The 57,671-nt window shown below is 48.5% G+C and carries 41 protein-coding genes and 2 pseudogenes (2 of these 43 running past the window's edge); 28 read left to right on the top strand and 15 right to left on the bottom strand.

The annotated features are described in order from the left end of the window. Positions 1 to 316: the start of a M20 peptidase aminoacylase family protein gene (locus ACWHAR_RS16325; protein ID WP_032872766.1), read on the bottom strand. Its footprint begins 806 nt before the window's first position; 316 of the gene's 1,122 nt are visible here — the first part of the coding sequence; the start codon lies at positions 314 to 316; its stop codon lies beyond the left edge, outside the window. A gap of 133 nt (positions 317 to 449) precedes the next feature. Here ACWHAR_RS16325 and ACWHAR_RS16320 point away from each other — a divergent pair, with 133 nt between their 5' ends. The 4 genes and pseudogenes from ACWHAR_RS16320 (at position 450) to ACWHAR_RS16305 (ending at position 5,895) form a co-directional block, all read left to right on the top strand. Further along, a complete protein-coding gene (locus tag ACWHAR_RS16320; protein ID WP_007609251.1) occupies positions 450 to 1,883 on the top strand; it encodes a YfcC family protein in 1,434 nt (477 codons plus the stop codon). A gap of 91 nt (positions 1,884 to 1,974) precedes the next feature. Next, on the top strand, positions 1,975 to 2,463 hold the full coding sequence (locus ACWHAR_RS16315; RefSeq protein WP_015416759.1) for a DUF6773 family protein: 489 nt from the start codon (positions 1,975 to 1,977) through the stop codon (positions 2,461 to 2,463). Between the two features lie 229 nt (positions 2,464 to 2,692). Continuing rightward, a pseudogene (gene amyE, locus ACWHAR_RS16310) lies at positions 2,693 to 4,671 on the top strand (alpha-amylase). Positions 4,672 to 4,941: 270 nt separating this feature from the next. Beyond that, positions 4,942 to 5,895: an L-lactate dehydrogenase gene (locus ACWHAR_RS16305; protein ID WP_007609256.1), complete on the top strand. Its 954-nt coding sequence runs from the start codon at positions 4,942 to 4,944 to the stop codon at positions 5,893 to 5,895. Positions 5,896 to 5,936: 41 nt separating this feature from the next. Here ACWHAR_RS16305 and ACWHAR_RS16300 read toward each other — a convergent pair whose 3' ends face one another. Continuing rightward, positions 5,937 to 7,469, bottom strand: coding sequence for an MDR family MFS transporter (locus ACWHAR_RS16300; protein WP_032872768.1), 1,533 nt, complete (start codon positions 7,467 to 7,469; stop codon positions 5,937 to 5,939). Positions 7,470 to 7,582: 113 nt separating this feature from the next. On the opposite strand from ACWHAR_RS16300, the gene ACWHAR_RS16295 reads away from it, so the two are divergent. The 3 genes from ACWHAR_RS16295 to ACWHAR_RS16285 all read left to right on the top strand — a co-directional run bounded on the left by ACWHAR_RS16295 (position 7,583) and on the right by ACWHAR_RS16285 (position 9,566). Further along, positions 7,583 to 8,044: a MarR family transcriptional regulator gene (locus ACWHAR_RS16295; protein WP_032872770.1), complete on the top strand. Its 462-nt coding sequence runs from the start codon at positions 7,583 to 7,585 to the stop codon at positions 8,042 to 8,044. 63 nt (positions 8,045 to 8,107) lie between these two features. After that, positions 8,108 to 8,737 (top strand): LysE family translocator, encoded by a 630-nt coding sequence (locus tag ACWHAR_RS16290; protein ID WP_007409057.1) that lies wholly within the window; start codon positions 8,108 to 8,110, stop codon positions 8,735 to 8,737. A 67-nt stretch (positions 8,738 to 8,804) separates the two neighbouring features. Further along, a complete protein-coding gene (locus tag ACWHAR_RS16285; RefSeq protein ID WP_032872772.1) occupies positions 8,805 to 9,566 on the top strand; it encodes a YqcI/YcgG family protein in 762 nt (253 codons plus the stop codon). Between the two features lies 1 nt (position 9,567). Here ACWHAR_RS16285 and ACWHAR_RS16280 read toward each other — a convergent pair whose 3' ends face one another. Further along, on the bottom strand, positions 9,568 to 10,896 hold the full coding sequence (locus ACWHAR_RS16280; protein WP_029973917.1) for an amino acid permease: 1,329 nt from the start codon (positions 10,894 to 10,896) through the stop codon (positions 9,568 to 9,570). A gap of 123 nt (positions 10,897 to 11,019) precedes the next feature. Between ACWHAR_RS16280 and ACWHAR_RS16275 the strand changes: the two genes are divergently transcribed. Continuing rightward, entirely contained in the window at positions 11,020 to 11,616 is a 597-nt protein-coding gene (locus ACWHAR_RS16275) for a DUF1989 domain-containing protein (RefSeq protein WP_011996295.1), read from the top strand. Positions 11,617 to 11,750: 134 nt separating this feature from the next. After that, positions 11,751 to 12,569 carry an ammonia-dependent NAD(+) synthetase gene (nadE, locus tag ACWHAR_RS16270; protein WP_007409061.1) on the top strand — a complete coding sequence of 273 codons (819 nt, stop codon included), beginning with the start codon at positions 11,751 to 11,753 and terminating at the stop codon, positions 12,567 to 12,569. 50 nt (positions 12,570 to 12,619) lie between these two features. Here the strand turns inward: nadE and ACWHAR_RS16265 are convergent, their stop codons facing one another. From ACWHAR_RS16265 to ACWHAR_RS16255, 3 genes are all read right to left on the bottom strand, one after another. Then, positions 12,620 to 12,904 carry an antimicrobial peptide LCI gene (locus tag ACWHAR_RS16265; protein WP_032872774.1) on the bottom strand — a complete coding sequence of 95 codons (285 nt, stop codon included), beginning with the start codon at positions 12,902 to 12,904 and terminating at the stop codon, positions 12,620 to 12,622. 179 nt (positions 12,905 to 13,083) lie between these two features. Then, positions 13,084 to 13,677 (bottom strand): tunicamycin resistance ATP-binding TmrB, encoded by a 594-nt coding sequence (tmrB, locus tag ACWHAR_RS16260; protein WP_032872828.1) that lies wholly within the window; start codon positions 13,675 to 13,677, stop codon positions 13,084 to 13,086. Positions 13,678 to 13,731: 54 nt separating this feature from the next. Beyond that, positions 13,732 to 14,520: a sugar phosphate isomerase/epimerase family protein gene (locus tag ACWHAR_RS16255; protein ID WP_032872776.1), complete on the bottom strand. Its 789-nt coding sequence runs from the start codon at positions 14,518 to 14,520 to the stop codon at positions 13,732 to 13,734. 218 nt (positions 14,521 to 14,738) lie between these two features. On the opposite strand from ACWHAR_RS16255, the gene ACWHAR_RS16250 reads away from it, so the two are divergent. From ACWHAR_RS16250 to ACWHAR_RS16210, 9 genes are all read left to right on the top strand, one after another. Next, complete coding sequence (locus tag ACWHAR_RS16250) at positions 14,739 to 16,049, top strand: MFS transporter (RefSeq protein ID WP_032872777.1); 1,311 nt, start codon at positions 14,739 to 14,741, stop codon at positions 16,047 to 16,049. 126 nt (positions 16,050 to 16,175) lie between these two features. Next, entirely contained in the window at positions 16,176 to 16,736 is a 561-nt protein-coding gene (locus tag ACWHAR_RS16245; RefSeq protein ID WP_032872779.1) for a shikimate kinase, read from the top strand. A 140-nt stretch (positions 16,737 to 16,876) separates the two neighbouring features. Next, positions 16,877 to 17,833 carry a cephalosporin C deacetylase gene (gene cah / locus ACWHAR_RS16240; RefSeq protein ID WP_032872781.1) on the top strand — a complete coding sequence of 319 codons (957 nt, stop codon included), beginning with the start codon at positions 16,877 to 16,879 and terminating at the stop codon, positions 17,831 to 17,833. A gap of 65 nt (positions 17,834 to 17,898) precedes the next feature. Beyond that, the gene (locus ACWHAR_RS16235; RefSeq protein ID WP_032872784.1) at positions 17,899 to 18,669 is read left to right on the top strand and encodes a nucleotidyltransferase domain-containing protein; all 771 of its coding nucleotides are present in this window, start codon (positions 17,899 to 17,901) and stop codon (positions 18,667 to 18,669) included. A gap of 202 nt (positions 18,670 to 18,871) precedes the next feature. Beyond that, positions 18,872 to 19,783: a proline dehydrogenase family protein gene (locus ACWHAR_RS16230; RefSeq protein WP_087920787.1), complete on the top strand. Its 912-nt coding sequence runs from the start codon at positions 18,872 to 18,874 to the stop codon at positions 19,781 to 19,783. A gap of 17 nt (positions 19,784 to 19,800) precedes the next feature. Further along, on the top strand, positions 19,801 to 21,348 hold the full coding sequence (gene pruA / locus ACWHAR_RS16225) for an L-glutamate gamma-semialdehyde dehydrogenase (protein ID WP_011996302.1): 1,548 nt from the start codon (positions 19,801 to 19,803) through the stop codon (positions 21,346 to 21,348). Positions 21,349 to 21,439: 91 nt separating this feature from the next. Beyond that, on the top strand, positions 21,440 to 22,894 hold the full coding sequence (gene putP, locus ACWHAR_RS16220; protein WP_007609276.1) for a sodium/proline symporter PutP: 1,455 nt from the start codon (positions 21,440 to 21,442) through the stop codon (positions 22,892 to 22,894). 157 nt (positions 22,895 to 23,051) lie between these two features. Beyond that, a complete protein-coding gene (locus ACWHAR_RS16215; protein ID WP_003156600.1) occupies positions 23,052 to 24,287 on the top strand; it encodes a PucR family transcriptional regulator in 1,236 nt (411 codons plus the stop codon). Between the two features lie 198 nt (positions 24,288 to 24,485). Beyond that, entirely contained in the window at positions 24,486 to 25,496 is a 1,011-nt protein-coding gene (locus ACWHAR_RS16210; protein WP_032872786.1) for an NAD(P)/FAD-dependent oxidoreductase, read from the top strand. Between the two features lie 53 nt (positions 25,497 to 25,549). On the opposite strand, the gene cobA is transcribed toward ACWHAR_RS16210, so the two are convergent. The 5 genes from cobA to nirB all read right to left on the bottom strand — a co-directional run bounded on the left by cobA (position 25,550) and on the right by nirB (position 34,386). Continuing rightward, positions 25,550 to 26,989 carry a uroporphyrinogen-III C-methyltransferase gene (cobA, locus tag ACWHAR_RS16205; RefSeq protein ID WP_032872788.1) on the bottom strand — a complete coding sequence of 480 codons (1,440 nt, stop codon included), beginning with the start codon at positions 26,987 to 26,989 and terminating at the stop codon, positions 25,550 to 25,552. Between the two features lie 66 nt (positions 26,990 to 27,055). Further along, positions 27,056 to 27,376 carry a nitrite reductase small subunit NirD gene (gene nirD / locus ACWHAR_RS16200; RefSeq protein ID WP_032872790.1) on the bottom strand — a complete coding sequence of 107 codons (321 nt, stop codon included), beginning with the start codon at positions 27,374 to 27,376 and terminating at the stop codon, positions 27,056 to 27,058. A gap of 20 nt (positions 27,377 to 27,396) precedes the next feature. After that, entirely contained in the window at positions 27,397 to 29,814 is a 2,418-nt protein-coding gene (gene nasD, locus ACWHAR_RS16195; protein ID WP_032872792.1) for an NADPH-nitrite reductase, read from the bottom strand. A 119-nt stretch (positions 29,815 to 29,933) separates the two neighbouring features. Beyond that, positions 29,934 to 32,066 (bottom strand): assimilatory nitrate reductase catalytic subunit NasC, encoded by a 2,133-nt coding sequence (nasC, locus tag ACWHAR_RS16190; RefSeq protein ID WP_032872794.1) that lies wholly within the window; start codon positions 32,064 to 32,066, stop codon positions 29,934 to 29,936. Next, on the bottom strand, positions 32,059 to 34,386 hold the full coding sequence (gene nirB, locus ACWHAR_RS16185; protein ID WP_032872796.1) for a nitrite reductase large subunit NirB: 2,328 nt from the start codon (positions 34,384 to 34,386) through the stop codon (positions 32,059 to 32,061). The genes nasC and nirB overlap by 8 nt, the downstream gene beginning before the upstream one ends. Positions 34,387 to 34,566: 180 nt before the next feature. Here nirB and ACWHAR_RS16180 point away from each other — a divergent pair, with 180 nt between their 5' ends. The 7 genes and pseudogenes from ACWHAR_RS16180 to ACWHAR_RS16150 all read left to right on the top strand — a co-directional run. Continuing rightward, the gene (locus ACWHAR_RS16180) at positions 34,567 to 35,772 is read left to right on the top strand and encodes an MFS transporter (RefSeq protein WP_032872798.1); all 1,206 of its coding nucleotides are present in this window, start codon (positions 34,567 to 34,569) and stop codon (positions 35,770 to 35,772) included. 188 nt (positions 35,773 to 35,960) lie between these two features. Beyond that, a complete protein-coding gene (locus tag ACWHAR_RS16175; RefSeq protein WP_032872800.1) occupies positions 35,961 to 37,163 on the top strand; it encodes a GTP-binding protein in 1,203 nt (400 codons plus the stop codon). Between the two features lie 64 nt (positions 37,164 to 37,227). After that, entirely contained in the window at positions 37,228 to 38,364 is a 1,137-nt protein-coding gene (locus ACWHAR_RS16170; RefSeq protein WP_032872802.1) for a zinc-dependent alcohol dehydrogenase, read from the top strand. Between the two features lie 14 nt (positions 38,365 to 38,378). Next, a complete protein-coding gene (locus tag ACWHAR_RS16165; protein ID WP_021494203.1) occupies positions 38,379 to 38,813 on the top strand; it encodes an RDD family protein in 435 nt (144 codons plus the stop codon). A 72-nt stretch (positions 38,814 to 38,885) separates the two neighbouring features. Next, entirely contained in the window at positions 38,886 to 39,209 is a 324-nt protein-coding gene (locus ACWHAR_RS16160; RefSeq protein ID WP_032872805.1) for a YckD family protein, read from the top strand. Continuing rightward, the gene (locus ACWHAR_RS16155) at positions 39,151 to 39,504 is read left to right on the top strand and encodes a family 1 glycosylhydrolase (protein WP_079891133.1); all 354 of its coding nucleotides are present in this window, start codon (positions 39,151 to 39,153) and stop codon (positions 39,502 to 39,504) included. The genes ACWHAR_RS16160 and ACWHAR_RS16155 overlap by 59 nt, the downstream gene beginning before the upstream one ends. Then, positions 39,429 to 39,647: pseudogene (locus tag ACWHAR_RS16150) on the top strand (family 1 glycosylhydrolase); the annotation flags it as partial. The gene ACWHAR_RS16155 and the pseudogene ACWHAR_RS16150, both read left to right, overlap by 76 nt. A gap of 40 nt (positions 39,648 to 39,687) precedes the next feature. Here ACWHAR_RS16150 and comJ read toward each other — a convergent pair. The 4 genes from comJ to hxlA form a co-directional block, all read right to left on the bottom strand. Then, positions 39,688 to 40,086 carry a competence protein ComJ gene (comJ, locus tag ACWHAR_RS16145; protein ID WP_032872809.1) on the bottom strand — a complete coding sequence of 133 codons (399 nt, stop codon included), beginning with the start codon at positions 40,084 to 40,086 and terminating at the stop codon, positions 39,688 to 39,690. 20 nt (positions 40,087 to 40,106) lie between these two features. Beyond that, on the bottom strand, positions 40,107 to 40,544 hold the full coding sequence (locus tag ACWHAR_RS16140; RefSeq protein WP_003156588.1) for a NucA/NucB deoxyribonuclease domain-containing protein: 438 nt from the start codon (positions 40,542 to 40,544) through the stop codon (positions 40,107 to 40,109). A gap of 356 nt (positions 40,545 to 40,900) precedes the next feature. Then, on the bottom strand, positions 40,901 to 41,458 hold the full coding sequence (gene hxlB / locus ACWHAR_RS16135) for a 6-phospho-3-hexuloisomerase (RefSeq protein ID WP_032872811.1): 558 nt from the start codon (positions 41,456 to 41,458) through the stop codon (positions 40,901 to 40,903). Further along, positions 41,455 to 42,090 carry a 3-hexulose-6-phosphate synthase gene (gene hxlA / locus ACWHAR_RS16130; RefSeq protein WP_014416875.1) on the bottom strand — a complete coding sequence of 212 codons (636 nt, stop codon included), beginning with the start codon at positions 42,088 to 42,090 and terminating at the stop codon, positions 41,455 to 41,457. The genes hxlB and hxlA overlap by 4 nt, the downstream gene beginning before the upstream one ends. 231 nt (positions 42,091 to 42,321) lie before the next feature. Between hxlA and ACWHAR_RS16125 the strand changes: the two genes are divergently transcribed. The 3 genes from ACWHAR_RS16125 to srfAB form a co-directional block, all read left to right on the top strand. Further along, entirely contained in the window at positions 42,322 to 42,684 is a 363-nt protein-coding gene (locus tag ACWHAR_RS16125; protein ID WP_007409352.1) for a winged helix-turn-helix transcriptional regulator, read from the top strand. Positions 42,685 to 43,275: 591 nt separating this feature from the next. Beyond that, positions 43,276 to 54,030, top strand: coding sequence for a surfactin non-ribosomal peptide synthetase SrfAA (gene srfAA / locus ACWHAR_RS16120; RefSeq protein WP_057766256.1), 10,755 nt, complete (start codon positions 43,276 to 43,278; stop codon positions 54,028 to 54,030). 21 nt (positions 54,031 to 54,051) lie between these two features. Further along, positions 54,052 to 57,671: the beginning of a surfactin non-ribosomal peptide synthetase SrfAB gene (gene srfAB / locus ACWHAR_RS16115; RefSeq protein ID WP_057766253.1), read on the top strand. 7,141 nt of this gene lie beyond the right edge of the window; only the first 3,620 of its 10,761 coding nucleotides appear in the window; it begins with the start codon at positions 54,052 to 54,054; the stop codon falls past the right edge of the window.

Raw genomic sequence — 57,671 nt, 5'->3', positions numbered from 1 at the left:
AAAGCATCATCGTGCCGAGCGCCATCGTCATATGTGAATCATGTCCGCATGAATGGTTCGCCTGAAAGGCACCGTCCACTTCCTGCCACAGCGCGTCAATATCCGCCCGGACAGCCACAACGGGCGAGCCTTCTCCGATTTCGCCGACAACCCCGGTACAATCATCAAACGTGCGGGTCCGGCAGCCGGCCTCTTTCAGTTTTTCAGTCAGATATTCAGTTGTTTGATATTCTTTCCAGCTTACTTCGGGATTGGCGTGCAGGTGGTCAAAAATATCCATAATGACTTGCTTTTCATGCGCTGTGAGTCTGTTCATGCCGTAAGTCCTCCTTCAAAAGCTGTCTGTTTTTTATTTTTGATATTGAAAACAGGCAATCGGTCTGTATATAATATAGCACATATCTGTATTTTCTGAATAGTTTATAAATTTAAAGCGGGATGGTGATGGTATGGCTGTGCCGAAGGCCGAACCTGTATTGAAAAAGAAGAAATTGTTTGTGATGCCTGATGCTTATGTGCTGCTGTTCATTGTCGCTTTACTATGCGCGATAGCGTCGTACATCGTTCCCGCGGGAGAATTTGACAGGGTGACAAAGGGCAGTGTGACGTCCGCCGTCCCGGGAAGCTATCATTCTTTAGACCAGTCTCCTGTCAGCCCGATCGCTTTTTTCACCGCGATTCAGGAAGGGATGACAAGTTCCGCGCCGATCATTTTTTTAATCCTGTTTACGGGCGGCACCATTGCGATTTTGGAGAAAACGGGCGCCATCAATGGATTGATCAGTAATGTCATCAGTACGTTCCGCACAAAACAGCTGCTGTTTATTGCGATTGTCGGATCTCTGTTTTCGATCCTCGGCACAACCGGCATCGTCGTTAATTCCGTGATCGGTTTTATTCCGATCGGCCTGATCGTCGCCCGCTCGCTGAAATGGGACGCCGTGGCCGGAGCGGCCGTCATTTATATCGGCTGCTATGCCGGGTTTAACGCTACGATTTTATCACCTTCACCGCTCGGGTTATCACAAAGCATCGCGGAGCTGCCGCTGTTTTCCGGTATCGGCCTGCGGATTGCCGTCTACATTTGTTTTCTGTTATCATCTATTTTATATATTTATCGGTATACGAGAAAACTCAGAAAAGCAAAGGACGCCAGTCTGCTGGGGAACGATTGGTTTCCGGCGGCAGGTTCACTCCCGCAGGTTTCTGAGCCGGAGGACAAGCATGTCCCGTTTACCGTCCGCCATAAATTGATTCTGGCTGTCGCGGCTTTGTCGCTTGCAGGCTTTTTATACGGCGCGCTTACTCTTGGCTGGTCTGATTCAGAGATGGCCGCCGTGTTCATTTTTATCTCAATCGTGTCCGGCCTGATTGCGGGAATGGCGGCAAATGATATCGCAAAAACGTTTATTACAGGCTGTCAGGGCCTCGTTTACGGCGCGCTGATCGTCGGAATGGCGAGAAGCATTTCCGTTATCCTGGAACATGGAAAGCTGCTTGATACGGTAGTCAATGGACTTGCGTCACTGCTGCACGGTTTCAGCCCGATGGCAGGCGCCATCGGAATGTATATTTCCAGCGCCCTGCTTCATTTTCTGATTTCATCAGGCTCAGGGGAGGCGGTCGTATTTATTCCGATCTTGGCGCCGCTTGCCGATCTGATGGGTATCACGAGACAGGTCGCGGTTGAAGCGGTTATGCTTGGGGAAGGCGTCGTAAACTGTGTCAATCCGACTTCCGGCGTGCTGATGGCCGTACTGGCTGCCAGCGGCATTCCGTACGTAAAGTGGCTTCGCTTCATGATTCCGCTGGCGCTGATTTGGTTTGTCATCGGCCTTGTGTTTATATGCATAGGCGTCCTGATCAATTGGGGTCCTTATTAACATTTTTGTCAATGATATTTCGGTTTATCATTATGAATCGGCAAGATATAATGGGAGTTGTAAGCCATTCTTAATAGTACGGGAGGAAGTCATGAATCAGCGTCGGAACAGACTTTCAAACGTGAATGGAAAGAGTGAGAGTGTGAAAGAGAAAGAACGAATGATTTGGTCAGAAGTCGGAATGCTTGTGGGCACACTGTCTTTGCTTGACATCATCGTACGCGGACTTGTTCTGAACTGTCCGTTTAGGGAATGGGCCGGTAGCTTGGCGGTTTTCTTCATTATAATTGTTTATTATTGTATCAGGGCGGGAGCGTCGGGAATGCTCATGCCGAGAATAGACACCAAAGAAGAACTGCAAAAGCGGGTGAAGCAGCAGCGGATAGATTCAATTGCGGTCACTTTTGCGGTAGCGGCGATTACGATGTACGACAGGGGGTTTCCCCATACATTCTTTGCTTGGCTGAAAATGATCTTTCTTTTTATCGTCTGCGGAGGCATTCTGTTTCTGCTTCGGTATGTCATTGTGAAGCTGTCTTACAGAAGAGCGATAAAAGAAATAAAAAAGAAATCATCTTGACAGGTGGTTTCTTTTTTTGTTTGAAAGCGGGAAGTCTTTTTAATTGATAGGAATATAGATTTGAATTCACTCTGTCACGTTGCTTTGATAGAGAGAGTGTGATAAGTTGAAATGTAAGCGTTAACAGAATTCTCCAGTCTTCACAACAGTTGAAAGGAGCTGAAGAAAGAGTAAGAGGAATTTTTGACTCCGCAGTCAGTCTTCAAAAATGAAATAAGGAGTGTCAAAAATGTTTGAAAAACGATTCAAAACCTCTTTACTGCCGTTATTCGCCGGATTTTTATTGCTGTTTCATTTGGTTTTGTCAGGCCCGGCGGCTGCAAACGCTGAAACTGCAAACAAATCGAATGAGATGGCCGCGTCATCGGTCAAAAACGGGACCATCCTTCATGCTTGGAATTGGTCATTCAATACGTTAACACAAAATATGAAAGAGATTCGTGATGCGGGCTATGCAGCCATTCAGACGTCTCCGATTAACCAAGTAAAGGAAGGGAACCAAGGAGATAAAAGCATGAGGAACTGGTACTGGCTGTATCAGCCGACATCGTACCAAATCGGAAACCGTTACTTAGGCACTGAACAAGAATTTAAGGACATGTGTGCAGCCGCGGAAAAATATGGCGTAAAAGTCATTGTTGATGCGGTTATCAATCATACCACCAGCGATTATGGCGCGATTTCTGACGAGATTAAGCGTATTCCAAACTGGACCCATGGAAACACACAAATTAAAAATTGGTCGGACCGATGGGACATCACTCAAAATGCATTGCTTGGGCTGTATGATTGGAATACTCAGAATACTGAGGTGCAAGCCTACCTGAAAGGTTTCTTGGAAAGAGCATTGAATGACGGAGCAGACGGGTTCCGCTATGATGCCGCCAAGCATATAGAGCTTCCGGATGATGGGAATTACGGCAGCCAATTTTGGCCGAATATCACAAATACATCGGCGGAGTTCCAATACGGAGAAATCCTGCAAGACAGCGCATCCAGAGATACTGCTTATGCGAATTATATGAATGTGACGGCTTCTAACTACGGGCATTCCATCAGATCCGCTTTAAAGAATCGTAATCTGAGTGTGTCGAATATCTCCCATTATGCATCTGACGTGTCTGCGGACAAGTTAGTCACATGGGTGGAATCACATGATACGTATGCCAATGATGATGAAGAGTCCACATGGATGAGTGATGACGATATTCGTTTAGGCTGGGCAGTGATTGGTTCCCGCTCAGGAAGCACGCCTCTTTTCTTTTCCAGACCTGAGGGCGGAGGAAATGGTGTGAGATTTCCCGGAAAAAGTCAAATAGGAGATCGCGGGAGCGCCTTATTTAAAGATCAGGCGATCACTGCGGTCAATCAATTTCACAATGAAATGGCCGGGCAGCCCGAGGAACTCTCGAATCCGAATGGGAACAATCAAATATTTATGAATCAGCGCGGCTCAAAAGGCGTTGTGCTGGCAAATGCAGGATCGTCTTCTGTCACCGTCAATACTTCAACGAAATTACCTGACGGCAGGTATGATAATAGGGCCGGCGCCGGTTCATTTCAAGTAGCGAACGGCAAACTGACAGGTACGATCAATGCCAGATCCGCGGCTGTTCTTTATCCTGACGACATTGGAAATGCGCCTCATGTCTTCCTTGAGATTACCAAACGGGGGCAGTCCATTCTTTCAATGATCAGCTGACGGTCACCCTGCGTACAAATGCGAAAACAACAAAAGCCGTTTACCAAATCAATAATGGTCAAGAGACAGCATTTAAGGATGGAGACCGATTAACGATCGGGAAAGAAGATCCAATCGGCACGACATACAACATCAAATTAACCGGAACGAACGGCGAGGGTGCAGCGAGAACCCAAGAATACACGTTTGTCAAAAAAGACCCGGCCCAAACCAACATCATTGGCTATCAAAATCCGGATCATTGGGGCCAGGTAAATGCTTATATCTATAAACATGATGGAGGCAGGGCCATAGAATTAACCGGATCGTGGCCGGGGAAAGCCATGACCAAGAATGCAGATGGAATGTACACGCTGACGCTGCCTGAGAATGCGGATACGGCCAACGCCAAAGTGATTTTTAACAATGGCAGCGCCCAAGTGCCCGGCCAGAACCAGCCCGGCTTTGATTATGTGCAGAATGGTTTGTATAACAACTCCGGTTTGAATGGTTATCTTCCGCATTAATGGATAGGGCCATCATCACATCAGCGTGCCGGCAAACCCCCGCTTCTGAGAAAGGGACAGCGCGTCTTCATTCACGCTGAAAAGATGACAACATCCTAAAACGGTTCCGTTTTAGGATGTTGTCAACAATCTGGAAACCATCACCGATATTTTTTTGTCCAAAAATCAAACTTTTCTCTTGCAAAAGTTTGTGAAGTATTGCACAATATAAATGTGAAATACTTCACAAGATAAAAACAGACACCACGAAACACTGGAGGATGAGCATACATGATGAACGAACGAGTGAACAAAGTAGCATTAATCGGAGCAGGTTTTGTTGGAAGCAGTTATGCATTTGCGTTAATTAATCAAGGGATCACAGATGAGCTTGTGATCATTGATGTAAATAGAGAAAAAGCCATGGGAGATGTCATGGATTTAAATCACGGAAAGGCATTTGCGCCTCATCCGGTCAAAACGTCTTACGGCACATATGAGGATTGCAAGGATGCCGATATCGTGTGCATCTGTGCAGGGGCCAATCAAAAACCGGGCGAAACGAGACTTGAGCTGGTCGAAAAAAATCTCGCCATTTTTAAAAGCATTGTCGGTGAAGTAATGGCAAGCGGATTTGACGGCATCTTCCTCGTTGCCACAAACCCGGTCGACATTCTCACTTATGCGACATGGACATTCAGCGGGCTGCCGAAAGAACGCGTCATCGGCAGCGGCACGACACTGGATTCTGCGCGATTCCGTTATATGCTGAGCGAATACTTCGGAGCCGCTCCGCAAAACGTACACGCCCACATTATCGGCGAGCACGGCGATACCGAGCTTCCTGTATGGAGTCACGCCAATATCGGCGGAGTGCCGGTGCAGCAATTGCTGGAGAAAAATGCAGCTTACAAACAGGACGAGCTGGATCAGATCGTTGACGATGTGAAAAACGCGGCCTACCATATTATCGAGAAAAAAGGCGCGACATATTACGGAGTGGCGATGAGCCTCGCCCGCATCACAAAAGCGATTTTGCGTAATGAAAACAGCATTTTAACCGTCAGCACATATCTGGACGGCCAATACGGTGTAAACGACGTCTTTATCGGCGTTCCGGCCGTCGTCAATCGGAACGGCATCGCAGGTGTGACGGAACTTGAGCTGAATGAAACAGAACAGGCTCAATTCAGCCGCAGCGCAAACGTGCTGAAAGATATTCTCGCTCCGCATTTCGCTGGGTAAATAAAAAAGCAGTACATGACAAACGCCATGTACTGCTTTTTTTAATTCGCTTTTTTCGCCATTTCCTGAGAGGTTTTCACTCTCGCTTTTCCCATAAACAAAATGGTAACGGCGGCAATGACGATCGGCGCTAGCGCAAGCGTAAATACATATGTGATGCTTTGCGACATGGCGTCAATAATGCGATCCAGAATGTGCGGCGGAATATGAGCGCGCGTGCCGGCCTGGAAAATGTCCTGCGGATTTCCTATGTTCTGCATCGCGCCGCCCGCTCCTTTCATGCCGCTGAATGAATCTGTGAGCTTATTGGTAAACACATTCGTCTGGATGGTGCCGAAAATCGTCACACCGAGCGTCATACCGAATGATCTCAAAAACGAGTTTGTTGAGTTGGCGCTTCCGCGATAACGCGGCTCCAGATCGTTCATGGACGCGGCCGGCAGCAGTGAGAAGTTGAAGCCGACGCCGAATCCTGAGATCAGCATGAATACCGTCAGCATCGTACGCGCCGTATCCGGTGTCATATTGGAAAGCAGCAGCATTCCGATAAAGAAAGCGACCACGGAAATCAGCATTAAACTGCGGAACCGCACTTTCGTCTGGAAAATTCCGCCGATCATACTTCCGATAACAGAACCGATCATCATCGGCGTCAAAATAAAGCCCGCGCTTGTAGCGGTGCTTCCGTACACAGCCTGAACGAAGATCGGGATAAACACCGCTAAAATGACGAACGTGGCTCCGTAAAGGAACGCCAGAATCTGTGCTGTAGCAAATAAACGGTTTTTAAACATCCAAAATGAGATAATCGGTTCTTCCGCTTTTCTTTCCACAATAAAAAAGGCGATAAAGAACACGGCGAACACAGCGAACAGACCGATGATCTGCACGGAGTTCCAATCATACGTTTTTCCGCCGAGCTCAAGAGCGAACATCAGACCGACAATGGAAACCACCAGCGTAATCGCGCCGGCCCAGTCGATTTTCTGTTTCCTGTGTTCAAGGGATTCTTTATAATAACGAAGAATGAAAAACAATGATAAAATACCGATCGGCACGTTGATGTAAAACACCCAGTGCCAGCTGATGGAGTCGGTAATGAGCGCGCCTAAAAGCGGTCCGAGAACGCTGGACAGGCCGAAAACGGCACCGAACATGCCCGACATTTTTCCGCGTTTTTCCGGCGGAAATAAATCAAAAATGATCGTGAAGGCGATCGGCATCAGCGCGCCTCCGCCGATTCCCTGAATGACGCGGTAAATAATGAGCTGATCCATTGTTTGGGCGATTCCGCATAATGCAGATCCGATTAAGAAAAGAATAAGACCGAATAAAAAGAAACGTTTGCGTCCGTACATATCGGACAGTTTTCCGTAAATCGGCATACCGGCCATAACGGCTACCATGTATGATGCCGTCACCCACGCGAACTTATCGAAACTTCCGAGGTCCGCCACGATATTTCCCATCGCAGTGGCAACGATTGTATTATCCATAGCCGACATTAAAATGCCCAGCAAAAGACCGATGACGACAAACTTCGTCGAGGCGTCCTTCGCGTCTGTTTGTTCCATGCTTTTTCCTCCCATACTTACTTTTGATCATTAAATTTGCTATGATCATATTAGATTTGCCGAAAATTATCTTGATCGTCAAGATAAATTGATTTTATAGGGAGGCCTGTCAGTTGTCAACAAGAAATACCAGAAGCGAGACGGAGGAAACCGCGATACAGTTATTCCGGAAGATGGCCACAAGGACGATCCTGTTTCATCAGGCGGCCGCTCAATCTCTCGGTCTGTTTCCGACCGATTTAAAATCAGCTGATATCTTAAATGAAGCAGGCCCGATGACCGCAGGCGAGCTGGGGAAAAAAACCGGCCTCAGCACAGGTTCGGTAACGGCGCTCATTGACCGGCTCGAAAAAGCGGGATATGTCATGAGGAAAAAAGACCCCGAAGACAAACGTCGGGTGATCATCGTGCCGCTGACAGCCGGAAAAGCGAATGTGAAGCAATTGTTCAGCTCCTTATCCCAGTCCACGATCAGCCTTTGCCGACAATATAAAGAAGAAGAACTGCAGCTGATATTCGATTTTTTAGGAAAAGCGACGGACATGATGGAAGACGAGCTTGAGAAATTAAAATAATGTATCATAGCACGGCCCATTCATGAATAACTTGTACAAGTTGCATGAATGAGGGGGAAGCCAATGAACATCTTTTTAAGCTACATCGTTCTCGGGCTGTCATTGTCAGCACCTGTCGGACCGGTCAATGCAGCGCAAATTGACAAAGGCATCAAAAACGGCTTTTGGCATGCATGGATTTTCGGTCTTGGCGCCATGGCCGCGGACGGGCTGTATATGATTCTGATCTATTTCGGGCTGTCTCAATTTTTGACCGCTCCTTTTGTAAAAACGTTTTTGTGGCTCTTCGGTTTTTTCGTGCTGACCTATACGGGAGTCGAAACGTTAAAAAATATCAGGGAAGCCATGAATGTCAGAAGCGGAAAAGGAAAACCGGCTTTTTACAAAACATTCGGCGCGGGATTTTTTATTTCTCTTTCCAATCCGCTGAGCATTTTATTCTGGCTCGGCATATACGGGAGCATTCTCGCCAAAACCGCTGAATCCTTCGATGCAAATCAGCTTTTGATTTACAGCTCCGGCATTCTTCTCGGCATTTTGATCTGGGATTTCTGCATGGCGGTCGCCGCGAGCACTTTCAGAAATCTCCTTCATGAAAAAGCGCTCCGCTGGCTGACGGGAGCGGCGGGTGTGTCTTTGATCGTTTTCGGGTTTTATTTCGGATGGCAGGGGATTCAAATGCTCATCTCATAAATAGAAGAAGAGTCACCCATCGCCTATCTCCGTCATAACGTATCATGACGATACTGGAGGTGGGCCGATGGCAAGCGGGCTGTACACAAAAAGTTGCCTTGAGGAAAAGTTATTGGATCTGCCAAATTGGCAGAGAATCGCTTTTGAGCTTCTATCAGAAAAAGTAGGCGATAAAGCGGATACGTTTCCGTGCATTCCCGGACGTCAGGGATTTTTGACAGATCAGCTCCGGATATCCTTTGCGGGTGATCCCCGCGAAGACGGAACCCCGGAGGAAGTGGGGATGCTGCTGTCCGAGTACGGAAAGATCTCAAGGAATACCGGAAGATACGCGTCGCTGCTTGTGATTTTTGATACGCCTGAGGATTTAGCTGAGCATTATTCAATTGAGGCGTATGAAGAGCTGTTCTGGTCTTTTTTAAACCGGCTGAGCGGCTGCGACCCGAATGACTGGCCGGAAGATATGCCGGAAGACCCTGAACATTATAAATGGGAGTTCTGCTTTGACGGCGAGCCGTATTTTATTCTGTGCGCGACGCCTGCGCATGAAGCGCGACAAAGCAGAAGCTTCCCGTTTTTTATGCTGGCGTTTCAGCCGAGATGGATTTTCGAAGGATTAAATGATTCAACCGCGTTCGGACGAAACATGAGCCGGCTGATCAGAAAACGCTTAGAGGCGTATGATGAAGCCCCTCTTCATCCCCGATTGGGGTGGTACGGAGGAAAAGACAATTTAGAATGGAAGCAATATTTCCTCCGTGATGATGAGACGCAAGTGTCAAAGTGTCCCTTTTCTTATTTGAAAAGACTATTTAAACCGACGAAATAAGCTATGATCCGGCAGGGCTGTGTCCCTGCTTTTTTTGTACGATCCATGTCACGATCGCAATGACGGCGAGAAAACAAAGGCTGACCAGAAAACCGGGCCGGCTCGATTTCTCAAACAGCGTCCCGGAGACGGCCGCGACAATCAGCACAAGGGCGATAACAATCTGTGCGGTTCCCATCTTTGTCGTTTCGAGCAGTTTCTTGCCCGAGAACAAAATGAACAGCCACGTATAAAGAAGCATGAGGCCCGCTGCGGTTGTCATGTGTTCATATATATTTTTCGGCAGCACCAATGACAGGATGATGGAGACGATGAGTCCGGCAAACGTCAATCCGAGCGCAGGCCAGCAGATTTTTTTGTTTTCCTTTAATCTGAAGCATTTCGGCGCATCCCCGTCATCGGCCATTGTACAAAGCAATGTCGTCACGGCAAACAGCGAGGCGACGAGCGTGGAAAATCCCGCAATAATAAAAATCCCGTTAAAAATATCAAGAATGATATCTAAATGAAAACCCTTCAGCGATGTAATAAACGGGCTGTCCTGCTCGGTGAATTTGCCCAGCGGCACTAACAGCAGCGCCAGGCCGAGAGAAATGACGTAAATCACCGCAAGTACGGCAAGCATCAGCCGGCCTGATTTTGAGGCTTCCTCCGGTTTTTTCAAGTGTACGGTCATCAGCCCCAAGACTTCAATTCCTCCGAAGGCGTAAAACGCATAAATCAGTCCCGTCCATAACCCCATCGCTCCGTGCGGGAACAAATCCTTTGATTCGTTCGGCACCTGCACATCCGGTTTATGAGAAAATATACCGCACAGCGCCAATATGGCGATCACGATAAACATAAATATCGCCGCCGTCTTGACAACAGCGAGCACATTTTCCGTTTTTTGAAAAACGGACAGCCCCGTAAATATAATCAAAAGACCGAGCACCGCATAGATGGAGGCGAAAATCCACAGCGGCACATTCGGAAACCAATGCTTCGTAAACAGCGAGATTGCTGTCAGCTGGCTTCCCGTGATCAGCATCTCGGACGACCAGTACACCCATCCGTTGCTGAAACCGGCCCAAGTGCCGAAAGCCTTTCTCGCATAAGCGCAAAAAGACCCCTTTTCGGGCTGTTTAGCCGAAAGCTTCGCGAGCTGCTCAAAGACAAAATAGGTGCCAAGCCCGGCAATAAGAAATGAGATCAGCGCGGAATATCCGCTTTTGACAATAGCAATGCTGGACCCGAGAAAAAAGCCCGTCCCGATTGTGCAGCCGACGCCGATTAAGGAGAGCTGCCACCAAGCGAGATTTCCTTTAGGCTGGTCCTGTGATTTACCCATGAAGTTCAACCCCTTTATCAAAGCTTAGATTGCAGCCGTCAGAAGGGGAATATACATCCAATAAATTGCTTTACATGAAACAAACGGACGGAGTTCATAATAGAAGAAAAAAGGAGCAGTCTGATGACACAGCAATTTATCGTACCGCCGAAAAAAGGGCTCGGCCTGAAGGTTCACAAAGGGCAGATTATAAAAGTTGTCGATGTGGAAGGACAGCAGGTGGCTGACTTCACGGCGTATCATGCCAAGGACTTTTATGAACATCTTGATCAGGGCGCGACGATTGATGCCAACCAGTCCATTCATGTAAAAACGGGTGATCATATTTATTCAAATTTATACAAGCCGATGCTGACGCTGATTGAAGATACAGTCGGTAAGCACGATCTGCTGCTTCCCGCCTGCCGTCCGGATATGAACAGACTTTTATACGGAAAGCATAAAGACGAACTCCAGGATACGTGTTATGACAATATGAGCGGGGCGCTTGAACCGTTCGGGGTGCCGCGGCCGCATATGCATTACCCGTTTGCCATCTTTATGAACACGGTGCTCGATGAGAAAGGGAACTTATCAGTCGAAACGCCTCTTTCTGACGCGGGTGATTATGTACGGCTCCGTGCGGAAATGGATCTCGTCGTCGCGTTTTCATCCTGTCCGATCGAAAAAGGAAAATGCAACGGAGACAGCATCACGGCGCTGCGGGTGGAAATCAGCTGATCCCGGTGTATTTGATTCACTTAAAATCCGCACCTGTGCTATATTTAACAGAGAGTCGTACATAGTGGCATGATTCATTTTCAGCATGAACGGGAAATGGATCATAAAGAAACAATGCAGGAGGAGTGATTGGGATGAGCATCCAGAAACAAATTATGAATGATCTCCATGTAAAGCCCTCAATTGATCCGAAACAAGAAATTGAGGACAGAGTGAACTTTCTGAAACAATATTTGAAAAAAACAGGTGCCAAAGGCTTTGTGCTCGGCATCAGCGGGGGGCAGGATTCCACGCTTGCGGGACGCCTCGCCCAATTGGCGGCTGAGAGCATCAGAGAAGAAGGCGGAAATGCGGAATTTATCGCCGTCCGGCTTCCACACGGCACACAGCAGGATGAGGATGACGCCCAATTGGCGCTCAAATTCATTAAACCTGATAAATCATGGACATTTGATATTAAGTCCGCTGTCAGCGCGTTCGCCGATCAGTACAAAAAAGACACGGGCGATCAGCTGTCTGACTTTAACAAAGGAAATGTAAAGGCCAGAATGAGAATGATCGCTCAATATGCCATCGGCGGACAAGAGGGGCTGCTTGTCATCGGCACCGACCATGCGGCCGAGGCAGTGACCGGTTTCTTCACGAAATACGGTGACGGCGGAGCTGATCTGCTGCCGCTGACCGGATTAACGAAACGCCAGGGCAGACGTTTATTAGAAGAGCTCGGTGCGCCGGAGCGCCTGTATTTGAAATTACCGACGGCCGATCTGCTTGATGAAAAACCGCAGCAGACTGATGAGACCGAACTCGGCATCACCTACAATGACATTGATGATTATTTAGAAGGCAAGGACGTTTCTTCCGAAGTGATTGAGGCGCTGGAAAAACGCTACCTCAGTACGGAGCATAAGCGCCAGGTGCCGGCATCGATGTTTGATGATTGGTGGAAATAGAATGAAAAAAACCTCCCTTTTAAAAGGGAGGTTTTTTGTTTATCGCATTTTTATTTATCTACACTTTCATAAATCCCTACCCAATACCCTTTGCTGCTGTCATAGTATTTGCTTTTGAAAATCCACTTTGTTCCATCTAAAACGAAAGAAGCAGCGAAGTTTCCGTTAGGGCTTTGAACGAGTTTGATGGCATTAATGCCGGCATCTGCTTTCGTTGAGATTGGGCTATTTTCCATGGATGCGGATGCTGTTGGTGATGCGGCAAAGGCAGGAGCGGCAGACATCAGTAAGGCAAGAGACAGCGCAGAACCGGTTAACACTTTTTTGAAGTTCATTTCGAGCACTCCCTTTTCAAATGAAATGTGTTACGTTGTTAATAATTAGACAATTATCCATAAAATACCTCTTCTGTTTCTAAAATTTTTTTCTTAAATTGAAAAAACATCCCTTCAGAGGGGCTTTTTATTTATTGATCCATTTGCATGGATCAGGGACATGTTTTCAAAACGTTTTTTTATTTGATACGGATATGATTCAGCTTCACCATCAATCTGTCGGTGAATCTTCGAAGGCTGCCTCTCGAATCAGGCTCAAAAGGCAGATTTGCTTGGGCAGCGATCGTTTCTGCGACCTGCTGAATAGACATTTGGTCTGTATGGAGATGTTCTGTGAAGAGGCTATCAGACAGGCTGTTGATGCAGCGGTCGATTTGTTTTGCGGCCCAGGAGTTTTTTCCTTCCGCTCTGGTGCGCAGGCGTTTCAGCAATGTTTCCTTTGAAGCCAGCAGGGTAAAGTGGTGAATGGTCCGGCCATCCTGTCTCAGCCTGCTGATAATGTCATGGAAGTATTGATCGTTCGTAATGGTCATGGGCACAATGATGATGCCCTGATATGTATCTGACAAATAGGAAAGCATGCTGTAATTGAATTCCCGCCACAGAGGGTAGCTTTGAAAGTCATCTTCAGCGATATCCGGCGGTATCATCGAACGCATCGCAAACCCCATCTTTTCAGGATCGTATACGTAAGACGGTTTCAGTCTTCTGTGCAGTTCAAACGCTGTTTGTGTTTTTCCGGAACCGAAAGCCCCATTTATCCAAAGGATCACCATGATATCCCCCTTTTTCTATATGATACAAAAAAAGACCCTTCGATCGAAGAGTCAGCGGGAAAAAACGGACGTATATTCGCGGAGCGATTCCTTTATATGCGTAAAGGCATGTTCTCCAAAATACTCAAGAGAAACAAAACCGTCATATTGTCTGTTCATCAGCTCTTTTAAAAATGCTTTTTGATCGAGATCTCCTTGAAAAATCGGAGTTGGCTTGCTGAGATACCAGTTGTCAAAATTCCAGTGATAGTTTTTCAGATGAATGTGGCTGACGGTATGATACAGTTTTTCTAAAGCGGACATTTGGTCAACGTGATTGACGTGTAGGTTGGAGCCGTCAAAAATGGTGCGGACCCGCGGATGTCCGACATCCTCCAAAAATGCCAGCGCCGCCTCCGGTGTATCCGCGTACGTATCGTAATGAATCTCAAGCCCGATATCGACTTCATAGTCATCTGCGAGCCGTGCCGCCTGCTGAAATTGATCAACCGCACGCTGCCACTTTTCCGGTGATGTCCGGTGCGAAGGAAGATTGCCGGCAAAGACTCTGATCAAGGGACTGTGCAGCTGTCGTGCCGCGCTTAATGCCCTTTGAACATCCTTTAACGCCTGCCTTTCATCCTGAGCGGCGAAGTCAGTGTACAAACTGACGGCAGGCACCCCGAGGCCTTCCTCCTGAAGCTGCTGATCAAGCCTGTCGAGCGGGCCGATTTCCTCTATATATTGTTTAGCGTGTCCGTACCACAGTTCGATTCCCTTAAAGGAGTGCTCCTTCGCGAAAGAAATGATGTCGAGAATATGCTTTTTTTTAAAACCTGTCGTGCAAAAACTCAGTTTCATCGGTAATCCTCCCGTAACTGTCTATCATATGTGTACTTTTTCCCCGGGTGCGATACGGATAAACAGGTGAAAAGGGCAGACACTTTTTTATAAGCGGGGTGTGTCTGCATCAGGTCGGTGCGGCACACAAATTGTTTAGCGCTTTTTTGCGTCAAAGTATTAAATAATTGACCGAAGTGTTGTACAATTAATTTCATTCGAGTAAGGGGGAGAAGCCATTGAAAAATGAAACGGAGCTGACGGACTTCAGTCCCGTCTGCAATAAACCGACTCGCGCTCGTTATGTGATACTGATTCTTTTGTTTTTTATCACTGCGATTAATTATATAGACCGTGCCAGTGTATCCATCGCCGCCCCGTCCATTCAGACATCGCTGAACATAAGCCCCGCGCTTTTGGGCGTCGTCTTTTCCGCATTCAGCTGGACTTATACGGGAATGCAGATTCCCGGCGGGCTCATTTTGGACAAATTCGGGTCAAAACGGACGTACGGCGTTTCTTTATTGATCTGGTCGGTTTTCACCGGAGTGCAGGCTTTTGCGGCCAGTTTCGGATTTTTATTCGGCTGCCGCCTGATTATCGGGCTGGCTGAATCGCCTGCGTTTCCGGCAAACAACCGGATTGTCACGACATGGTTTCCAAGGCGGGAACGCGCCTTTGCGACGGGTGCTTATACGGCGGGGGAATATGTGGGGCTGGCGTTCGCCACACCGGTTTTATTCTGGGTGTTAACGGCATTTGACTGGCGCGCCGTCTTTATTTCCTCAGGGGTGCTCGGGCTTGTTTTCTCCATTTTCTGGTTCAAAATGTATCACGAGCCGAATCGGTGCCGGAAAGTGAACCGGGAGGAGCTTGAGTATATTAGAGAAGGCGGCGGACTGACAGAGGTGTCAGAATCAGCCGGCAGGATCACGTGGCCGGATTTCGTCCAGCTTCTTAAATACCGCAAGCTTGTCGGCTTGTATATCGGCCAGTTCGCCGTAGCCTCCACGCTGTTCTTCTTTTTGACATGGTTTCCGACTTATCTGGCGGAGGCAAAGCACATGGCTTTCTTAAAAGTCGGCTTCGCCGCATCAATCCCGTATATCGCCGCCTTTTTCGGCGTATTGTTCGGCGGATATTGGTCTGACGGAATGATGAAACGGGGCGTGTCGGTGAACGTTGCCCGGAAAACGCCCGTCATCCTCGGTCTTCTGCTGACAGGCTCCATCGTGCTCGCGAATGTTACGGATTCTGCTCCTGCGGTTTTGACGATCTTATCCATTGCTTCTTTTGCGCAGGGCATGTCCAATATATCCTGGACGATGCTGAGTGAGGTGGCGCCAAGCGAGACAATCGGATTGGCAGGAGGCGTGTTTAACTTTTTCGCCAATATGGCCGGTATTATCACCCCGCTTATCATCGGGTTTATCGTTTCTGCGACCGGTTCATATAACGGAGCGATTCTGTTTGTCGGCGCTGTCGCATTTATCGGGGCATTTTCTTATATTTTCATTGTCGGAAAGGTGGAACGCATTACGCTCCGATAGAAAGAAAAACTCATCTCTTCTTAATAAAGGATGGGTTTTCTTTCATTGCATTATCTCTATGTTTCAATATTGAGTTATCATATAATAAACATAACTTTTTCATTTCTTAGGAGGATTTCGCCGAAGATGAACGCAAAACGTGCCATTCCCGTAAGAGAAAGAAATATCGTACTGATCGGATTCATGGGTGTCGGAAAGACAACAATCGGCCAGCTGGTCGCTAAGAAATTATACAGAGACTTCATTGATATTGATCTGCAGATTGAGAAAGATTTCAAGATGTCCATCCCTGAAATGTTTGAGAAAAAAGGTGAAGCCTTTTTCCGTCAGACCGAAAAGGATTATATATTAGATATCTGCCGCAATACGAAATTCAAGATCGTGTCACTTGGGGGCGGTTCGTTTAAACAAGAGGAAATCAGACAGTGCTGCCTTGAAAACTGTCTCGTGCTCCATCTTGATTTATCATGGGAGAATTGGAAGCAGCGGGCTGATCTGCTGATTGAAAGCCGTCCCGTTCTGCATAACCGTTCCATGGATGAAATGCAGCAGCTCTTTAACGAGCGCCAAAGCATCTATGATAAACATAATTCAAAAGTGGCGACGGATAATCTGGAACCAGAAGAAATAGCCGATTATATCGTAGAAACGTTAAAAATCGGCTGGGACCTGTATCAGCCGATGTAAAAAGAGCCGTGACGCTGTGAGCGCACGGCTTTTTTGTTTTTAAACAAACGTTTATTAAAATGTTTAGAAAATGAGTGTAAAATCGTGTTAAGATAGAGTCAGAAAATTAAATCTTATAAAACAAAGGAGAATAATCGGATATGCAATTATACGACTTGCCGCTCGACCAACTGCAAACCTATAAACCAAATAAAACCGCTCCTCATGACTTTTCGGATTTTTGGGCATCATCATTACATGAGCTTGCAAAGGAAGAGGCAAAGCCTGAATTGACGGCTGAAAGCTACCCGGCTGACGGCGTGAAAGTATTCCGGCTGACATACCGAAGCTTCGGCAAGGCGGAAATTAAGGGATGGTACGCCGTTCCCGACCGGCAAGGACCGCATCCGGCCATCGTGAAATATCACGGCTATAACGCGAGCTATGACGGGGATATACATGACATCGTAAATTGGGCGCTACACGGATATGCCGCATTCGGCATGCTTGTCCGCGGTCAGCACAGCAGCACAGATACAAGCGTCTCACCGCATGGACACGTTCCCGGCTGGATGACGAAAGGGATTTTAGATAAAGATACATATTATTACCGCGGCGTGTACTTAGACGCCGTCCGGGCTTTGGAAGTCATCAGCGGCTTTGAGGAAGTGGATGAAACGAGGATCGCCGTCATCGGCGGGAGCCAGGGAGGCGGACTTTCAATCGCCGCGGCGGCACTATCTGACATTCCGAGAGCGGTTGCGGCCGATTATCCTTATTTAAGCAATTTTGAGCGGGCCATTGATGTCGCTCTTGATGAGCCGTATCTTGAGATTAACTCCTTTTTCAGAAAGAACGGCAGCCCTGAAACGGAGAAGGCCGCGATGAATACACTGGCCTATTTTGATATCATGAATCTGGCGGACCGCGTAAAAGTTCCGGTGCTCATGTCCATCGGGCTGATTGACCGCGTGACTCCGCCGTCGACGGTGTTTGCCGCTTACAATCATCTGGAAACGGAAAAAGAATTGAAGGTTTACCGGTATTTCGGACATGAATACATACCTTCTTTCCATACGGAAAAGCTGGCCTTTCTGAAAGCGCATCTGAAAGGCTGACGACAGCGAAAAGCCCAAGTACTTGGGCTTTTTTCAGGAATGATCACGGAAAAGGACGGATACTGATGGAACAAAGGATCATCGAAGAATTAAAACGAATTGAAGCACAGCACGGCGTCAAGGTGCTTTATGCCGTAGAATCAGGGAGCCGCGCATGGGGGTTTCCGTCAAGCGACAGCGACTACGATGTACGGTTTCTCTATGTGCCGAAAAAAGAATGGTACTTTTCGATCGAACCGCATAGGGATGTCATAGAAGAGCCGATTCATGACATGCTTGACATCAGCGGCTGGGAACTGAGAAAAGCGCTGCGGCTTTTTAAAAAATCAAATCCGCCTCTTTTGGAATGGCTCTCTTCTGAGATGATCTATTATGAAGCTTTCTCAGCGGCTGAAAAGCTTCGAAAACTGAAAAACCGCGCCTTTTCGCCTGAAGCCGGCATCTATCATTATCTCAATATGGCAAAACGGAATGAAAAAACGGAATTGCGGGGCAGTGAAGTGAAGATTAAAAAGTATTTTTATGTTCTGCGTCCTCTCCTTGCCTGCAGATGGATTGAAACGTTCGGCTCCGTACCGCCGATGTCATTTCCCGTACTGGCCGATGCCTTATTGACGGATGAAGCGCTCATTTCTGAAATCAATACACTGCTTACAAGGAAAAAAAGCGGTCAGGAGCTGGCCCCGGAACCGAGAAATACGATCATTCATGCATTTATAGAAGAAGAAATAGAACGCATCAGGCACTATGTCAAAATGATCAAAACGCCGAAACCTGACATAACGGAGGAACTGAATCAGCTATTGATTCAGACCGTCGAAGAGGCGTGGGGGTAAAAAGGCGGAAATTGACGATTGCCGTCATTTCCGTCCGCCTTTTTTCGGCATAATCCGCCTGCTATCTAAGAAGCTGATTGTGGTAAAACCACAAAAATTTATCAGAATCTTTGTATTTTTAGAATATTGTGAGAGGATGTTTTGTCCATTTACAATAGACTCATACAAATACTTCTTAGATTGCGGGGTGTTAAGGTTGGAAGTGATTACAAGAGATTTTTTCTTATTTTTATCCAAGAGCAGCTTTCTCAATAAGATGGCGCGAAGCTGGGGAAGCCGTGTGGCAGCCGGCAAAATCATCGGAGGAATGGATTTCCGCAGTTCTATCCCGACAATCCGACATTTGAACAGCCAAGGGCTGTCAGTTACTGTCGATCATTTGGGGGAATTTGTCAACAGCGGTGATGTCGCGAAAGAACGCACCGAGGAGTGCATGCAGACCATCGCCTTAATCGCTGATGAACAGCTGAATTCCCAAGTGTCATTAAAAATGACGTCTTTAGGTCTTGATATAGATCTCGATCTTGTCTATGAAAATATGACGAAAATCCTCCAGACGGCTGAAAAACATAAAGTCATGGTGACGATTGACATGGAAGATGAAACGAGATGCCAGAAAACGCTGGATATCTTTAAAGACTTCCGGAGCCGGTATGAATATGTAAGCACCGTGGTGCAGGCTTATCTGTACAGAACGGAGAAGGATCTTGATGACCTCAGCCCGCTGAATCCGTTTCTGCGGCTTGTCAAAGGGGCCTATAAAGAATCGGAAAAGGTGGCCTATCCTGAAAAAAGCGACGTCGATGAAAATTATAAAAGACTCATCCGCAAACAGCTTTTAAAAGGACATTATACGGCAGTTGCCACGCATGATGACAAAATGATCGAGTTTACAAAACAGCTTGCCAAAGAGCACGGCATTCCAAACGACCGTTTTGAGTTTCAGATGCTGTACGGCATGCGCTCGCAAACCCAGCTCAGCCTGGTGGAAGAAGGATACCGCATGAGAGTCTACCTGCCTTACGGGGATGACTGGTACGGCTATTTCATGAGACGGCTTGCCGAACGCCCCTCAAACATCGCATTCGCCTTTAAAGGGATGACTAAGAAGTAAAAAAGGGAGAGATGACAATGACTACACCTTATAAACACGAACCATTCACGAATTTCCAAGATCAATCGAACGTTGAAGAATTTAAGAAAGCGCTTGCGACGGTAAATGAGTATCTGGGAAAAGATTATCCGCTCGTCATCAATGGTGAAAAGGTAGAGACGGAAGCGAAAATCGTTTCAATCAATCCGGCTGATAAAGAAGAAGTCGTCGGAAAAGTGTCAAAGGCGTCCCAGGAGCACGCTGAGCAAGCGATTGAAGCAGCTGCGAAAGCGTTCGAAGAGTGGAGATACACATCCCCTGAAGAAAGAGCGGCCGTTTTGTTCCGCGCAGCTGCCAAAGTCCGCCGCAGAAAGCACGAATTCTCCGCCCTGCTCGTCAAGGAAGCAGGAAAACCTTGGAACGAAGCTGATGCAGATACGGCTGAAGCGATTGACTTCATGGAGTATTATGCACGCCAAATGATCGAACTGGCAAAAGGCAAACCGGTCAACAGCCGCGAAGGCGAGAAGAACCAATATGTGTACACGCCGACTGGAGTGACAGTTGTTATTCCGCCGTGGAACTTCTTGTTTGCGATCATGGCAGGAACAACAGTGGCGCCGATCGTTACTGGAAACACAGTGGTTCTAAAACCTGCGAGTGCTACACCTGTTATTGCAGCAAAATTTGTTGAGGTGCTTGAAGAGTCCGGATTGCCAAAAGGCGTAGTCAACTTTGTGCCGGGAAGCGGAGCAGAAGTAGGCGATTATCTTGTTGACCATCCGAAAACAAGCCTTATCACATTTACAGGATCACGTGAAGTCGGTACGAGAATTTTTGAACGCGCGGCAAAAGTGCAGCCGGGCCAGCAGCATCTGAAACGCGTCATTGCTGAAATGGGCGGTAAAGATACGGTTGTTGTTGACGAGGATGCGGACATTGAATTAGCGGCTCAATCGATCTTCACATCTGCATTCGGCTTTGCCGGACAAAAATGTTCTGCAGGTTCACGTGCAGTTGTCCATGAAAAAGTGTATGATCAAGTATTAGAGCGTGTCATTGAAATTACGGAATCAAAAGTAACTGCTAAACCTGACAGTGCAGATGTTTATATGGGGCCTGTCATCGACCAAGGTTCTTACGACAAGATCATGAGCTACATTGAAATCGGAAAAGAAGAAGGCCGTTTAGTAAGCGGCGGCACCGGAGATGATTCAAAAGGCTACTTTATCAAGCCGACGATCTTCGCTGACCTTGATCCGAAAGCAAGACTCATGCAGGAAGAAATTTTCGGGCCTGTCGTGGCGTTTTCTAAAGTGTCAAACTTTGATGAAGCTTTAGAAGTGGCCAACAATACTGAATATGGTTTGACAGGCGCGGTCATTACAAATAACCGCAAACATATTGAACGGGCGAAACAGGAATTCCATGTCGGCAACCTGTACTTCAACCGCAATTGTACGGGAGCGATTGTCGGCTACCATCCGTTCGGAGGCTTCAAAATGTCCGGCACTGATTCAAAAGCGGGCGGCCCGGATTATTTGGCCCTCCACATGCAGGCGAAAACAATCAGTGAAATGTTTTAAGAGGGACTGAATGGGCATCCTCCTCGCGGGGGGTGTCCATTTCACCATAAACATATAAAGCGGAGGAGGAAATGCCATAGCAAACATTCAGTTGATTATTTCCATTTGTATCTATATGGCGGGTATGCTGTTTATCGGTTATTTCGCCTACAGACGGACGTCAAATCTGACGGATTACATGCTCGGGGGGCGTTCTTTAGGCCCTGCCGTCACAGCGCTCAGCGCGGGAGCGGCGGATATGAGCGGATGGCTCTTGATGGGGCTTCCGGGTGCTATGTTCTCGACAGGATTAAGCGGCGCTTGGATTGTGCTCGGGCTTGTGCTCGGGGCGTGGGCGAACTGGCTTTTCGTGGCACCGAGGCTGAGAACGTATACCGAAAAAGCGGGGAATTCCATCACCATTCCGGGTTTCCTTGAAAACCGTTTCGGTGATCATACGAAGCTTCTCAGACTGTTTTCGGGTCTTGTCATTCTCGTCTTTTTCACATTTTACGTATCATCCGGCATGGTCTCAGGAGGCGTCTTATTCAACAGCATTTTAGGGTTGAATTACCACACGGGACTGTGGGTCGTGACAGGCGTCGTTGTCGCCTACACCTTGTTCGGAGGCTTTTTGGCGGTAAGCTGGACGGACTTTGTTCAAGGGATCATTATGTTTGTGGCGCTTATTCTCGTACCGATTGTGACGATTTTCCATACGGGCGGCCCGGGGGAAACCGTTGCCGATATCCGTTCCGTCAACCCGGAACTGTTTAATATGTTCAAAGGGACGACCGTCCTTGGCATTATTTCTTTATTTGCGTGGGGGCTCGGCTATTTCGGGCAGCCGCATATTATTGTGCGCTTTATGGCGATCACATCTGTGAAAGAAATCAAACGCGCCAGACGGATCGGAATGGGATGGATGATTTTGTCTGCACTAGGCGCGCTGTTTACGGGTCTTGCGGGAATCGCGTATTACCACCAGCACGGACTGAAGCTGGCTGATCCGGAAACCATTTTTATTCAGCTCGGCAACATTCTGTTCCACCCGATTATTACGGGATTTCTCATTTCTGCGATTTTAGCGGCCATTATGAGTACGATTTCGTCTCAGCTGCTCGTTACGTCCAGTTCTTTAGTAGAGGATTTGTATAAGTCCATGTTCAGGCGTTCGGCTTCTGATAAGGAACTCGTATTTCTGGGGAGAATGGCAGTGCTTGCGGTGTCAATCATCGCTTTGGTGCTCGCTTGGGAGAAAAACAACACGATACTTGGTCTTGTCAGCTATGCATGGGCGGGATTCGGCGCGTCATTCGGGCCGGTCGTACTGCTCAGTTTATTTTGGAAACGGATGACGAAATGGGGGGCACTCGCCGGCATGATTGCGGGAGCGATTACCGTAATCATTTGGGCGAATGCCGGTCTTTCAGACTTTTTGTACGAAATCATTCCGGGCTTTGCTGTAAGCCTTGCCGCTGTATTTGTCGTCAGCTTATTGACACAGGCTCCGTCAAAAGATGTCACAGATCAGTTTCATGATTACCGTGATACACTTTCTCAATAAAAGCAAGGAACGAGAGGAAGAAGGGACCGCCCTTTTTCCTCTTTTCACGATACAGGCTTTCGGATCATGCCGTTTTGGGAATAGGTGAATTTTTTTCTATACAAAAAGTCACCCCGCAGAGTATGATAAAGATAAAAAGAGCATAGGAGAAATAGGTATGGAAGAGCTTTTAGAGAGAGTTTTTTCATTTACGGACATTGATAAATTAATTGATTTCATCAGTTATGAATTGCAGAAGCCCGTTATTCTGGAAAGCGCGGATTTCTTTTTGCTTGCCTATAATTCTTATTACATTAATCACTTCGACTCCGCCAACCAGCAGACGATATTTTCAAAAAAATGCCCCGTGCAGATTTTTGAAAGGTTTCTGAAGGACGGGGTGATCGAAAAGCTGAAAACCGTTCCTGAACCGTTCCGTGTCGAAAAAATAGACAGTATCGGACTGAATCAGAGAGTGGTTGTAAGCGCAAAACATAAAGGGGAAGTGATGGGCTACATCTGGATTCAGGAGCTCGACCGAAACTTGACGGACGAGGAGCTCGATTTTTTATATGAAACTTCATTTCATGTCGGAAAAATCATCTATAAAACGAACCGGCTGAAACAAGAAAAAGAAGAAAGAGCGGAAGACCTGGTGAAACGGGCGATCTTTCAGCAATTCTCCTCTGAAAAGGAGTTCAGGCGGGAAGCGGAAAAGATGAACGCCGTGCTGCCGTCGGTTTTTTCAGTAGTCGTCCTGCACGCCGCAAATGGGGATGGGGAGGCAGTCGAAGATGTGAAGGAAAACATCAAATCGTACTTGAATTTGCGGGATAAAGTCAGTCACGTCTTAACCATTGATTCCAATATTGTCATCGTCGTCGCAAGCTTCTCGCAAAAAAGCTCCGGCACTTCGGCAGCATCTGAATTCATCCACAAACTGCTGACTCATTTTCACTTTCAGAAGATCCCCACTCCCATCTATATCGGAATCGGCAATGAATACAGCAGCATCCTGAAGCTCGGCAAAAGTTATATAGAAGCCCTTGAAGTCATAAAGGCCGCCGAAATTACCGGAAACCAGGAAAATATCCCGTACGAATACAGTAAGCTCGGGATTTACCGCTATCTTGAAAGCATCGAAGAAAAAAACGCCTCACTGGAATATGTAAACGATGATTTAGCGTTATTAAAAGCCAAAGACAGAGAAAGCAGTACAGAACTGCTGAAAACGTTAGAAATCTATCTCCTCAATAACTGCAAAACAAAACCAGCCGCAGAACAGCTTTTTATTCATCAAAACACATTGAACTACCGTATCAAACAGATTCTTGACATGACATCAATTAATTTAAACGACTTCAGGACAAGGTGCCAGCTGTACCTCGATATCATGCTGATGAAAAAGAGATAAAAAAGAAACCAGTCGCCGTACTGGTTTCAGTTTTAATACCTTCCCGCTTATCAATCTCAGAACCTCACTTCTGAATCACTCCTTTTCCGCAAGATGAGAAATGAATAAACACTGCTCCTCAATATGTGTTATACTTTCATTGATATTGATTCTCAATTAAAAATATTTGAAGTATAGATATAAACGGGAGGCAGAACGATGGCGGAAAATCATGAGGTGTATGACGTCACGATTATAGGCGGAGGCCCGATCGGCCTGTTTGCGGCTTTTTATTGCGGGATGCGCGAGCTGAAAACGAAAGTGATCGAGTTTTTGCCGCGGCTCGGAGGGAAAGTGTCTATGTTTTTCCCTGAAAAAATCATCCGTGATATCGGCGGAATACCCGGGATTGCCGGAGAACAGCTGATTAAGCAGCTGAAGGAACAGGCTGCGACATTTAAGCCGGATATCGTGTTGAATCAGCGGGTGACTGGATTTGAACGGGTGGAAGACGGAACCATTGTGCTGGAAAGTTCCAAAGGGGAAAAGCACTATACGCGCACGGTGATTTTGGCCGTCGGCATGGGAACGCTTGAGGTCAATGAACTTGACAGCGCGGATGCGAGCCGTTATTCGGGAAAGAACCTTCATTATAAGGTAGAGAAGCTTGATGCGTTTCGAGATAAGCATGTCGTGATTTCCGGAGGGGGAGATACCGCGGTTGACTGGGCGAATGAGCTGGAACCGATTGCGGCGTCTGTTACCGTCTTGCACCGCAGGGAGGAGTTTGGCGGTTTGGAAAGCAGCGTCGCGAAAATGAAGCGGTCTTCCGTGCGGGTGCTTGCGCCGTATCGACTGAAGCATCTCAACGGCACCGGAGAACGGATCGAGAGCGTCACCATTTGCCAAACTGAGTCCGGACTTTCTGAAGTCATCAAGCTTGATGAGCTCATTATCAACCACGGGTTTAAAATTGATCTCGGTCCGATGAAGGACTGGGGGTTTGAGATAGAAGAAGGCAGGATTAAAGCTGACAGACATATGCGGACGAATCTTCCGGGCGTGTTTGTCGCCGGTGACGCCGCCCATTATGAAAGCAAGCTCAGATTGATTGCCGGCGGTTTCACGGAGGGGCCGACCGCCGTGAACAGCGCCAAAGCCTATTTGGACCCGCAGGCGGATCAGATGGCGATGTATTCGACTCACCATAAAAAATTGGTGACACAATAAAAAAGGGCTGACCCCCGATGTTGAGCCTGAGGGTCAGAAAAGCATTCCGGGTATCAGCTGTGAACGAGCATGTCTTTCATTTCATTTCGTATAAACGCAAATAACTGTTCCTGATTTTTCACGGCGGTAAACCCGCAGCCGGCGGGGACGTCTTCGCCCATGCAGATGACGGGAGGGCGGTTTGCTGACGGATCCGGTGATATGCCGATTTGTTTTCCGGCGCTGATCAAATGCTGAGCGGATTCTTTGCCCGTACAGATAATCATTTGCAGAGGAGACTCACTGATCGTGCGTTCGATCATGGAAGTGAACCGCTCATCCGCGATATGCTCATGGGTGATATAAAACGGGCATGATTTTGAGTCTGACAAGTTTTCTGCTGCTTGACGGCTTCCTACAATGAGTGAATGCGGAGAATCAATTTGACATTCGGATAGGAGAAAGCCCCGTTTTGTCAGTTCCGTCTTTGCGGCCTCAGTCGCTGCATTCAGGCTTGCGGTCACCCGGCGGATATCGATCTGCTTGAAAGCCAGTGTGTCAAAGAATTCGCATACCGCAAGGCGTGATGTGAAAAATAGTTGTTCAAAGGTGCTGATCTGTTTCAGGATGTTTTCGTTTGCGGGCATTTTTTTAACGATCCGCTTCGGCCATTCAATAACATCGGCGCCATACTCGCGCAGCTTGTCTGTCAATGTATGTTCTTCATCGCCATGAGTGACAACCATGATATGCCGCCCGATGAACGGTTTGCTTTCAAACCAGCTGTGTGTTTGAAAATTGACAATATCACCGATGACGATAATGGCAGGGTTGGTGATGTTTTGGCTTTGAACTTTTTCATGGATGTCCTGAAGCGTTCCTTTAACGCTTCGCTGCCGCCCCCACGTCCCCCATTGAATGACGAGTACGGGAACGGAAGGGGATTTTCCGTACTCCATAAGCTGCCGGCATATAAACGACAGATTTTTAACGCCCATGTAAAACACAAGCGTTTGAACGCTTCGGGCAAGCCCTTCCCAGTCGAGATTCGGCCTGCCTTGCAATGATGTATCATGAGCGGTGATCATCGCGAAGGACGAAGCGAAATCACGATGGGTGACGGGGACTCCCGCATACAGCGGCGCTGCGATTCCCGAGGTGATGCCGGGCACCATTTCGTAGCGGATGCCGTGCTGATGAAGCGCCTCCGCTTCTTCGCCGACTCTGCCGAACACACTTGGGTCTCCGCCTTTCAAGCGGACGACGGTGCAGCCCTCCGCCGCTTTTTCAATCAGCAGGGCATTTATCTCAGACTGTTTCATAAAATGACGGTCGGGCAGCTTTCCGCAATAAATGAACCGGCAGTCCGGTGAGGCATATTCAAGGAACTTTGGGTTTGCGAGCCGGTCATACAAAATGATATCCGCTTTCTCCAGAGCCTGTTTTCCTTTTACGGTGATCAGCCCCGGGTCTCCTGGTCCGGCACCGACAAAATATACGATTCCGTTTTTCATGATGGCGTCATCCCTTCAGCAATTTAAAAAATGAAGGACCACTTGAAAAAGTGATCCGGTCTTTGCTCAATACAGGAGGTATACATTCTCTCCTTCAATCAGTGTTTCGTATGTTTTGACACAGCCATGATCCGGCTCTTGGACTTTTCCGTCTTCTAAGGAGATTTTCCAGTCATGCATCGGACAGAAGACGTATTCTCCGCTGACGATGCCTTCAGCCAGGACGCCCCCTTTATGGGGACAGCGATTTTCGACGGCGCGGACGCTCCCGTCAGAAAGCTTAAATACGGCAAGCTCTTTATCTTCTATATATACGGTTTTTCCTAACTCCTCGGGTAATTCGCTTACTTTGCCTATGCAAACCTTTGTCATATCTTTATTAACCATGTCCGTTCCCCCTTACTGTTTTATGAAGTCGTGACGACATTTTCGAATAGATCTTTAGATGCTTTTTTATCTTTAAGGAAGTATTGCCACGGATCTTTGTGGACAGAGAGTGTCTCATTCATTCTGTCGTTGAGCTCCTGCCGTTTTTCCGGATCGTTTAATACGGATTGGACATGAGATAGACCGACGCGCTCAAGCCATGCGGATGTCCGCTCCAGATAGTTTGCCGTTTCTCTGTAGTACTGAAGGTAAGCCCCCGCATATTCTAAGACTTCTTCATTCGTTTTTACTTTCATCAGCAAATCACCGGCGCGCAAATGGGTTCCGCCGTTTCCGCCGACATAAAGCTCCCAGCCTCCGTCGATGCCGACAACGCCAAGGTCCTTAATGCCTGATTCCGCACAGTTCCGAGGGCAGGCGGACACGGCCATTTTGACCTTGTGAGGCGTATTGAGCCCTTCGAATTTTTTCTCAAGCGCAATGCCCAGTGCCATGGAATCTTGCGTGCCGAAGCGGCAGAATTGTTCGCCTACGCACGTTTTTACCGTGCGGAGTGTTTTTCCGTACGCGTAGCCTGACGGCATATCAAGCTCGGCCCATACTTTCGGCAGGTCTTCTTTTTTGACGCCGATGAGATCAATCCGCTGGCCGCCTGTCATTTTAACGAGCGGGATCTCATATTTGTCGACGACATCGGCGATCTTACGGAGATCCTGAGAGTTGGTCACGCCGCCGTACATCCGGGGCACGACTGAGTATGTTCCGTCTTTTTGAATATTGGCGTGCATCCGTTCGTTCACAAAACGGGATGTTCTGTCATCCTCGTATGTAGCCGGATTAATCATGCCTAAGTAGTAGTTGAGGGCAGGACGGCATTTGGAGCAGCCCTCCGGCGTTTTCCAGCCGAGCACGTTCATGATTTCTCTTGTATGGGACAGCCCTTTGGCTTTGATTTCTTCTACGACTTCATCTCTCGACAGTGATGTACAGCCGCAAATCGCTTCTTTTTGCGCGGACGCGTCAAATTCTGAGCCCAGTGTATATTGAAGAATGTCTTCCACGAGCGGTTTACAGCCTCCGCAGGAACGGGATGCCCCGGTGCATGCTTTGATTTCGTCCGTTGATGTGCAGCCTTTTTCCTGAATGGCTTGAATAATCGCACCTTTTGAAACGCCGTTGCATCCGCAGATGATTTCATCGTCGCTCATCGCCGCGGTCATGCTTGCGCCTGCTTCCTGGTCAAGAGGCTGTAAGATTGATATTTTGGAGGTTTCGGAGATATCGGCTTCTTTTTGAATCATAGAAAACAGGCGGCCGCCCTCGCTGCTGTCGCCGAACAAAACAGCGCCGACAATTTGATTGCCCCTCAGGACGATTTTTTTATAAATGCCGTCCTGTTCATCGAACACTTTAATCGCTTTTTTGTCCTCTGATTCGTCAAAGTCACCGGCAGAGAAGACTTCGACGCCTGATACCTTTAATTGAGTGGAGAGAACGGAGCCTTCATACGGTTTTGTGTCAATGCCGCAAATATGTTTGGCCAGCACTTTCGCCTGTTCATAGAGCGGCGCCACAAGACCGTATGCGATTCCGCGGTGCTCGGCACATTCACCGACCGCGTAAATGTGCGGAATGTCAGTCTGCATATAATCATTGACAATGATTCCGCGGTTTACCGGAATGCCGCTTTCTGTGCCAAGCTGTGTATTCGGGCGGATGCCGACCGCCATGACGACCAGGTCAGCTTCGATGCTTGTGCCGTCTTTGAAGCGTACGCCTTCGACACGGTCAGTACCGAGAATTTCATCGGTTTGCTTTTCAAGGAAAAAGGTCATGCCTTGTTTTTCTAATTCGTTTTGCAGCAGGCGTCCCGCCGCTGCGTCAAGCTGGCGCTCCATCAGGAATGGGGCGAGGTGGATGACAGACACGTCCATTCCGAGATTCAGCAGTCCGCGTGCGGCTTCCAATCCCAGCAGTCCTCCGCCGATGACGGCTGCTTTTTTATATTGTTTTGACGCCGCGAGCATCGTATCTGTATCTTTTATGTCCCGGAATGCCGTGACGCCTTGTTTGTCTGCGCCCGGAATCGGAAGGATAAAAGGGACAGAGCCTGTCGCCAGGATGAGTTCATCGTAAGGCTGGATTCTGTCTGCATCTGTGATGACGGTTTTATTTTCCGTGTCGACTTTGATGACTGTTTCACCGGTATACAGCTGAATGTTGTTTTCTTTGTACCAGTTCCAATCGTTTAACGTAATGTCTTGAATGTCGGTATCGCCTTGCAGCACTTTTGACAGAAGGATTCGGTTATAGTTGGGATGAGGTTCGGCCCCGAATATTGTAATCTCGAATTCGTCTTTTGAAACACGCAGTATTTCTTCAATCGCTCTTACCCCGGCCATTCCATTTCCAACAAGGACTAGCTGTTTTTTTCCCATCAGATGATCCGCTCCTTATCTATGTTTTCTTTAGCGTAGCACAGCAAAAACAAATATTTAAGGTGCATGTTATGAAATGTAACAAAAAATACTAAAAAATCTAAAAATTTTATGAAAAATTATATAGGGCTGATTCGTACCGCGCACATCTTAAAACCGGGCATTTTACAGTCCGGATCCAAGGCTTCACCAATTAAATCGTTGACGTTTTGCGTGTCAGACCAATGGATGGGGACAAACAACGTGTCTTTTCGTACGTTTTCCGACCATCTGCTCCGGACCGTGATGCTGCCCCGGGGGGATTCTATCTTCACGAGAACACGGTCTTCGATATGATAGTCGGCCGCCGTTTTTGGGTGGATTTCCACAAAGGATTCGAAATGTCTTGCAGCCAAGGCAGAGCTTTTTCTCGTTTGGACACCCGTTAAGTAGTGAGACATGACTCTGCCTGTCGTTAAATAAAGCGGATAATCGGCTGACGGTTTCTCTTTTGGAACAGGTGGTTCGTTTGGAATCACACTTAATGCCGCTTTTTGATCCGGATGAGCAAATGATTCTGTAAACAAGCGCCCAGTTCCGGGATGATCAGATTCCGGACACGGCCAATGAATGCCGCCTTCCCGCCTGAGCCTGTCATAGGTGATGCCAGCGTAATCAGCAATTCCGCCGCGGCTCGCTTCTCTCAGTTCGTTAAAGATTTCCTCCGCTGACGTATAGGGAAAATAATGCCCTTTACCAAGAGCCGAGGCAATGTCACAGATAATCTGCCAATCATGTTTCGCTTCTCCGGGGCAGGTGCGGCTCGCTTCTCTTAATGTCACGCGGCCTTCTACATTTGTCATCGTGCCTTCGTCTTCCAAATAAGAGGAGGCGGGTAAAATCACATCTGCGAATGCCGCGGTCTCAGAAATAAATAAATCAACTGCGACAAAGAATCTCAGTTTCTTGATTGCTTGCTTGACGAAATTCGCATTTGGGCCGGAAACAGCCGGATTGGAACACATGAGAAACAGTCCTTTGATGTCGCCGCTAGCTATTTTTTCTATCATTTCATAGGCTGAGACGCCTTTTCGCGGCAGCTCATCCTGATGAATCCCCCACACCTTCGCAATATACGCCCGGTGTTCTTCAATTTCGATAGAACGGTAGCCCGGAAGCTGATCCGCTTTTTGGCCGTGTTCTCGCGCGCCTTGTCCGTTGCCTTGACCGGTAATCGCCCCGTAACCTGAGAAGGGCTTGCCGATTTTTCCCGTGATCAGCACCATATTTAAGAAAGCTTTCACCGCCGCGGTACCGTCAGTCTGCTGTTCGATCCCCCGCGCTGTAAACAGCATGCCGGATGTTTCCTTGGCAAACTTCACGGCGGCCTTTCGCATATGCTCCAAAGGAACACTTGTCTGCTCGGAAATCTCTTTCAGATCTAAAGCGTCGGTATGCCGTTTGAGCTTATCGAATCCGTTTGTTCGTGTGCGGATAAAGTCTTTGTCTGTAAGCTGTTCGTCAATGCAGATTTTGACGAGTCCGTTTGCCAGGGCGGCGTCTGTGCCGGGCTTGATTTTCAGGTGAAGATCGGCTATTTTGGTCGTCGCCGTTTCCCGGGGATCAATGGCGATAATGTAAGCCCCGTTTTCTTTCGCTTTATCAAAATACGGCATGATCGTCGGCTGGCATTCCGCGATATTGGTGCCTGCCAGGATGATGACGCGTGTATGCGGAATGTCCGATAATGGATTCGTCAGGCCCCTGTCCGCGCCGAATGTCTGGCCGGCCGCCGTTGCTGCGGCAGACATACAGAGCCGCCCGTTGTAATCGATGTATTTCGTCTGTAAGCCGACCCGTGCGAACTTTCCTAGCAGATAGGCTTCTTCATTTGTAATGGAGGCGCTCCCGTAGACGGCCATCGCATCATTGCCGTGTTCGGTTTGGATCAGATTGATTTGTTCCTTAATGCGATTCAGTGCTTCAGCCCAAGAGACAGGCACAAATTCACCGTTTTTTTTAAACAGGGGGCGTGTAATGCGGGAAGAGTGCACGGCATGCTGATGGGCATTCATGCCTTTTGTACATAAACGGCCATGTGTCGTCGGATTATCAATGCCGATTGCAGTGTATTTCTTCCGTGCCGCGAAGGTTTGTTCCGTAAGCTGCATTTTGCATTGCATGCTGCAGAACGGGCATTGCGTCTCATATGTTTTTTCCGATTGAATATCTTGCAGTTTGTCACGGAAATAACGGAGCATCGGTTCAGTCAAAAAGCTTCATCCTTTCGTATGGCGTTTTCCCGGCAGACAGGTTTTGCAGCAGGGATATGTCTGAACGAAGATTTTTCAGAAGCTGTGTCCGCATATCTTCTTCAAACAGCATTTCTCTGATATGGACGAGGCCGAGTCTGTCAACCCATTGGTAAATCGCTTCGTTGTAGTGAGCCGTTTCGCGATAATACTGAATAAGGCCTTTCATCATAGCGGCGGTACTGTCTTCGTTATTCGTCACACAAAAAAGGCTGCCGGCGCGGGCTTGTTTTCCGCGGACGCCCCCGATATAAACTTCCCAGCAAGTTTGTGTCTGAAGCACGCCGATATCCTGAATGTAAGCATCGGTGCAATTGTTTTCACATGACAAGCTGACGGATACATAAGCGGGTACGGCAAGCATGTCGGTATCTCGTTCAATCCTGCTTGCCAGCTCTTGAAAGGAGCGATGCTGTCCGCACGTACATGCTCTGATTTGAATCGTCCAGCGGTGCCGGGGGGAGAAAACCGGCATGTTCAGTGCTTTTCTGATGCTTGCAAGGTCATTTGGCCTGATTCCGGAAAGCCTCAGCCGGTGACTGTCAGTCATCGAAACGCCGGGGATGCCGTATTCTTCGATGACGTCTGCGATGTTTTTGAGCTCTGCCGCACTTGTCAGTCCGCCGTACATTTGCGGAATCAGGGTGCATGTCTCTTCTGCCGATATTTCATTGAACTGCATAAAATCAGGCCGCGTCCTTTCCAGGTAATAGTGAAGCGCCGGAATACAAATGCGGCAGCCGTTTTCTGTTTTCCAGCCGATCTCTTTCATTACCTCGGCGGCATCAGTGAACGGACGGCGCCAAAGTTCCGCGATGACTTCTTCTTCCGTCAAATCGGTGCAGCCGCAAAACGAAGGCTGGCGGGAGGGTTTTGTGTAATCATCGCTCGCCATATACTTCAGCAAGTCTTCAACGAGAGGCCTGCATCCTCCGCAAGACCCGGACGCTTTTGTCATGTGCTTTACTTCCTCCGCGGTTTTTAAGCCATATTTGTTTACCGCTTCTTCAATGGACCCCTTGGTCACTGAGCTGCATTGGCAAATGGTTTCATGGGGAGGCATGGATTCAAAGGATATACCGCCTTGATCCGGTTCCATGAGCTGTTTTTTCACGATGGAAATATCTCTTTGCTTCACAAGACTGTCGAGAAGCCGCTGTTTACCGCGCGTGTCCCCGAATAAAATAAAGCCGGCCGGTTTATCGTCCTCAAAGAGCGCTTTTTTGTAGATGCCTGCATGCTCATCATGGAACAATATGCCGGCTGTGTGCTCATCCTCGTGCACCTTTCCTGCCGACCATACATCAATACCGGCTATTTTTAAGGCTGCAGATTGTGTAAAGCCTTGAAACCCTTCGCACGGGACGCCGCATAGATGCTGCGCGAGCACTTTTCCCTGTTCATAAAGCGGCGCCGCCAATCCGTATACAATCCCGTCATGCTCCGCGCATTCACCGACGGCATACACATTCGGTTTGTTCGTCTGCATGAATTGATTGACGATGATTCCTCGGTTCACTGAAAGTCCGGCAGATGCAGCCAATCGGATATTGGGCCTCACACCGGCGGCCATGACAATCAGGTCTGCTTCTATGGAAGAACCGTCTTTGAAACGGATGCCTTCCGCCCGTGAGTTTCCTGTAATGGATGCCGTGTCTTTCTCTAAAAGAAAGACTAAGCCTTTTCGCTCCAGCTCTTTCTGCAGCAGGCGTGATGCCGTTTGATCAAGCTGTTTTTGCATAATGGCCGAAGAGTGGTGAATGACGCTGACGTCCATGCCGAGCTGCCGTAAGCCGACGGCCGCTTCAAGACCTAATAAACCGGCGCCGATGACCGCCGCCTTTTGATACCGGCCGGCCGCATTGATAAGGGATTGGCAGTCTTCTATTGTCCGAAAGCCGCAGACCCCTTCTTTCTCTGCTCCGGGTATGGGGAGAATATAAGGAGAGGAGCCAGTTGCAAGGATGATTTGATCGTAAGTCATGCTGCGCTTTCGATCCGTTGTGACAACCTGCCGTTCTGTATCAATGTCTACAACCGTTTCTCCCGTGTAAAGCGTAATTCCGTTTTTTTTGTACCATTCGCGGCTATTCAGCGTAATGGCATCAAGCGAAACCTCACCTTGTAAAACGGAGGATAAGAGAATGCGATTGTAATTGGGATGAGGTTCGCTTCCGAAAATGACAATCTCAAACATGTCACGGTTCATCTTTAAAATGTGTTCAATACAGCGGATTCCGGCCATTCCGTTCCCTGCTGCAATTAATCGTTGTTTCTTCATTCGCCAAACCTCCTTTGCAGCTGCCTGTAAGATTGCTTCTCTATGAGAAATTATGGCACATTGCCTGATTAACGCATTAAATGTGTCGCATTATCTTACACATGTCTTTTCCGGTGAATGCCGGTCATATATTCTTGATTCAGCAATTTGAAATGATAGAAGACCGGAAAGGAGAATGTTATGAAGCTGTCGGAATTAAAAACAAGCGGTCATCCGCTCACTCTGCTCTGTTCCTTCCTATATTTTGATGTGAGTTTTATGATTTGGGTAATGCTGGGGGCGCTCGGCGTTTATATTTCTCAGGATTTCGGGTTGTCTTCTTTTGAAAAAGGGTTTGTCGTGGCTCTGCCGATCTTATCAGGATCTGTGTTTCGGATCATTTTAGGTGTGTTAACGGACAGGATCGGGCCGAAGAAAACAGCCGTGATCGGGATGCTGATCACGATGATCCCGCTGCTTTGGGGGGCATTCGGCGGCCGTTCTTTGACTGAGCTGTATGCGATCGGCATTCTGCTGGGCGTAGCGGGCGCAAGTTTTGCTGTTGCGCTTCCGATGGCGAGCCGGTGGTATCCGCCTCACTTGCAGGGGCTTGCGATGGGGATAGCAGGTGCCGGCAACAGCGGCACTTTGTTTGCGACATTGTTCGGTCCCCGCCTTGCGGAACAGTTTGGGTGGCACAGTGTAATGGGAATTGCGCTTCTTCCGTTGATGATCGTTTTTATTCTGTTTATCGTCATGGCGAAGGACTCTCCTGCACAGCCCGCACCGCAGCCGCTTAAAAACTACCTTCACGTTTTCAGGCAGAAGGAGACATGGTGTTTCTGTCTTTTGTACGGCGTCACTTTCGGAGGTTTTGTGGGATTATCAAGTTTTTTGGCGATTTTTTTCGTTGATCAATATCAATTGTCAAAAATCCATGCCGGTGATTTCGTTACAATATGTGTCGCGGCGGGCAGTTTTTTTCGCCCAGCAGGAGGCTGGATTTCAGACCGTGCGGGAGGTGCGAAAGTTCTCGCTGTACTGTTTGTCATCGCGGCTCTGTGTATGGCGGGAGTCAGCAGCCTGCCTCCGCTTTCAACGGTTGTCGTTCTGCTGTTTATCGGAATGATGGCGCTCGGTATGGGCAACGGAGCGGTATTTCAGCTTGTCCCTCAGCACTTTGCAAAAGAAATCGGAATGGTGACGGGGATCGTCGGAGCGGCCGGCGGCATAGGGGGGTTTTTCCTTCCGAATATTTTAGGATCATTGAAGCAGATGACGGGAACTTATGCGATCGGTTTTATCTCTTTTTCATGTATCGCATTGCTCGCATTTGTGCTTGTTCTGGCCGCAGGCTATTTTTGGAGAAAAAGCTATGGCACTGAAAACAGTCCTGCGGATGTTTAAGTTTGGGCGGAAGACACGTATGACAGCGTGTCTTTTTTATGATTGATTATTTTTCACTTGATTTTAAACGGAGAATATATCAGAATAAATAGTAACGATTACGATTTATAACAATGTACATCATGATGAAAATAAGGCAGGTGCGGGATGTAAATCGTAATCATTCTATTTTGTCAGGAGGCTATTTTATGAAAAAAATTCCGGTTACAGTATTGAGCGGCTATCTTGGTGCCGGAAAGACGACCGTTTTGAATCATATTTTACAAAACCGCAACGGTTTAAAAATTGCCGTCATCGTCAATGACATGAGCGAAGTAAATATAGACGCGGGCTTGGTGAAGCAGGGAGGCGGCTTGTCAAGGACGGATGAGAAACTCGTAGAATTATCCAACGGCTGTATCTGCTGCACGCTGCGTGAAGATTTATTAGTCGAAGTTGAGAAACTCGCGAAAGACGGCAGATTTGATTATATTGTGATTGAATCAACAGGGATCAGCGAACCGATTCCCGTTGCCCAGACATTTTCTTATATAGATGAAGAAATGGGCATTGATCTGACAACTTTCTGCAGGCTGGACACAATGGTGACCGTGGTGGATGCAAACCGCTTCTGGCATGATTTCCAGTCCGGTGACAGCCTTCTTGACCGGAAGGAAGCGGCGGGAGAAGAGGATGAACGGGTGATTGCCGATTTATTAATTGACCAAATCGAGTTTTGTGATGTGCTCATTTTAAATAAATGCGACATGGTGGGCGAAAAAGAGCTTGAACAGCTGGAAACGGTTCTTCGCGCATTACAGCCCCGTGCCAGACTGATCCGGTCCGTCCGCGGAGAAGTGCCCGCCGAATACATATTGAATACCGGTTTATTTGAGTTTGAGGAAGCGAGTTCATCAGCAGGATGGATAAAGGAGCTGACGGCAGGTCATGAAGCGCACACTCCCGAAACGGAAGAGTACGGCATCACTTCGTTTGTGTACTCGCGGCGTCTGCCGTTTCATACCGTTCGTTTTGACAGCTGGCTGCATCAATCAATGCCTGACAACATTGTGCGCGCAAAAGGAATTGCTTGGTGCGCAACCCGCAACAGCCTTGCGCTGCTGATGTCTCAGGCGGGTCCGGCAGTTTCGATTGAGCCTGTTTCTTATTGGGTGGCGGCAATGCCGAAACTTGAGCAGGAGCAGATTAAACAGCAGGAACCGGAGATTCTGGAAGATTGGGACGACCAATTCGGAGACCGTCATACGAACCTGGTGTTTATCGGAACAGATTTACATGAAGCAGCCATTACAAAGGAATTGGATCAGTGCCTGCTCACGCCGTCTGAGTTCGATTCCGACTGGTCGCAGCTTGAAGATCCTTTTCAATGGGATATTCAGCGGGCCGAATAACATTCCGGCCAAGTTTAGAAGCAGGTGAAAAGGGAAGGAGTGATTAAAAAGGAGCTGACCAAGTGTGAAAGCACTGACATACCAAGGAAAAGAACATATGGAAGTGAAAGAAGTCCCGGCACCCGCCATTCAAGATGAGAGGGATGTCATCGTTCGAATCACCGCAACCGGGATATGCGGTTCAGACCTTCATTTATATAAAAACGGAATACCCGCCGATCCGGGTTATATCGTCGGGCATGAGCCGATGGGAATCGTTGAAGAAACGGGCAGTCAAGTCAAAAAGCTGAAAAAAGGCGACCGGGTCGTGATTCCTTTTAACATCGGCTGCGGAGAATGTCATTATTGCCAGCACCAGATGGAAAGCCAGTGTGATGAATCTAATCCAAATCCTCATACAGATGCCGGCGGCTTATTCGGTTTTTCGGAGTTTAACGGTAATTATCCCGGCGGGCAGGCTGAATATTTACGTGTTCCTTATGCTGATTTCTCTTCTTTTCTGGTTCCGGCAGACAGTGAGCTTGAAGATGAGCATGTGCTGCTTCTGTCAGATGTCATGCCGACCGCCTTTTGGAGCGTCCAGCACAGCGGAGTGAAAAAAGGAGATACAGTCGTGATTCTGGGATCAGGTCCGATCGGTTTAATGGCGCAAAAATTCGCGTGGAAAAAAGGAGCAAAGCGGGTTATCGCAGTCGATCAAGTCCCGCATCGCCTTGAACATGCGAGACGCATAAACGGAGCAGAGACCTTCAATTTTTCAGAACATGATGAGATCGGGAAACTGCTGCATGAACAAACGTCAGGGGGCGCGGATGTAGTGATTGATTGTGTCGGAATGGACGGCACGCCGCTGTCAAAAGAAAAAACAGAGCAAAAACCGAATCAGTTCGGAACGATCAGTCCGATTCTTACAGCATCAGAAGCCGTTAAGAAGTTCGGAACCGTGCAGCTCACGGGCGCATACATTTCTGAAGCGGACGGCTTTCCGCTCGGTGATTTTTTCACACGCAACGTTTCTTTAAAAATGGGCCAGGCACCCGTTATTCATCTGATGCCGATGCTGTATCAAATGATCGAACAAAATGAAATTGATCCGACGGACATCATTACACACAAAATGAGTCTTGCGGAAGCTCCTGCTGCATATGATATATTTGACAAAAAAGAAGATGGCAACATTAAAGTGATTTTAAAGCCATAGTGAGGAGAAACACGATGAATATTTACAGACCGGCGGGATTTTGGATCAGATTGGGAGCCGTGGTACTCGACTATTTAATTACTTCAGTGCCTTTGGCGATTATTTTTATGCTGGCAACAGGAAAAGATCCGAATGAGAGCGCAATGATCAGCATTATTTTGACTCTTTATGGTATTTTGCTCCCTGTCTACTGGAACGGTTATGTTATCGGCAAAAAGATCTGCGGTATCCGCATCGTCAAAAAAGACGGAACTCAGGTAGGCTTTCTCACTATGATTTTGAGAGTGCTTGTGGGCGGCCTGATATATGGGGTGACGTTTGGAATCGGTGTGATCGTGAGCGCATTCATGGTCGGAATGAGAGAAGACAAACGGTCAATCCACGATTTTGTAGCGGGAACGTATGTCACGTACGCGCTGCCGGACGAATCGATTGAAAAGAGCGAATAATTTCGCTCTTTTTTTTGCATAAAAAATGGATGAGGGAGAAACATATAACAAACGTTAAAGGAGGAAAGAATCATGAAAAGAGCTGCATTGTCTTTAGCTGCGTTTTTCATTACAGCAATGGTTTTCACAATGCCGGCACACGCCGCCGGAACAAAAATGCCTTCAACAATGTCACTCACGGAACAGCAGAAAAAAGAAATTGAATCACTTGAAAAAGAAGTGCTCGAAAAACGAAAACATGTCATATCCAAATATGTCGAGTACGGGGTCCTGCCGAAAGAAAAAGCAGAACATATTAAACAGCATATGGACAGGCGCTTTAACATGATGAAACAAAATGGGTTTGTCCCGAAGCCTCCGCCTCATAAATTGGAAAAGCGGCATCATCATTCTTAAGCATCCGGCAAGCCGGATGCTTTTTTGTTTTTATCGGGATTGCTCTGAAACGCGTTTCATAACGTATGATATCAATATCATAGGCATCAGGAGGATGAAACACATGATACATAAAAAACAGGGCCTGTTCCCTGATACATTTCTATGGGAGTCAGCCTCGGCTGCCTATCAGGCTGAAGGAGCCTGGAATAAAGACGGTAAAGGACCTTCAGTATGGGTAAACAGTGCAGAGTGGCTATTAGTGACGGAGTTCATCTCATCGGCTACTGCAGCTGGTCATTCACGGATCTGTTAAGCTGGCTGAACGGCTATCAAAAACGCTACGGTTTTGTGTATATCAATCGAGATGAAGAAGATGAAAAGGATTTGAAACGGATCAGGAAAAAAAGTTTTTATTGGTACCGGAATGTAATTGAAACAAACGGTAAAAGTTTATAAAAGTTCCCTGAGAGAAATATGATTCTCTCAGGGATTTCTTTTACATTACGGCTGCATCAATAATATACGTATCCGCATGAAGATCGGATATTTCGGCAGGCACTGAATAACAGGTAAGGCTGTATCGGCCTTTCGGAATATGAAAGAAAAGCCGCTTTGACATCACGCTTTCAATCTCAATTCCATCTTTTACAGCCTCAAAGGGAACAGTCGCTTTTTTCTCATAGGATGGTACCGGTTCACTTGTGTTAAGCCTGAGAACGATAAATGCCCTCGTATTTCTCCTTGCCTCAAATGAAACAGCTCCGTCAGCTTCCGCATATCCTTTTTCAATGGCTTCATCGGTCCAATCGATAACAGGCGGTTCTGAATCTTTTTGGAAGATTGTAAATTGATGATAAGAAATGGCCAGTTCTTGCGGTTTCCATGATTTAATCAATGCGCTGTTCCTCCTGTTTTTTACTTAATTTTAAATAATACTCTCGTTCCGTCGGGATCATTGGTAAGCTGGTGTCCGACCCATGAGCCGGCTCCGCGGTTGTCTGCCGGAGAAATATATTCTACGGAGGCGTTGTTTCCGCCCTGTTTACAAACCGCCATCGGCCATTCATCCCTATCGTATCCCGTTTTGACAGGCACATGTTTAAGAGATTGCTCACGCCGCTTATGTACTCCGTCTCTGTCAATGGTGCATATGCTGGAATGCCCTTCTTTTATCGCGTCCTTAATATGCTTTGCTGTTTCCGGATATCGATCGGACGGAAATAGGATTACCTTGTCGTAATCACTCTTCTGAACGGTTTGCTCGTTATCTGAGAAAAGATCACCCTTGATCAGGGCCGCGACTGCTCCGGCAATGATGATAAGAACAAGCAGCAGTGCTTTTAATGTTTTCAAGAGTATCAATCACCTCCAGTTTTAATTGCTGTAAAGCTGGTCCAAGAATAAAGCAGAATCGGCCGGCTGTAAAGCTGTTAAAATATATTTCTCAGCCGCAATTCAGCTGAATATCTGTAAAACCATCCGCACAAATCAACTTTATTCATTAAAAATTCGATCAGAAAGTGTTTTTGCCGTTTCCCTATTCAGAAATGAATGGTTGCGGCCGTATCGTCAATTGACTTATTATAGCGATAAGCTCACCGGCAGGATATCTTCGTCTGCGAGTGTCTGACCCGAAAACCTTGGCCTGTATGACCGTGCGCAACAAGACGATAAAAAGACGGCCATCTGATAAGAAGGCCGTCAGCAAATCATTCCAGATTCGCATGCTTTGTAAACATGTCTGCTGAATTCAATTCTTTTTTCTCCATGATTTTTAGAATAACCGCATCGTAAAACAGCAGAAGAGTTTGTTCGAATAAAGAACCCATCGGCTGAATCGTCTTTCTGTCTCCGCCGGTCTCTTCCTTAGGAGAGCCGGGAATCGTTATTGTAAGATCCGCAAGTTTGCCGAGACTTGAAGCGGGGTTAATCGTTAATGCAGTGATGATGCCGTTAAGGCTTTTGGCTTTTTCAGCCGTATGAAGCAGACTTTTTGTTTCGCCTGAGCCTGAGCTGATGATGACGAGATCGCCTTCTTGGAGGGGAGGGGTAAGCGTCTCACCGACGATGTAAGCGTTCAGGCCGATGTGCATCATCCTCATGGCGAACGCTTTAGCCATAAAGCCGGAACGCCCCGCTCCGGACGTGAAGATTTGATCTGCCGATAAAATCTGATCCGCAAGCTTGTCAGCTTCACTGTCGGATATTAATGCTGCGGTGCGGGATATTTCATTTAGTATTTCATGTAAGTATTCAGTCGTTTTCATGATCCTTGTGTGATCAGCTGTTTCATTTTAGCAGCAGCATCCGCTTTATTGTCAGCTCCCGTAATGCCTCCGCCGACAATGATTAAATCTGGGTTTTGTTTGATGGCTTCAGGAAGCGTATCAAGTTTAATGCCTCCGGCAATTGCGGTTTTAGCGCTCTTGACCGCTTTTTTAATCGCCGTCAGTTCCTCGAATGAATTTTTTCCTTCTGCCTGAAGATCATAACCCGTATGAACACAAATATAATCAACACCGAGTTGGTCAATTTCTTTTGCCCGTGTTTCAAGGTTTTTTACGTTTATCATGTCGACGAGGATTTTTTTCTGCTGTTTTTTTGCTTCGGCAACGGCCCCTTTGATCGTTGAGTCGTCTGTCGCTCCTAAAACGGTGATGATGTCGGCTCCCGCTTCTGCCGCTTTCATAATCTCGTAACCGCCTGCATCCATGATTTTAAGATCGGCAAGCACTTTCAAGTGAGGAAAGGCTGTTTTCATTTCCTGCACGGCTTTCAGTCCTTCATTAATGACAACGGGAGTGCCGATTTCTACAACATCTATATATTGTTCGACCTCTTTCACAAGTTCAATTGCTTCCGGGATATTTACTAAGTCTAATGCCAGCTGTAATTCCACTTTATATCCACTCCTCTTTTTCATGTATTTCCATTCTATAGAGTGCCCCGCATGTTGAGAAGTACGCACTTTGAAGTCTAATAGTTACTTTGAGGATACTGTCCCCGCAGGCAATGCGCTTTGTTTCAGCAAAACTGCGTGGTAGTATAAACTGATGAAAGTTGTGTGAAAAAGTAAGCGTGTATGAATAGATGATGACCGTACAAAAAGTAAGAGGAAGGAGAATTGTCTGTGAGCCGAATGGATGAGAAAACGTTTAATTGCGAAAAGGAATTGACGCTTGCCGTGATAGGCGGGAAGTGGAAAATGCTGATTATGTGGCACTTGGGAAAAGAAGGGACGAAGCGGTTTAATGAGCTGAAAGCTTTAATTCCGGATATTACGCACAAAATTCTTGTGAATCAGCTCAGGGAGCTGGAGCAGGATCTGATCGTTCACAGGGAAGTTTACCCTGTCGTCCCTCCGAAAGTGGAGTATTCTTTAACGGCGCAAGGAGAAAGCCTTATGCCGATTCTGGACGCCATGTATAAGTGGGGAAAAGATTATATGGAATTAATCAACATTGATAAAACTGCAATAAAGGAATCTTTTTGAAGTGCTCTATGTAAAATAGAGTGCTTTTTTTGCGGTTTAATGAAATCATATTGCGAACATTCGGGCCGTCTGTTTCGGTTCTTGCGCTGTTTTTTCCGGGTCAGCTTACGTACGTAAATTTTTTTTATTTCTGCCATAACTGGATATTCGACAGATTTTCATTATAGTTTAAAGATTTTTAATTTTACGTAAATAATATTTTTGAAAATAAATTGCGGGATGCCGCAAAATACCCTCTGGATTTGTCGGATTTTTTTTCGGTGTGCCGCATGAAACTTTTCACCCATTTTTCGGTGATAAAAACAATATTTTCATATAAAGTGAACGTAAGTAGATATATAGAAATACATGCAGAAATAGGTAAACCTTTCGTGCTTACAATCAATGGCTTTTTGTCTTGATTTCTCATAAATTTGATGCCGTATTTCGGACTGCGCGGGTGAACGGATGACGGATTTCGGCGGTGATTGAATCGGGATCGTTTTTGAGGTAAGTGGTTCTTTTGGCTTGAGAATGAGTTAGGGACATAGAGGGAGGCTGTTTCTAAGGGAGAATTGACAACTATATCTTAAAAAGGGGAGGCGCACACATATGGAAATAACTTTTTATCCTTTAACAAATGCTCAAAAACGTATCTGGTATACAGAAAAATTCTATCCGAACACAAGTATTTCAAATCTTGCCGGGTTCGGGAAACTCATTTCTGAAGACGGCGTACAGGCTCATTACGTTGAGAAAGCGATACAGGAATTCGTCCGGCGGTATGAGTCGATGAGAATCCGTCTGCGGCTTGATGATGAGGGGGAGCCCGTTCAATATGTGAGCGAATACCGTCCGCTCTCTATCGGGCACACGGATATCAGGCAAGCCGGCTGCTCTGCGGACGAGCTGTCAAAATGGGGGCGTGAAGAAGCTGGCAAGCCTCTGGCGTTATATGATCAGGATTTATTCCGTTTTTCCGTGCACACGATCAGTGAAAATGAGGTCTGGTTTTACGCTAATGTGCATCACATTATTTCAGACGGGATTTCCATGACGATTCTGGGCAATGCGATTACTGATATTTATTTGGAGCTTTCAGGCGGGACAAGTGAGGAACAGACGGAGATTCCTTCTTTTATCGAGCACGTGCTGACAGAGCAGGAATATGTGCAGTCGAAGCGGTTTAAGAAGGATCGGGACTTTTGGAACGGGCAGTTTGAGACCGTGCCGGAGCTTGTGTCCCTGAAACGGAGCCGGGCAGATGCGGGTCTTGATGCGAAACGGTTTTCTCAAGAAATTCCTCACGACTTATATGGCCGCATTCATTCATTCTGCGAGGAGCATAAAGTCAGCGTACTGTCTCTGTTCCAGTCAGCTCTGATCACTTATCTCTACAAAGTGACCGGCCGGGATGACGTTGTCACGGGTACGTTTATGGGAAACCGGACGAATGCGAAAGAAAAGCAGATGCTCGGGATGTTCGTATCTACGGTGCCTGTGCGGACAAGCGTTGACGGAGGACAGTCGTTCTTGGAATTCGTTAAAGGCCGGATGAAGGATCTGATGAAAATTCTCCGCCACCAAAAGTATCCGTATAACCTGCTTGTCAATGATTTGCGTGCTTCGAAAAGTTCGCTGAGCAGATTGTTTACGGTGGCTCTGGAGTACCAGGTGATGCAGTGGCAGAAAAAAGAGAATCTGTCCTTCCTGACAGACCCTATTTTCAGCGGAAGCGGTACAAATGATATTTCGATTCATGTGAAGGAACGATGGGACACCGGGAAACTGACAATTGATTTTGACTATCGCAGCGACATTTTCAAGGGGGAAGAGATTGAATCTGTTTCTGAACGTTTGATCACGCTGATTGAAGATGCGATTTCATCTCCTGATCGCATAATTGATGAACTTACTCTTCTTTCTGAATCCGAGAAAGAGCGGCTGCTGAAACGGGCCTCCGGCAATCCGGTGAATTACCGCAAGGAGATGACGATACCGGGGCTGTTTGAAGAGAAAGTGAAGTCACTGTCTGACAAACCCGCAGTTGTGTATGAAGGCCGAACATTGTCCTATCGCACATTGCATGAACAATCAGGCCGTATTGCCGGACGCCTTCTTCAAGCCGGGATATCAGCCGATTCTCCTGTCGCGGTGCTGCTTGGCCGATCTGAGCGTGTCATTGCGGCAATATTGGGAATTTTGAAAGCGGGCGGCGCTTATGTGCCGATAGATCCTGACTTTCCGGCGGATCGGATTCAGTACATTTTAGAGGACAGCGGAGCGAAGGCTGTTCTGACGGAGACCGGAATACAGGTGCCTGCAGCGGATGCCGAACGGATTGATTTTGACGAGGCTGTTCAGTTTGAAACGGCTGCGGACGGTGTCAGCACACAATCAGACCGGCTGGCTTACATCATCTACACGTCAGGTACAACGGGGCGGCCGAAAGGCGTGATGATTGAGCACCGGCAAGTTCATCATCTGGTGCAATCACTGCAGCAGGAGATTTATCAATGCGGTGAGCAGACGTTAAGAATGGCGCTTTTGGCTCCGTTTCATTTTGATGCGTCCGTCAAACAGATTTTTGCCTCGCTTCTTTTGGGACAGACGCTTTATATCGTGCCGAAAACGACTGTGACGAATGGCTCGGCACTGCTGGACTATTATCGTCAAAACCGGATTGAAGCCACTGACGGAACGCCTGCGCATCTGCAGATGATGGTTGCGGCGGGAGATGTCAGCGGAATTGAATTGCGCCACATGCTCATTGGGGGAGAGGGCCTGTCCGCGGCTGTTGCTGAACAGCTGATGACGCTCTTTCATCAATCGGGCAGGGCGCCGCGTCTGACGAATGTCTACGGGCCGACAGAAACGTGCGTAGATGCGTCCGTGCATCAGGTGTCAGCCGATAACGGAATGAATCAACAGGCGGCGTACGTTCCGATCGGGAAACCGCTCGGCAACGCCCGTCTGTATATATTGGATAAGCACCAGCGGCTTCAGCCCGACGGCACGGCCGGTGAGCTGTATATCGCGGGTGACGGTGTAGGCCGCGGCTATTTAAATCTTCCGGATTTGACCGCAGAGAAGTTTTTGCAGGACCCGTTTAACGGAAGCGGCCGCATGTACCGCACGGGTGATATGGCGCGCTGGCTGCCGGATGGGACGATCGAATATATCGGCCGTGAAGATGATCAGGTGAAAGTCCGCGGCTACCGCATTGAGCTGGGAGAAATTGAAACGGTGCTCAGAAAAGCTCCGGGCGCGGCGCAGGCCGTCGTGCTGGCACGGCCGGATCTGCAGGGCAGCTTAGATGTCTGCGCATATATCGTTCAGGAAAAAGGAACCGAGTTTCACCCTGCCGAGTACAGAGAGTATGTGTCAAAGCACCTTCCTGATTACATGGTGCCCGCTTACTTTACAAAAACGGACGAAATTCCGCTCACGCCGAGCGGGAAGGCAGACCGCAAAAAGCTGTTTGCGCTTGATGTGCAGGCTGTCAGTTCATCCGAATATGCCGCGCCGAGAAATGAAACGGAGGAAACGCTCACCGTCATCTGGCAGGAAGTCCTCGGAATGGACAAGGCGGGCATTTATGATCATTTCTTCGAGTCAGGCGGTCATTCATTAAAGGCCATGACGCTTCTGACGAAAATTCATAAGCAAATGGGCGTCGAAATTCCGCTGCAATACTTGTTTGAGCATCCGACGATTGCGGCGCTTGCCGATTATGCGGAAAACCGAAACGAAGGACCGGCATTCAGTGCGATTGAGCCGGCTGAGAAGCAGGCGAGCTATCCGCTTTCGCTCGCTCAGCAGCGGACTTATATCGCGAGCCAATTTGAAGACGCGGGAGTCGGATATAACATGCCGGCTGCGGCCATGATTGAGGGCGCTTTAGACCGTGAAAAGCTTGAGCGTGCATTTTCTGCCTTAATCAGCAGGCATGAAGCGCTCAGAACATCGTTTCAATCAGAGGACGGCACGCCGAGACAGGTGATTCACGAACATGTTCCGTTTCATATTGAAATGATTGAAGCGCGCGGAAGAACGAATGAACAGGTCATGAAGGACTTTGTGCGCCGTTTTGATTTATCTGAGGCGCCGCTGTTCAGAATCGGCCTGCAAACGCTCGATCACAATCGCCATATGCTGCTGTTTGATATGCATCACCTGATTTCTGACGGGGTGTCTATTTCCATCATGCTGAAGGAACTGGCTGACATCTACGGCGGAAATCAGCTGCCTGAATTGCGCATTCAATATAAAGATTATGCCGTATGGCAGGCGGAACGGGCGAAAGAAGGCTACAAGAAGGAGCGGGCGTACTGGAAAGAAGTCTTCAGCGGCGAACTGCCGGTGCTTCAGCTGCTCCCTGATTATCCGCGGCCGCAGGTGCAAAGCTTTGAAGGTGACCGCGTGTCCGCCAAGCTGCCGAAAATGCTGCGGGAACGGCTGCAGAAGCTTGCCGAGAAAAACGGAGCCACCCTTTACATGGTGCTGTTATCAGCTTACTATACGCTGCTTTCTAAGTATTCAGGACAGGAAGACATCATCGTGGGAACACCGTCAGCGGGAAGAAATCACTCTGATACCGAGGGGCTTATCGGGATGTTTGTCAACACGCTTGCGCTGCGAAGCTCCGTGAAGCAGGATCAGACATTTGCCGGCTTGTTAGGTCATGTGCGCAAGCAGGTGCTGGACGCGTTTTCTCATCAGGATTATCCGTTTGAGTGGCTGACCGAGGAGCTGAACGTGCCCCGGGATATGAGCAGGCATCCGATATTTGACACGATGTTCAGTCTGCAAAATGCTTCGGACGGTATTCCGGAGATCGGTAATCTGACGCTGTCTCTTCATGAAACAAACTTCAATATCGCCAAATTCGACCTGACCATGCAGGCTCGGGAAACAGCGGAAGGCCTTGCGCTTGATTTGGATTATTGCACGAAGCTGTTTAAGCGCTCAACTGCGGATCGCATGCTTGCGCACTATGTCCGTCTGCTGGAGAGCGCGGCAGCTCAGCCGGATGTGAAAATCAGCGAATATGATCTGCTTTCTGAACGGGAGGCTTTGACTCAATTACAGCGGGTCAATCCGGAGCGCACGGCGTACCCGAAAGAGCAAACGATCGTGCAGATCTTTGAAGAACAGGCCCGAAAGAACCCTGACCGGACGGCTCTTCAGTTCGAAGGGGAAACCCTGTCGTATCAGCAGCTGAATGAACGCGCCAATAGGCTTGCGCGGCATATTCTTTCAGTCGGAGGCGGCGGGAAAACCGCGGCTGTTCTGTGTGAACGGTCAATGGATATGATTGTTTCCATTATGGCTGTGTTAAAAGCGGGGTCCGCCTATGTGCCGATTGATCCTGAGCATCCGGTTCAGCGGATTCAGCATTTCTTCCGTGACAGCGGGGCGAATGTGCTCATGACTCAGCAAAGCCTCAAGCCGCTTGCGGAAAAGGCCGGTTTTCAAGGCGTCATTGTGCTTGCTGATGATGAGGCGAGCTATGAAAAGGACTCTCACAATCCAGCATTGCCGTTTGATTCCAAAACGATTGCCAATCTCACTTATACATCTGGCACGACGGGAACGCCGAAAGGAAACATCGTCACACATGCCAACATTTTGCGAACGGTAAAGAACACGAACTATTTGACCGTTTCTGAAGAGGACACAGTGCTCGGTCTGTCAAACTACGTCTTTGACGCTTTTATGTTTGATATGTTCGGTTCGCTGTTAAACGGTGCAAAGCTTGTGATCGTCCCGAAAGATACGGTGCTGGATATGTCACGTCTGTCCCGTGTGATCAAACGGGAGAACGTCAGCATTCTGATGATTACGACGGCCCTGTTCCACCTGCTTGTTGATATGGAGCCGTCCTGTCTGACGACGCTTCGGAAAATCATGTTCGGGGGCGAAAGAGCGTCAGTAGAACATGTCAAAAAGGCGCTGGCGGCAGTCGGAAAAGGAAGACTGCTTCATATGTACGGCCCGTCGGAAAGCACGGTGTTTGCGACATACCATCCAGTGGATGTCATTGAAGAGGATACGCTCTCCGTTCCGATCGGGAAACCGGTCAGCAATACGGAAGTCTTTATTATGAACTCAGCCGGACGCATTCAGCCGGCCGGTATCGCGGGAGAGCTGTGCGTCAGCGGTGAAGGTCTCGTAGAAGGCTACTACAACCGTCCTGAACTGACGGAAGAAAAATTTGTAAAGCATCCGTTTAAGGAAGGTGAACGGATGTATAAAACGGGCGACTTGGCCAGATGGCTTCCGAATGGCGATATCGAGTTTATCGGACGTATCGACCATCAGGTGAAAATCCGCGGTCAGCGGATTGAGCTTGGCGAAATTGAGCATCAGCTTCAAAGTCATGACCAGATTCAGGAATGCATTGTGCTCGCTGTGGATCAGGGCGCGGGTGACAAACTTCTTTGCGCGTATGTTGTCGGCCTCAGGGAAATCTCTTCCCGGGAGCTGAGGGAGCATACGGCGAAGGATCTTCCGGCTTATATGATTCCGTCCGTCTTTATTCAATTGGATGAACTGCCTCTAACAGGGAACGGAAAAATCGACAGGCGGGCGCTGCCGATGCCGGATGTGACCGCAGCGAATGCCGTGTCATATACGGCGCCGCGCAATGAAACAGAACAAAAACTGGCGGATATTTGGGCTGAGGTGCTGCAAATGGAGCGGGTCGGCGTCCATGATCAGTTCTTTGAGATCGGGGGCCACTCGTTAGCGGGGATGAAACTGCTGGCCCTTATCCAGAAGACATTCGGCGTGCAGCTTACCTTAAAGGATCTGTTCACTTCTCCGACGGCTGCGGGGCTGGCGCAGCTGATTGAAGGGGCTGAGCGGAAAACGGCAGAGAGCATCGCACCGGCTGCCGAGCGGGAAACGTATCCGGTTTCTTCACCGCAGAAGCGGATGTTTGTGCTTCAGCAGCTGGAAGGCGCTGAAACAAGCTATAACATGCCGTCTGTGCTCCGCTTAAAAGGAAAGCTTGATGCAGAAAAGCTGAAATCCGTCATGAAACAGCTGACAGAACGCCATGAAGCCTTCAGAACGACATTTGACATAAAGGATGGAGAAACGGTTCAGCGCATATGGGCGGAAGCTGATATCGACATGGAATATTATGAAGCCTCTGAAGAAGATGCTGAACGGATTATTCAGAGCTTTATCCGGCCGTTCCGCCTGGATCAGCTTCCTCTCGTCAGAACGGGACTGGTCAAGCTGGCTGAACATGACCACCTGTTGCTGTTTGATATGCACCATATCATTTCGGACGGCGCTTCAGTCGGCGTGCTGATAGATGAACTGTCCCGCTTGTATGGCGGCGAAACGCTTGATCCGCTGCGGATCCATTATAAAGACTATGCGGTATGGCAGCAGAAATTTATTCAATCAGAGCAGTACCGCAAGCAGGAGGAGCATTGGCTTCGGGAGCTTGACGGCGAGCTTCCGGTATTGACGCTGCCGGCTGATTACAGCCGTCCGGCCGTGCAAACCTTTGAAGGAGACAAGCTGGTCTTTTCTCTGACTGGGGAACAGACGTCGGCTCTTCGCAGTCTTGCGAAACAAACAGATTCTACCATGTACATGGTGCTGCTGGCGTCATACAGCGCCTTTCTCTCAAAACTGAGCGGACAGCATGACATCATTGTCGGTTCGCCGGTTGCGGGACGGTCACATGCGGATCTCGCAAACGTCATCGGTGTTTTTGTGAATACACTCGCGCTTCGTACGTATCCGGAAGCGGACAAAACGTTCACGGACTATCTTAAAGAAGTGAAACAAACCGCTTTACATGCATTTGACGCGCAGGATTATCCGCTTGAAGACCTTCTGCAAAAGGTTGAGGTGCAGCGTGATACGAGCAGAAATCCGCTGTTTGATGCAGTATTTTCAATGCAAAATGCAAATGCGGAAGATCTGGTCATGGAAGGAATTGAGCTGAAGCACCATCCGTTTGACAGAAAAACAGCCAAGTTTGACCTGACAATGACGGCTGAGGACACAGACGAAGGCTTAACGTTTGTGCTTGAATATAACACCGCGCTGTTTAAACCGGAAACGGCAGAGACATGGAAGCATTACTGGCTTCAACTGTTAGAAGCAGCAGCGGAAAATCCGGCTGCGAAGCTTTCTGGGCTTTCATTGGTGAATAAAACAGAAAAACAAGCCCTCCTTGACGCATGGAAAGGAAAAACAATTTCTGTGCCGCGGGACAAAACGGTTCACCGTCTCTTTGAGGAAACGGCCGCCCGCCACGCGAACCGGCCGGCCGCGGCATACAACGGCGCGAAGTGGACGTACGGCGAGCTGAACGCAAGGGCGAACCGCATCGCACGCATTCTCATGGACTGCGGCGTCACGGCTGACGAACGTGTCGGCATTTTGACGAAACCGTCCTTGGAAATGGCCGCGGGCGTACTCGGCGTCTTGAAAGCGGGCGCGGCATTTGTGCCGATTGACCCCGACTACCCGGAAGAGCGCATCAGCTACATCCTGCAGGACAGCGGCGCCAAGCTTCTTCTCACACAGGAAGCGCTGGACGTGCCGGAAAGCTACAAAGGAGAAACGATTCTGCTTGACGGCGGACGCTCCATTCTGAGCCTGCCGCTTGATGAAAACGATGAAGCGAACCCGCAGACGGAAACAACGGCGGATCATCTCGCTTATATGATTTACACGTCAGGAACGACCGGACAGCCGAAGGGTGTCATGGTCGAACACCATGCGCTGGTGAACCTGTGCTTCTGGCATCACGACGCATTCGCCATGACGGCGGATGATAAAAGCGCCAAATACGCGGGCTTCGGTTTTGACGCCTCCATCTGGGAAATGTTCCCGACATGGACCATCGGCGCGGAGCTTCACGTCATTGACGAAGCGATCCGGCTGGATATCACCCGCTTAAATCACTATTTCGAGGAGAACGGCGTGACCATCACCTTCCTGCCGACGCAGCTGGCCGAACAATTTATGGAGCTGGAAAATACCTCTCTCCGTATGCTTCTCGTCGGCGGTGACAAGCTGAAGCGGGCGGTGAAACAGCCGTACACGATCGTCAACAACTACGGCCCGACGGAAAACACCGTCGTCGCGACAAGCGGCGTCATCAATCCGGAGGAAGGATCGCTTTCGATCGGACGGGCGATTGCCAATACGAGAGTTTATATTCTCGGGGACGGCGATCAGGTGCAGCCGGAAGGCATTGCCGGTGAATTGTGTGTGGCCGGCCGCGGTCTTGCGCGCGGATACCTGAACCGTGAGGAAGAAACGGCGAAGCGGTTTACCGCAGATCCGTTCGTGCCCGGCGAGCGCATGTACCGGACCGGCGACCTCGTCAAATGGAACGCGCAGTGCGGCATCGAATACATCGGCCGTATCGACCAGCAGGTCAAAGTGCGGGGCTACCGGATCGAGCTTTCAGAAATCGAAGTCCGCCTCGCCCAGCTTGCGGACGTTCATGACGCAGCGGTGACGGCCGTGGAAGACAAAGCGGGCAATACCGCGCTTTGCGCCTATGTCGCGCCTCGGCAGGACGATATTGAAGCGCTCAAAGCCGCGCTGAAAGACACGCTGCCTGACTACATGGTGCCGGCGTTCTGGGTGGAGATGGACGAGCTTCCGGTCACCGCAAACGGAAAGATTGACAAAAAAGCCCTGCCGGCACCGGACATTGAAGCGGGAAGCGCCGCTTACAAAGCGCCGGAAACGGAGATGGAGACGCTGCTTTCTGACATTTGGCAGGAAGTGCTCGGTCTTGACCAGATCGGCGTAAGCGATAATTTCTTCACGCTCGGCGGGGACTCGATCAAAGGCATCCAAATGGCAAGCCGTCTGAACCAGCACGGCTACAAGCTGGAGATGAAAGACCTCTTCCAGCACCCGACCATTGAAGAGCTCGTCTCCTATGTGGAGCGAACGGAAGGCAAGCAGGCCGACCAGGGACCTGTCGAAGGCGAAGCGGAGTTAACGCCGATCCAGCGCTGGTTCTTTGAGAAAAACTTCACCGACAAACACCACTGGAACCAATCCGTCATGCTTCACGCGAAAGACGGCTTTGATCCGGAGATAACAGAAAAAACATTACATGTCCTGACGGTGCACCATGATGCGCTCCGGATGATTTATCGTGAACAAAAACCGTATTACAGAGGACTTGAGGATGTGTCTGTTGAACTGAACGTCTTTGAGCTGAACGGACCTGCTGAAGACCATGAGGACCGTATCGAAAGGGAAGCAGACCGTCTTCAAAGCAGTATTTCACTGGAAACAGGACATCTGCTGAAAGCCGGGCTCTTCCGGGCTGAAGATGGAGACCACCTTCTTCTCGCAATCCATCACTTGGTCGTGGATGGTGTATCTTGGCGGATTTTACTGGAGGACTTCACGTCCGTTTATACGCAGCTGAAGCAAGGCAATGAACCAGCGCTGCCGCCGAAAACACATTCATTCGCCGAATTTGCTGAGAGAATCAAAGAATACGCAAATACGAAGGCGTTTCTGAAAGAAGCGGATTACTGGAGAGAGCTTGAGGAAAAAGAGGTATGCACTCAGCTTCCGAAAGACAGGCAGTCTGGTGATCAGCGCATGAAACATACGAGAACGGTCAGCTTCTCTCTGACGCCTGAACAAACTGAACAGCTGACGACAAACGTACATGAAGCCTATCACACCGAAATGAACGACATCCTGCTCACGGCGCTCGGACTGGCGCTGAAAGAGTGGACGGGTGAAGACACGATCGGCGTTCATTTGGAAGGCCACGGGCGCGAAGACATTCTTGACGGCTTGAATATCACCCGGACGGTCGGATGGTTTACGAGCATGTATCCGATGATCCTTGAGATGAAGCACGCCGACGATCTTTCATATCAGCTGAAACAAATGAAAGAAGACATCAGACACATCCCGAACAAAGGAGTCGGCTACGGCATTCTGCGTTATGTAACGGCGCCCGAGCATAAAGAGAATCTTTCATTTGAGATTGATCCGGATATCAGCTTTAACTACTTAGGCCAGTTTAATGAGATGTCGGATTCCGGCTTATTTACAAGATCCGGGATGCCGTCAGGACAATCGCTGAGCCCTGACACAGAGAAGCCGAATGCGCTTGATATTGTCGGATTTATAGAAAATGGGCAGATGACGATGACGTTTGCCTATCATTCTCTCGAATTTCATGAAAAAACCATTCAATCGTTCAGTGACAGCTTTAAAGGGCACCTCTTGAAAATCATAGATCACTGCCTGGCCCAAGACGGACCTGAGCTTACGCCTAGTGATCTTGGCGATGATGATCTGACGCTTGATGAACTTGATAAATTAATGGAAATTCTCTAACAGAAAAGACAGAGGTGACATATGAGCAAAAAATCAATTCAAAAGGTGTATGCACTCACACCGATGCAGGAGGGAATGCTGTATCATGCGCTGCTTGATCCGCATTCTTCCTCCTACTTCACACAATTAGAGCTTAGGATTCACGGAAGCTTTCAGCTGGAGCTTTTTGAAAAAAGCGTCAATGAGCTGATCCGGACATATGACATCCTGCGTACGGTATTCGTGCACCAGCAGCTTCAAAAACCGCGCCAAGTCGTATTGGCGGAGCGGAAGACGAAGGTGCACTATGAAGATATCAGTCAATTAGATGAAGCGCGCCAAACCGAATATATTGAACGCTATAAACGCGGCGTGCAGCAGCAGGGCTTTCATCTGGCGAAGGATATTCTCTTTAAAGCGGCGGTGTTCAGACTCAGTGAGAAGGAGCTGTATCTCGTCTGGAGCAATCATCATATCGTCATGGACGGCTGGAGTATGGGCGTTTTGATGAAAAGCCTGTTTCAAAACTATGAAGCGCTTCGTGCCGGCCGGCCCGCCGGGGGAAGTCAGGGCAAACCTTACTCTGACTATATCAAATGGCTCGGAGGCCGGGATTATGAGGAGGCGGAACAATATTGGAGCAGCCGCCTGGCGGATTTCGAACAGCCGAGCCTGCTCCCGGGCCGTCTGGCAGCAGAAAAGAAAGACTACCAAAATGAAGAATATTCTTTTGTCTGGGATGAAGAGCTGGTCGCACAGATTCAGCAGACCGCCAACCGGCATCAAGTCACGGGGCCTAACCTGTTTCAGGCCGTTTGGGGTGCGGTGCTCAGCAAATACAACTATACAGACGATGTGGTGTTCGGCACCGTTGTATCAGGCCGTCCTTCAGAAATCAACGGCATAGAAACGATGGCGGGGCTGTTCATCAATACGATTCCCGTCAGAATCAAGATTGACAAAGGTGCAGCCTTTTCGGACGTGATGGCGGCAGTTCAGAAAAACGCCGTGGAAGCCGAGCGCTATGATTATGTGCCGCTCTATGACATTCAAAAGCGCTCCGCCCTGGACGGCAGCCTCTTAAATCATTTGGTCGCGTTTGAAAACTATCCGCTGGACAAAGAGCTGGAAAACGGGGGCATGGAGGAAAGACTCGGATTTTCCATTAAAGTTGAACATGCTTTTGAGCAGACGAGCTTTGATTTCAATCTCATCGTGTATCCGGGAAAAACGTGGACTGTCAAAATCAAATACAACGGAGCGGCTTTCGCCCATGATGCCATCGAACGAACGGCGCATCATCTGACCCGCATGATGAAAGCGGCGGTCGGAACGCCTGACGCGCCCGTGCGGGAACTCGGCCTTGTTTCAGGTGAAGAAGAGCGGCAGATTGTTGAGGTATTCAATGATACGAAAACGGCGCTTCCGGAAGAGGAGGCCGTTCACCGTTTGTTTGAAGCACAGGCAAACCGGACGCCTGCAAGTATCGCGATAAAAGAAGCGGGACGCGAATGGACCTACCGTGAAGTGAACGAAGCGGCCAACCGCCTGGCGAGACACCTTGTGAAGAGCGGGCTGGAAAAAGGCCGGACCGCCGCTATTATGAACGACCGGTCTGCGGAAACCGTTGTAGGAATGCTTGCCGTCCTAAAAGCAGGCGGCGCATATGTGCCGATTGATCCGGCTTTTCCGGAGGACCGTCTCCGCTTTATGGCGGAAGACAGCTCGATTCGGCTCGTGCTGACAGTTCAGGCATATCAAGAACAAGCGGGCGCATTGCAAGTCCCGGTCGTCATGCTGGATGAAAGCGCGGATGAAACGGTAAGCGGAACAGACTTGAATCTCCCCGCTGGCGGCAACGACTTGGCGTATATCATGTATACATCCGGATCGACCGGCAAACCGAAAGGCGTCATGATTGAACACAGAAATATCATCAGGCTCGTCAAACATTCGAATTACGTGCCGGTTCATGAAGAAGACCGGATGGCGCAAACGGGAGCCGTCAGCTTTGATGCCGGAACCTTCGAAGTCTTCGGCGCATTGCTGAACGGAGCGTCATTGCATCCGGTGAAAAAAGAGACGCTGCTTGACGCCGGACAATTCGCCCAATTTCTGAAAGAGCAGCGGATCACGACCATGTGGCTGACGTCTCCGCTGTTTAATCAGCTTGCCCAAAAGGATGCCGGCATGTTTAACACGCTCCGGCACCTCATCATCGGCGGTGATGCGCTTGTGCCGCATATCGTCAGCAAAGTGAGGAAGGCATCACCGGAGCTGTCGCTTTGGAACGGCTACGGGCCGACGGAGAATACGACGTTTTCGACGAGTTTTCTCATTGATCAGGACTACGACGGCTCGATCCCGATCGGGAAGCCGATAGGAAATTCCACTGCGTACATTATGGATGAAAACCGCAGCCTCCAGCCGATCGGCGCGCCCGGTGAGCTGTGCGTCGGCGGAAGCGGAGTGGCAAGAGGCTATGTGAATCTGCCTGAATTAACGGAGAAGCAGTTTTTACGCGATCCGTTCAGACCGGATGAAATGATATACCGGACGGGGGACTTGGCGAAGTGGCTTCCGGACGGCACGATCGAGTTTCTCGGCAGAATTGACAACCAAGTAAAGGTCCGCGGTTTCAGAATCGAGCTCGGCGAAATCGAGGCGAAAATCAGCCAGGCGGAGAATGTGACGGAATCTGCGGCTGTGATCCGGAAAAATAAAGCGGATGAAAATGAAATCTGCGCTTACTTTACCGCAGACCAAGCCCTTTCGCCGGAAGACCTGCGCAAAACGCTTTCGGAATCACTTCCGGAATACATGATTCCGGCGCACTTCATCCAGATGAATCAGTTTCCGCTGACGGCGAACGGAAAGATTGATAAAAAAGCGCTGCCTGAGCCTCAGGCTGAAGCTGTTCAAAAAGAATACGTAGCGCCGAAAACGGAAGCGGAGCAGAAACTCGCGGACATTTGGGAAGGCATTCTCGGTGTAAAAGCGGGTGTGACTGACAATTTCTTCACGATTGGCGGACATTCTTTAAAAGCCATGATGATGACCGCTAAAATTCAGGAGCACTTTCAAAAAGAAGTGCCGATTAAAGTGTTATTTGAAAAGCCGACCATTCAGGAGCTTGCGCATTATTTGCAGCATGAGAGCGAGGAGGAGCAGCAGTTTGAACCGATCCGACAAGCGCCTTATCAGAAGCATTATCCTGTTTCCTCAGCACAGCGCAGGATGTATATCCTTAATCAGCTCGGACAGGCCAGCACGAGCTACAACGTCCCTGCTGTACTTCTGCTGGAAGGATCAGTAGACAAAAAGCGTCTTGAGGAGGCCATGCAGGCATTAATCAACCGTCATGAGACACTGCGTACGTCGTTTGACATGGCAGATGGAGAAGTCGTGCAGACCATTCATAAAAATGTGTCGTTTGAGCTTGAAACCGCCGAGGGCCGGGAAGAAGATGCAGAAGAGCTGACAAAAGCCTTTATCAGACCGTTTGCGCTCAACCGCGCGCCGCTTGTCCGTTCGAAGCTGATCCGGCTTGAAGAAGACCGGCATCTTCTGCTGATTGACATGCACCACATTATTACGGACGGAAGCTCAATGGGCATTTTCATCGGTGATCTTGCGAAGCTTTATCAAGGCACGGAGCTTGC

The sequence above is a fragment of the Bacillus sp. LR--39 genome (assembly GCF_053613335.1).
This window is presented reverse-complemented; position numbering and strand designations above follow the sequence as displayed.

Excerpts from the sequence above, each read along its gene's own strand:
- ACWHAR_RS16320 (WP_007609251.1), top strand. The coding sequence starts at position 450 with ATGGCTGTGCCGAAGGCCGAACCTGTATTGAAAAAGAAGAAATTGTTT.
- ACWHAR_RS16315 (WP_015416759.1), top strand. The coding sequence starts at position 1,975 with ATGAATCAGCGTCGGAACAGACTTTCAAACGTGAATGGAAAGAGTGAG.
- ACWHAR_RS16305 (WP_007609256.1), top strand. The coding sequence starts at position 4,942 with ATGATGAACGAACGAGTGAACAAAGTAGCATTAATCGGAGCAGGTTTT.
- ACWHAR_RS16300 (WP_032872768.1), bottom strand. The coding sequence starts at position 7,469 with ATGGAACAAACAGACGCGAAGGACGCCTCGACGAAGTTTGTCGTCATC.
- ACWHAR_RS16290 (WP_007409057.1), top strand. The coding sequence starts at position 8,108 with ATGAACATCTTTTTAAGCTACATCGTTCTCGGGCTGTCATTGTCAGCA.
- ACWHAR_RS16285 (WP_032872772.1), top strand. The coding sequence starts at position 8,805 with ATGGCAAGCGGGCTGTACACAAAAAGTTGCCTTGAGGAAAAGTTATTG.
- ACWHAR_RS16280 (WP_029973917.1), bottom strand. The coding sequence starts at position 10,896 with ATGGGTAAATCACAGGACCAGCCTAAAGGAAATCTCGCTTGGTGGCAG.
- ACWHAR_RS16275 (WP_011996295.1), top strand. The coding sequence starts at position 11,020 with ATGACACAGCAATTTATCGTACCGCCGAAAAAAGGGCTCGGCCTGAAG.
- nadE (WP_007409061.1), top strand. The coding sequence starts at position 11,751 with ATGAGCATCCAGAAACAAATTATGAATGATCTCCATGTAAAGCCCTCA.
- ACWHAR_RS16265 (WP_032872774.1), bottom strand. The coding sequence starts at position 12,904 with ATGAACTTCAAAAAAGTGTTAACCGGTTCTGCGCTGTCTCTTGCCTTA.
- ACWHAR_RS16255 (WP_032872776.1), bottom strand. The coding sequence starts at position 14,520 with ATGAAACTGAGTTTTTGCACGACAGGTTTTAAAAAAAAGCATATTCTC.
- ACWHAR_RS16245 (WP_032872779.1), top strand. The coding sequence starts at position 16,176 with ATGAACGCAAAACGTGCCATTCCCGTAAGAGAAAGAAATATCGTACTG.
- cah (WP_032872781.1), top strand. The coding sequence starts at position 16,877 with ATGCAATTATACGACTTGCCGCTCGACCAACTGCAAACCTATAAACCA.
- ACWHAR_RS16235 (WP_032872784.1), top strand. The coding sequence starts at position 17,899 with ATGGAACAAAGGATCATCGAAGAATTAAAACGAATTGAAGCACAGCAC.
- pruA (WP_011996302.1), top strand. The coding sequence starts at position 19,801 with ATGACTACACCTTATAAACACGAACCATTCACGAATTTCCAAGATCAA.
- ACWHAR_RS16215 (WP_003156600.1), top strand. The coding sequence starts at position 23,052 with ATGGAAGAGCTTTTAGAGAGAGTTTTTTCATTTACGGACATTGATAAA.
- ACWHAR_RS16210 (WP_032872786.1), top strand. The coding sequence starts at position 24,486 with ATGGCGGAAAATCATGAGGTGTATGACGTCACGATTATAGGCGGAGGC.
- cobA (WP_032872788.1), bottom strand. The coding sequence starts at position 26,989 with ATGAAAAACGGAATCGTATATTTTGTCGGTGCCGGACCAGGAGACCCG.
- nirD (WP_032872790.1), bottom strand. The coding sequence starts at position 27,376 with ATGGTTAATAAAGATATGACAAAGGTTTGCATAGGCAAAGTAAGCGAA.
- nasD (WP_032872792.1), bottom strand. The coding sequence starts at position 29,814 with ATGGGAAAAAAACAGCTAGTCCTTGTTGGAAATGGAATGGCCGGGGTA.
- nirB (WP_032872796.1), bottom strand. The coding sequence starts at position 34,386 with ATGAAGAAACAACGATTAATTGCAGCAGGGAACGGAATGGCCGGAATC.
- ACWHAR_RS16180 (WP_032872798.1), top strand. The coding sequence starts at position 34,567 with ATGAAGCTGTCGGAATTAAAAACAAGCGGTCATCCGCTCACTCTGCTC.
- ACWHAR_RS16175 (WP_032872800.1), top strand. The coding sequence starts at position 35,961 with ATGAAAAAAATTCCGGTTACAGTATTGAGCGGCTATCTTGGTGCCGGA.
- ACWHAR_RS16165 (WP_021494203.1), top strand. The coding sequence starts at position 38,379 with ATGAATATTTACAGACCGGCGGGATTTTGGATCAGATTGGGAGCCGTG.
- ACWHAR_RS16160 (WP_032872805.1), top strand. The coding sequence starts at position 38,886 with ATGAAAAGAGCTGCATTGTCTTTAGCTGCGTTTTTCATTACAGCAATG.
- ACWHAR_RS16155 (WP_079891133.1), top strand. The coding sequence starts at position 39,151 with ATGGGTTTGTCCCGAAGCCTCCGCCTCATAAATTGGAAAAGCGGCATC.
- hxlB (WP_032872811.1), bottom strand. The coding sequence starts at position 41,458 with ATGAAAACGACTGAATACTTACATGAAATACTAAATGAAATATCCCGC.
- srfAA (WP_057766256.1), top strand. The coding sequence starts at position 43,276 with ATGGAAATAACTTTTTATCCTTTAACAAATGCTCAAAAACGTATCTGG.